The following is a 46,491-nucleotide window of genomic DNA, read 5'->3' as shown; positions in this document are numbered from 1 at the left end:
CCAACCCCCCGCCCCCCTCAAGGAGTTCCTCCTGCGAACTGACTGGGCCGGTGCGGCGACGCATCGGCCCTTTTTTGGTTTGATGCAGAAAAGACACGCCCCGCCAAAATCGCCGCGGCCAACTTGTGAGCGCGCGCACACAATTTTATCACAAGACAAGAACGATAAACTCAGGGAGACATACTATGTCTGGTTATCTGGACGTTGCTTATAAAAAATATCGGCTTGCTGCGGGCGTCTGCGCCGTGGCACTAATCGTGGCGGCGACACCCGCGGCTGCGCAGGAGCCCCAGCCCGAGGCCCCCGATCAGGGCCGCGACATCGTCGTCACCGCCACCAAGCGCGCCTCGACCGTCCAGGACGTTCCCTTTTCGATCAACGCGCAGACCGAAGCCGATATCGAGCGCGCCAACGCCAGCACCATCGAGGATCTGTCGCGCAACGTCGCGGGCCTCACCATCCAGAATCTCGGGCCCGGCCAGAGCCAGGTCTCCGTGCGCGGCGTTTCCGCCGGCCAGATCGTTCGCGATCAGCCCGGCGTGAAGGAGCAGGTCGGCATCTATCTCGATGAATCGGTCATCTCGCTCTCGCTCTTCACCCCCGATATCGACCTGTTCGATCTCAACCGCGTCGAGACGCTGCGCGGCCCGCAGGGCACGCTGTTCGGCTCGGGCTCGGTTGGCGGCACGCTGCGCTACATCACCAACCAGCCCAAGCTCGGCGTGGTCGAGGGCAAGGTCGAAGCCAATGTGAACATGGTCGACGAGGACGATGTCGGCGGCCATATCAAGGGCGCGATCAACCTCCCCGTCGGTGACGGCTTCGCGATCCGCGCGGTTGGCTATTATACGCAATATGCGGGCTTCATCGACGCGCTGCGCGAAGGCGCGGACGAGGCGAAGAACGTCAACGACGGCTGGCGCGCGGGCGGGCGTTTGTCCGCACTGATCCAGGCGAGCGACAATTTCACCATCGTCCCGCGCATCGTCTATCAGAAGATCTCGACCGACGGTTTCAACCGCCAGGAAGAGTTCAACCTCTACGCCAACCAGTTCACGACGACCCGCCCGCAGGTCGATTTCAAGGAGCGCCAGCAATATCTGCTGCTCAAGGAAGCGTTCCAGGACGAATTCTTCCTCGCCGACCTGACGATGAACGTCGAGGCGGGGCCGATCGATATCACCTCGGTCACCAGCTACACCGACCGTAACATCCTCGTCAGCCGCGATGCCAGCGCGCTAACGGGCAGCGTCTCGGTTGACCTCGGCTTCCCCGACGCAGCGGTGATGCTGCCATCCAACCTGCGCGACACGACCGACCTTGGCCAGTTCACGCAGGAGCTGCGCCTCGCCTCGGGCGAGGACGGCCCGTTCCAGTGGCTGGTCGGCGGATTCTATTCGAAGACCGACCGCAAATATGCGCAGCGGTTACCCACGCCGGGCTATGACGCCTTTACCGACGCCGAGCTAGGCGCGGGGACGTCGGCCGCGGTGGCAAACGGGTTCCCGGCGGATTCGCCGTACAATGCCGACCTGCCCTATGACCTGAACCAGCTCGCGATCTTCGGCGAGGCGAGCTACGAATTCGGCCCCCTCACCGCCACGGCAGGCGCGCGCTACTATTCCTATAACGAGGAGCGTCGCTTCATTTCGGGCGGCCTCTTCGCCAATGGCGACAACAACCGCGACAAGACCTCGGCAAGCGGCATCACACCGCGCTTCCTGCTGAGCTATGAAGCGTCGGACGATGTGACGCTCAATGCGCAGGTTTCGAAGGGCTTCCGCCTCGGCGGCGTCAACGACCCGCTGAACCTGCCGCTCTGCACCCCCGAGGATGAGGCGATCTTCGGCGGCTATCAGGACTATAACGACGAAACGCTGTGGAACTATGAAGCGGGCGTGAAGGCGCAGACCGGCGTCTTCACCTTCAACGCGGCTGGCTTCTACACCGACATCAAGAACCTGCAGGTCACGCTCGACGCGGGATCATGCTCATCGCGCGTCGTCTTCAACGTGCCCAAGGCGCACACCATGGGCATCGAGGCTGAAATGAGCGCGACGCCGGTGACCGGGCTCGATCTGTCGGTGGCGGGCAGCTATGTCGAAGCCGAGTTCGATTCCACAGTCGTTGATGGCACGGGCGCAGTGCTCGGCGGCATCCGCGAAGGCAATCGCCTGCCTACCGTGCCCAAGTTCCAGATCACGGCGGCGGCGACCTACACCTTCCCGATTGACGACAGCGGTACCGACGCCTTCTTCACCGCATCGGTCCAGCATGTCGGCAGCCGGTTCACCCAGCCGAGCGATCAGGAGAACAATCCGCGCACCTTCGTCCACGGCCTGCCCTTTGCGGGCATGCCCGCGACGGCTGCGACCACGCTCGACCTGAAGCTGCCCGACTATCAGCTGGTCAACCTGAGCGCGGGCGTCCAGTTCGACAACGAGCTTGGCATCACGCTCTACGTCAACAATCTGCTCGACGAGAATGCGATCCTGTCGTTCGACCGCGAACGCGGCGGGCGGGCGCGTCTGGGCTTCCAGGTGGGCCAGCCGCGCACCATCGGGCTTACGGTCCGCAAGGGCTTCTGAAGCCTTTGAGTGGGGAGAGAGGGGTCGGCGCCCAAAGGCGCCGGCCCTTTTCTATTATGCGGCCAGATCAGCCCGCACGAAATCGGCGCAGCGCGCGCCGATCATGATCGAAGGGGCATTGGTGTTGCCGCTCACAAGCCGGGGCATGATCGAGGCGTCGGCCACGTAGAGCCCATCCACGCCACGCACCCGCAGTCGCGTATCGACTACCGAGGCGTCGTCGGGCCCCATCCGGCAGGTGCCGACGGGGTGATAAACGGTGTCGGCGCGCGCGCGGATGACCTCGATCATCGCTTCATCGGCATCGATCCCCGCCATATACCGGTCGCGCCCCGCAAAGTCCGAGAGCGGCGGCGCCTCGAGGATGCGGCGCATCAGCTTGACTCCGGCAAGCAGCGTGCCGACGTCACGATCATCGGTCAGGAAGGCGGGATCGATCGCGGGCGGTGCCGTGGGATCGGCCGAGGCTAGCCGCACGCTGCCGCGGCTTTCGGGCCTGAGCACGCAGACATGGCAGGAAAAGCCATGCCCCTTCACCTTGGTGCGGCCATGATCCTCGAGCAGCGCGGGGACGAAGTGGAACTGTATGTCGGGCACCGCCAGATCGGGCCGCGTCCGCGCAAAGCCGCCCGCTTCGGCATAGGGGGTGGTGAAGGGCCCCGAGCGATGGCGGAGCCATTCGACCATGCCCTTCAAAGAAGTGATCGTGCCGCCGAGCGACTGGCCGAGAAAGGGCGCGCCCGCCGTCTCATAACCCGCGACATAGTCGATATGGTCCTGCAGGTCCGATCCGACCGCTGCCCGGTCGAGCAGCACGGGAATGCCATGCGCGCGCAGATGGTCGGCGGGCCCGATGCCCGACAGCATCAGCGTCTGCGGCGAACCGAAAGCGCCGCCCGCGACGATCACCGCGTGGCGCGCGCGGACCGTGTGCGTGCGGCCACCGCGCCGATAGACCACGCCCACCGCGCGCCCATCCTCGATCAGCACGCGCTCGACCAGCGCGCCGGTGCGCACGTCGATCCGGCTGCGGTTGGGCTCGACATAGGCGCGTGCGGCGCTCCAGCGTTCGCCGCCGCGCTGCGTCACTTGATAGAGGCCGACGCCTTCGAACTGTGCGCCATTGAAATCGTGGTTGCGCGGGAGCTGAAGGCCCGCCGCGGCCTCAACAAAGGCGAGGCTGCCGGGGTTGGGACTGTGCTGGTCGCTTACCGAGAGCGGCCCGCCCGCGCCGTGCCAGTCGTCGGTGCCCCGTTCGTTATCCTCGCACGCGCGGAAGACCGGAAGCACATCGGCATAGGACCAACCGTCGCAACCGAGCGCCGCCCAGTTGTCATAATCCCAGGCGCTGCCGCGGATATAGATCATCGCGTTGATCGCGCTCGACCCGCCAAGCCCCCGCCCGCGAGGCTGATAGCCGCGGCGCCCGCCCAGCCCCGTCTGTGGCACCGTTTCGAAGCGCCAGTTCGCGGCATCGGGAAGGAAGGGCATCATGCCGGGCGCCTTGACGCGCCAGTTGTCGTTGGTGCCCCCCGCCTCGAGCAGCGCGACGCTCAGCCGCCCGTCCTCCGCGAGCCGCCCCGCCGCGGCGCTGCCGCCCGAGCCGCCGCCCACCACAACCACATCGACTTCGTCCATCACCCTCTCCTCGCAACGCGCCGATTTCCGGCGTCGAACGTTTACGTTAACGTAACTTTGCGCGAGCGCAAGGGCATGCCGCGGCGAGGATCAGGTGAGGATGGCGCGCTGGATGACGACGGGAATCCCGGCCTTGTCGACCTCGAAGCCCGCGATCGTGAAACCGCTCTTCAGATTGAGGATGATCATCGGATTGTTGGCGGCACGCGTGCGCGTTTCAATATGGCTGTAGCCCGCCTGCCGCGCCCATTCATGCTGCGCCGCCATCAGCCGCCGCGCGAGCCCGAGCCGCCGCGCATCGGGATGGACGCCACCCAGCCAGGAATAGAACAGCGTATCGCCACGCCGATAGCCGAGCTTGAACGCGATCAGGCGGCCCGCCGCATCGCGCGCCGCAACCAATGCCACGCCTTCGAGCCGCGGCAGGCGGCCGAGCAGATAGTCGGGCGAGAAATCGGGAAAGACCGCGCGGCACAGCGCCAGCAGTTCCCCCCCGAGCGCGACGACGTCCGCGCCCTCGGTCACGCCGATCGCGGGTTCAGCCGTCATGCTGCAGACGCGCCTGCCAGCGGGCGCGGATCGTCTCGCTCGAATCGCGGGATCCGTCATGGCTCCAGCCCGGCGGCGCGATCATGTAGCGCAACTTGTTCATCAGGCCGGGCGCCTTCCACACGTCCCTGGCGATCCCCGCCCATTCATGGAACGCCGCCCAGAGCACATTGTAGCTGCCGAGATTCTTGACGATGCCGTAGCGCGGGCGATCGTCGTCGCGCTCGCGCACGAAGGTGCCGAACATGCGGTCCCATATGATGAAGACCCCGGCATAGTTCTTGTCGAGATAGCGGGGGTTGGTCGCGTGGTGGACGCGGTGGTGCGAGGGCGTGTTCATAACCGCCTCGAACCAGCGCGGCATGCGGCCGATCACTTCGGTATGGATCCAGAACTGGTAGATCAGGTTGATCCCGGCGCAGAAGAACACCATCGCGGGCGGGAAGCCGATCAGGAACAGCGGCAGGCGGAAGACGAAAGCCAGGCTGAAGAAGCCCGTCCAGGTCTGCCTGAGCGCGGTCGAGAGATTATAGTGCTGGCTCGAATGATGGATGACATGGCTCGCCCAGAACCAGCGGACGCGGTGCGCCGAACGGTGAAAGGCGTAGTAGGCGAGATCGTCGAGCACGAAGCAAAGCGGCCATACCCACCATGCATAGGGGATGTCGAACAGCCGGTTGTTCCAGAACCACACGGCCATTGCGAGCATCGCGCCACCGGTCAGCACACCCGCGATCGTGCTACCAAATCCCAGGAAGAGCGAGGTCAGCGTGTCCTTCGGATCATAGCGGTGCCGCCCACGCCAGCGCGCGACGAGCATTTCGAGCGCGACCAGCAGGACGAAGCCCGGTACGGCCAGATTCACCGGATCGGGCAGCTCAGGCATGGATCGTGTTCCCCAAATCGCGCAACCGGCTCGCCCAGACCGAGGCCTGCTTGCCGAGATTGAGCGTCACCGATCCGAACATCGGACCATCGGGCGCGAGCGTCAACATGTCGCGATCGAGCCGCGCCTCGACCGGCGGGTGCAGCAGCCGCCCCACGAAATGCCCGCCATGCGCGCGGATCAGCATCATCCGCCCTGCCTTGTCGCGCAACAGCGCAGCATAGCCCGCGCGATCGACCGCCACGGCGACGGGCTCGAAGCCGCTGTCGACCTCGTCCGCCACCGCAAGCGCGTGTTCCGCGTTGACGATGCGCGCTTCCTCACCCAGCCCGAGCAGCCGCGCCGCAAGCGCGAGCCCCAAAACCCCGGCCAGCGATCCCGCCAGCAAAAGCCAGTTCATCGGCCTCCGCTGAGCGCGTCGAGCATCGCCCGGATCGAGGAAAGGTCATAGCCCGCGTCCGCCGCCTTGGCGGTGAGCATGTCGGGCGCTTCGCCGCGCTGGGCGCGCGCGAGCGCCCAAAGATAGGTCGAACGCGTGCCCGAGCGGCAATAGGCGAGCACCGGGCCGCCCGCGGCGTCGAGCGCGGCGTTCATCTCTTCGAGCTGGTTCGCCGAAAAGCCCGCATGGGTGACCGGGATGGCGCGATACGCGATCCCCGCGGCCTCGGCGGCGGCGGCGATCTCGGCGCCCGCGGGCTGCCCCGCCTCTTCCTCATCGGGACGGTTGTTGATGATCATCGTCACGCCATCGGCGGCGGCGGCGGCGACCTGATCGGGGGTGATCTGCGGGGAAACCGCAATGCTGTCGTCAATCCGCCGGAACATTGTCGTGCACTCCAATAATGTCGCCCGCCCTATAGACGCCACAGCCCGCCGCGTGGAAGCGCGAATGACGTCAAGACGCCTTTGGCCTTTTCGGCTTCTTCCGCGCGACGCCGCGCAGCCCCGCCTCGAGCGCCAGCGCGGCCCATTCGCGCATCGCGTCGGCATCATCATACGCCGCATCGGGCGCGGCGCGATAGTTCAGGGTGCCGGGCTTGTCGCCCATCAAGAAGGTGAAGCGCTCGCAACCCTCCGCGTCCCAGCGCGCATCGCTCTCGGCATCGGCCTTGAACCACAGCCGCGCATCATCGACGATCGCGAACACAACGCCGTCGAGATAGAGCGTCGCCCCGCCCATCATCCTTCGCATCGAGACATGCCCCATCGACGCTAGCGCCTCGGTCACCCAGTCGACCAGGCCGGTATCGACGCTCATGCCGCCGCGAGCGCGCGCAACGCCGCGCCGTCGAGTCGCTGGACGGTCCATTCGTCCATGGGCCGTGCGCCGATAGAGCGATAAAAGCTGATCGCGGGCTCGTTCCAGTCGAGCACCGACCATTCGAGCCGTGCGCAATCGCGCTCGACCGCAAGCGCCGCCAGCCGAGAGAGCAGCGCGCGCCCTGCCCCCGATCCGCGCGCCTCGGGCACGACGTAGAGATCCTCGAGATAGATGCCGGCACGCCCCTCGAAGGTCGAGAAATTGTGGAAGAACAGCGCGAAGCCGACGGGTTGATCATCCAGCTCGGCGATCAGCACCTCTGCATGCGCGCGCGGGCCGAACAGGTTGCGCTCGAGCAGCGCGACATCGCAGCGCACCTCATGCGCAAGCTTCTCATATTCGGCGAGTCCACGGATGAAATCGTGGATCAGCCCGACATCGCCGGGCACCGCAGCGCGGATCGAAACGCTCATGCCGCGCCCCTCCCCAACGCGCGGATAGCGGCGCGCGAGCGTCCAAAATATTCGGTGCCGTGAAAGCGATAGGTGCCGATGAAGTGGATCATGCGTGGGTCCTCGGGCAATGGCGTGTTCCAGTGATTCACGTAGCGATCCGCGGGAAGCAGGATCGGACCGTTGCCATTGGCGATGACGAAGTTGGATGCAACCTGCTCGCTGCCCCACTGGCTCCATTTGGCGCGGCCGAGTGTGGCCTCGGCGGCCTGGGAGAAACGCATCGCGAGGCTGCGGTCCCCACCCCTTGCGAAACCCGCAAATCCCGCACAGCCGCGGACATAATGCGGCAGGCGCAGCCCCGGCACCGCAACGCGGTCCATCACCGATTCGATCGCGCGCTGGACATGGCTTTCGCTCAGCGAGATGCCCGACGTACCGTGCGGGAAATTCCGGCGAACGAACTCGGCGGCAGGGAGCACCGCCGCTTCTGCCACCAGATCGCTGCCAAGCATCGTGAAGCTGCGATTGGCGTCGATCGCACGGGCGACCTCGGGAACCGGGCCGACCGTCACCGTGTCCGAATCGAGCTGGATCATATAGTCCGACGCGCTCCGATCGAACAGCGCCAGCAGCCGTTCCCACGCGCCGCCATTGGGACACGGGCCGACATCGACATCGCGGATCGACAGGATCTCGGGATCACCGAGATGCGCCTTCAGCAGCGCGCGATCGCCCGCGGTCAGCGTGCCGTCGTCGAGCAGCATCACGCGCCCGCGGCGGAGGTGATGGTGCAGCGATTTCACCGCCACCAGATAGGGGATAAGCACCGCCGTCCCCATCATCGAGAACAGCACGACCCCGTCGTTAGCGGGCCGGATCGGCGGCGTCGACAGCACGGGCCGGCAGAGCTGGTCGTACAGCCGCTGCTTCAGGTGCCTGTTGATGCGCGCGATCATAATGCAGCCTCTGCATGCGTAATCGGTTCGGGCTTGCGCCGCGCGGCAAGCAGACATCCTGCCACGATCATCAGCGCGCCAATGACGGTCAGCGCGGAGACGGACTCATCGAACACCCACCATCCGAGCAGCGCTGCCCAGATAAAGGCGGTGTATTCAACAGGGAGTAAATATTGCGCTTCGGCACGCGCATAGGCCCAGGCGAGCAGCATCATCGAGGCAAAGGCGAACAGCGCGCAGACGAAAAGCCGGGGCATCTGGTCGGCGGCGGGGACGATCGCCAGCCAGGGTGCCGCGAGCGCATAGAGCGCGCCCGCGACGATGTTGAAGAACAGCGCGACCTCGACCGGATCGGAAACAAGCGACTGGCGCCGCGCAACGATGAGGTTGACGGCATAGAGCACCGCCGCGATCAGGATCGCGATCGCGCCGCGAAACGCCTCGGGCCCCATATCAGCCTCCGCCTGACCCGCGAGGATCACGAGCACGCCCGCAAAGGCAATCCCCGATGCCGAGATCGCGGTGCGTCCGACCTTTTCCTTGAGCACGACGGCGGCGAGGAAGAGCGCGACGAGCGGCGCGACGAAGCTTAAAGCCACGCCCTGCGCGATCGGCACGCGCGCGAGCCCCCAGAAGAACAGCAGCACCGATCCCCCCGCGGTCACCCCACGCCAGAAATGCAGGACGAGCACGGGGCGCGCGGGCCATGTCTTGCGCATCAGCACGAACATGGGCGCGCCGATCGCAAGCCCGAAGACACAGCGCCACAGCATCGCGTTATAGGCGCCGATCTCGATCGAGAGCCCCTTCATCATCGCGTCCATCGCCGAGAACACGGCGATGCCCAGCGTGGCGACGCCGAATGCGCGCGCCGCAATATTGGATTTGGCGGTCGTCATCGGTTCAACGGATCAAGCGGATCGGGATACCGATATCGAGCGTCGCCCAGGCACGATCGGCGGTTGCAGCCTCGCGTTGCAGCGTGCTCGCGAGCGCCAGACATGTCCGGTCACCAAGCGAGAGTCCCAGATGCCGCGTTGCCGGACGCAAAGCCGCCGCAGCGCGCGCTCGGTTCTCGTCCAGCGGGTGCACTTGCAATTGCAGCCGCTCGACCATCTGGCGCGCATGATCTGCGGGGATGCCGCGATCATCCGCGCGCGAAAGTATCTCGATCAGATTAACCGCGCACAGATGGCCATCATGCAGGACCGATATGATCTCTTCCCCGCCGACCTCTCCGAAAAGCAGCGCCAGCACCACCGAGGAATCTATGACATTGCTCATTCGCGCTCGGCTTCGGCGCGGCGATCAGCGATGAAGGCATCGACGCTGTCGGGCTCCTTCATCATAGCGCGAAATTCGGCCTGCACTTCCTTCACCACCTGCAGATAGGTCTTGAGGACGAGCGCGTTGCCCTCACGCTCGATCACGAGCGTATCGCCCGTTTGCAGCCCCAGCTCGCGCCGCAGCTCCGCGGGGATCACGATCTTGCCGCCGGCGATGATCTTGGCGTGATGGGTCATGGTGCTTCCTTTGGGTACCGCATCCTAGCGCGATACCCAAATGAAGGATAGCACCTATTCGGCGGCGTCGGCCACCGCACCAGCTGCCTCTATCTCGGCGGCCTTGGCCTCGACGAGCTTCACGATGTGCTCGACCATGTCGGCGTCCTGGACATGGTGGTCGGTCACGCCCGACAGATAGACCATGTGCTTGCCGTTGCCGCCGCCGGTGATGCCGATATCGGTTTCGCGCGCCTCGCCCGGGCCGTTGACGACGCAGCCCAGCACCGAGAGCGAGATCGGGGTGTGGATGTGCTGCAGACGCTCCTCGAGCGTCTGGACGGTGCGGATCACGTCGAAGCCCTGACGCGCGCAGCTGGGGCACGAGACGACGCGCACGCCCCTCGTCCGGATACCGAGCGACTTGAGGATCTCGTAGCCGACGCGCACCTCCTCCTCAGGCTCGGCCGAGAGCGAAACACGGATCGTGTCGCCGATCCCCGCCCAGAGCAGGTTGCCGATGCCGATCGCCGACTTGACCGTCCCGCCGATCAGCCCGCCCGCCTCGGTGATGCCGAGGTGCAGCGGACAATCGACCGCCTCGGCGAGCCCCATATAGGCCGAGACCGCGAGGAAGACGTCGCTGGCCTTCACCGCGACCTTGTACTGGTGGAAATCCTGGTCCTGCAGCAGCTTGATATGATCGAGCGCGCTTTCGACGAGCGCCTCGGGACAGGGCTCGCCATATTTTTCGAGCAGGTCCTTTTCGAGGCTGCCCGCGTTGACGCCGATGCGGATCGCGCAGCCATTGGCCTTGGCGGCGTCGACAACTTCCTTCACGCGCGCTTCCGAACCGATATTGCCCGGATTGATGCGCAGGCACGCGGCGCCGGCATCGGCGGCCTCGAGCGCGCGCTTGTAATGGAAATGGATGTCCGCGACGATCGGCACGCGCGCGGCGCGCACGATCTGTTTCAGCGCAGCGGTCGATTCCTCGTCGGGGCACGAGACGCGGATGATGTCGACGCCCGCATCCTCGCAGCGCCGGATCTGGTCGATCGTCGCCTTCGGATCGGAGGTCAGCGTGTTGGTCATCGTCTGCACGCTGACCGGCGCGTCGCCGCCGACGGGAACATTGCCGACCATGATCTGGCGCGACTGGCGGCGCGCGATATCGCGCCAGGGACGAACGGACATTCTTCAACTACTCTGCAATTGTCTGCCGCGCGGCTTATAGCGCCGAAGCGCGCCGACCGATAGAAGGCAATGAAACGACGCGGCGGAACCGCGCGGGGACGGGAGAGCGATCGGTGGACCAGGGCCGGCATTACGGGATGGACTGGCTGCGCATCGGCGCGTTCGGGCTGCTCATACTCTACCATATCGGCATGTATTTCGTGCCCTGGGACTGGCACGTGAAGACCGCGCATCCGCTCGACTGGGCCGCGATCCCGATGATGGCGGTCAATCCCTGGCGGCTCGCGCTGCTCTTCGCGGTGTCGGGCTATGCGAGCTGCAAGCTGATGGCCAGGCTCGACGGACCCGGCCATTTCCTCCGCTCGCGCAGCGCCCGCCTGCTGATCCCGCTCTTCTTTGGCGTCGCGATAATCGTACCCCCGCAATCCTGGATCGAGCTGATGTTCAAGCACGGCTATGCGCAGGGCTTCGCGCATTTCTGGGCGCACGACTATTTCCGTTTCGGCACGCTTGAGGGGATCATCCTGCCGACGTGGAACCATCTCTGGTTCGTCGCCTATCTCTGGGCCTATTCGATGGCGCTCGGGACGGCGCTGGTGCTGGTGCCCGGGCGCGCAAGGCATGCCATCGCCCGGATTGCCGAACGTGTGCTTGCCGGGCCGCTGATCCTCGTCACCCCGATGCTGCTGCTTGCGCTCCAGGAATTCGTGCTGTTCCCCGGCGCCGACGAGACGCATGCGCTGTTCGACGATATTGGCGCGCATGTCGTCTATCTGCCGATCTTCCTGTTCGGCTGGCTGCTCGCGGCTAGCGATAGCCTGTGGCGCGCGATTCGCGCGACGTGGCGCATGGCCGGGATCGCGGCGCTCGCGGCCTATGCGGGTGTCGTTGCGGTCTGGATCGCCATACCGCCCGAAGCCGACACGCTGATCGACGCGCTGCGCATCGTCCAGGGCTGGTGCGCGATCGTCGCGCTGATCGGGCTCGCCGACCATTATCTCAACCGCGAACATCCCGCGCGCGCGGTGCTGACCGAGGCGGTCTTCCCCTTCTATATCATCCACCAGACGATCATCGTGCTGCTCGGTTGGTGGATGATCCGCGCGGCACTCGCACCCGCGGTACAGTTCGCGCTGCTCGTCGTCGCCACGATCGCGGGCTGCTGGATCTTCTATCGCGTGGGGCGCGAGATTCCGGGCTTCAGGCTGGTGATCGGATTGAAGGGGTTCCGGCCGCCACGCCCGAAAGCCTCATTCGTCGATCGCGCGGCGGAAGGTCTCGGGCAGCAGCAATAGCCCGACCACGACGGTGAGCGCCGCGATCGCGACGGGGTACCAGAGGCCGTAATAGATATCCCCCGTGGCAGCGACCATCGCGAAGGCCGTGGTCGGCAGGAAGCCGCCGAACCAGCCATTGCCGATATGATAGGGCAGCGACATCGAGGTGTAGCGGATCCGCGTCGGGAACAGCTCGACGAGCAGCGCCGCGATCGGGCCATAGACCATCGTGACGTAGAGCACGAGGATGGTCAGGATCAGCACCACGAGCGGCTTGTCGATCGCGGCGGGATCGGCCTTGGCGGGATAGCCCGCCCGTACCATCGCGGCGTCCAGTTCCTGACGGAACGCTGCGGCATCGCCTGCATAGGCGACCGATTCCTCGCCGACCGAGACACGCGCCTCGCTGCCAGGGGCTTCGGCATTGGTATAACCGACCCCCGCCTTCGCGAGCCATGACTTGGCGATGTCGCAGCCCGAATCCTCGAATTTGTTGCGCCCGATCGGGTCGAACTGGAAGGAGCAGCTGGCGGGATCGGCGACCACGGTGACGGGCGCAACATCCTGCGCCGCATGAAGCGCGGGATTGGCGGCTTTGGACAGCGCGTCGAACAGCGGGAAATAGGTGAGCGCCGCGAGCGCGCAGCCGATCAGGATGATCGGCTTGCGCCCCACCCTGTCCGACAGCCAGCCGAAGAAGACGAAGGCGGGCGTGCCGATCGCAAGCGCAATGGCGATCAGGATGTTGGCGGTGGCGCCATCGACCTTGAGCGTCTTTTCGAGGAAGAACAGCGCGTAGAACTGCCCGGCGTACCAGACCACCGCCTGCCCGGCGACCGCGCCGAACAGCGCGATCAGCACGATCCTGAGATTGTCCCAGCGCGCGAAGGCCTCGGTCAGCGGCGCCTTGGAACCCTTGCCCTCGGCCTTCATCGCGAGGAACACTGGGCTCTCCTCGAGCTGCAGCCGGATCCACAGCGATACGCCGAGCAGCAGGATCGAGATCAGGAAGGGGATGCGCCAGCCCCACTCCGCAAAGGCCGCCTCGCCGAGCCAGGTGCGCGTGCCGATCACGACGAGCAGCGCGGCGAACAGCCCGAGCGTCGCGGTGGTCTGGATGAAGCTGGTGAAGAGGCCACGCTTGCCCGCGGGCGCATGCTCGGCGACATAGGTGGCGGCACCGCCATATTCGCCGCCAAGCGCCAGCCCCTGAAGCAGCCGCAGCAGCACGAGCATGACGGGCGCCGCGACGCCGATCGCGGCATAGCTCGGCAACAGCCCGACGATGAAGGTCGAAAGCCCCATGATCCCCATGGTGACGAGGAAGGTATTCTTGCGCCCGACCAGATCGCCGATCCGCCCGAAGACGAGCGCGCCGAACGGCCTGACCGCAAAGCCCGCGGCAAAGGCGGCGAGCGCGAAGATGAAGCCCGTGGTCTCGTTGACGCCCGAGAAGAACTGCGCCGAGATGATCGTCGCGAGCAGCCCGTAGAGATAGAAATCATACCATTCAAAGACCGTGCCGAGCGACGAGGCGAGGATCACCTTGCGCTCGCTCTGGCCACGCGCCCTGCCCGCCTCGGTCTCGATCGCCCCCGTCATCGCGTTCTCCCTCGCCCGGCGGTTATCCCGGTGCTGCTTCGACATAACCCGTAAACCGGGCGTGGCGATAGCGTGTTGAGGGTGCCGGCCATTCTGCTAGAGGGGCGCCATCACGAACGGGAGGTCCTTCCCCCATGCGTTTCCTGTTTCTCGCCGGAGCCCTTTTGATGTCTGCCACCCCCGCCCAGGCCGCCCCCCAATGGACGCTTGTCATTCATGGAGGCGCCGGCGTGATCGAACGCGAACGCCTGACCCCCGAACAGGACCGGGAGGTGCGCGCGGCGCTCGACGAGGCGCTCGAGGCGGGCTCGAAGGTGCTCGGGGTAGGCGGCTCGTCGCTCGACGCGGTCGAGGCGGCGGTGAAAGTGCTCGAGGACAATCCGCATTTCAACGCGGGGCGTGGCGCGGTCTTCACCTATGAGGGCAAGAACGAGCTCGACGCCGCGGTGATGGACGGCCGCACGCGCGCGGCGGGCGCGGTGGCGGGCACCACCCGGACGCGCAATCCCGTCAGCCTTGCGCGCGCGGTGATGGAAAAGAGTCCGCACGTCTTCCTCAGCGGACCCGGCGCCGACCAGTTCTCGGTCGAGCAGGGCTTGCCCCAGGTCGACCCGAGCTGGTTCGGCACCCCCGAACGCAAGCGCCAGCTCGACGAAATGAAGGCGAAGAAGGTCGGCTGGTACGATGTCGACCTCAAATACGGCACCGTCGGCGCGGTCGCGGTCGATGCCAACGGCCATGTCGCCGCGGCAACCTCGACGGGTGGGCTCACCGGCAAGCGCTGGGGCCGCATCGGCGATTCGCCGATCATTGGCGCTGGCACCTATGCCGATGACCGTGCCTGCGCCATCTCCGCGACGGGCGCGGGCGAATATTTCATCCGCGTCGGCGTCGCGCACGAAATCTGCGCGCGCATCCGCATGAAGGGCGAAACACCCAAGCAGGCGGCGGATGCGGTGATCGCCGAACTCGGGACGCTCGGCGGCACCGGCGGCGTCATCGTGACCGGCCCCGGTGGCACCGCCGACTGGTCGTTCAACACCCCCGGCATGTACCGCGGCAAGGCGACCAGCGACGGCGTGAAGAAGGTCGCGATCTACGGCGACGAGGGCTGATGCTGCGCCGGTTTCTGCCGACGTTGCTCTGCGCGCTGCTCCTCATTCCCGCCCCCGCCCAAGCATGGTGGGACTATGGCCATGAAACCGTGGCCGCGATCGCCTATCGGCAGGTGAGCCCGAAAACGCGCGCGGCGATCGATGCGTTGCTGAGGCAGGGCAGGTTGCTCGAGACGCCGACCTGTCCCGTCACGACGATCGAGCAGGCGAGCTATTGGGCGGACTGCGTCAAGCCATTGAAAGAGCGCTTCAGCTACGCCTATTCCTGGCACTACCAGAATGTCGACGTGTGCAAGCCCTTCGATCTGAAGGCTGCGTGCAAGGACGGCAATTGCGTGTCAGCGCAGATCGAGCGCAATGCCAAGCTGCTCGCCGACAGGAGCGTGCCGTTGCGCGAGCGCGTCATGGCGCTTGCCTTCCTCACGCATTTCGTCGGCGACCTGCACATGCCGCTCCACGCGGGGGATCGCGGCGACCTTGGCGGCAACCGCGTCAAGGCCGCCTATGGCGACGCAGTCACCGAGCGGATGAACCTGCACGGAATCTGGGACGGCTATCTCGCGGAGCGCGCGATCTCGACGCCGCCTTCGCTGGTGCGCACCTATAGCGCCGAAGAGCGCGCGGCGATGGGTGCGGGCTCGGTCGAGGACTGGAGCCGCGAGAACTGGCAGGTCGCGCGCGATACGGTTTACGCCAGCGCCTATGGCGGCGATCCCTGCGGGTCCGTGCCCGTCAACCGCGTGACGCTCGACAATGCGACGATCGAAAAGCTGATCGCTCCGCTCAGACTCCAGGTCGAGCGCGGCGGGATCCGGCTCGCACGGCTGCTCGACGAGGCGCTGGGTTAAGCGACGGTGCGCGGCCGCGCCTGGCGGTAGCTGCCGAGGATGCGGAGCCACTTGGTGTGGAAGCGCAACTCCTCGAGCGCGCGATCGACCGCGGGATCACCCGGCGCGCCCTCGATATCGGCGTAGAATTCGGTCGCCGCGAAGCTCGCCCCGCGCTGGTAGCTTTCCAGCTTGGTCATATTCACGCCGTTGGTCGCGAAGCCACCCATCGCCTTGTAGAGCGCGGCGGGAACGTTCTTCACCTCGAAGATGAAGGTCGTCATCACCGGGCCGTCGGGCGCGAGCGTCACGCCCTCGCGCGAAAGCACGACGAAGCGCGTGGTGTTGTCGTCCGAATCCGCCAGCCCCTCGGCGAGCGTCTGCAGCCCGTAGAGTTCGGCGGCACGCGGCGGCGCGATCGCGGCGACCTTGGGATCGCCCATTTCGGCGACGAGCGCCGCGGCGCCCGCGGTGTCGGCATAGGCAACCGACGTGATCCCACGCGCGCGCAGCCATTTGCGGCACTGGCCCAGCGCCTGCGGATGGCTCGTCGCCTCGCGGATTCTGTCGATCGGTCCCAGCGCCATCAGGCTGTAGTGGATCGGCAGGAAATGCTCGCCGGTGATCACCAGCCCGGATTCGGGGAGCAGGAAATGGATGTCGGCGACGCGGCCGTGCAGCGAATTCTCGATCGGGATCATCGCACAGCCCGCGCGCCCTTCGCGCACGGCATCGATCGCGTCGTCGAACGAGAAGCACGGCAGCGGCAGCCCGTCGGGAAAATGCTCGATCGCCGCGATGTGCGAGTTCGCACCCGGCGCACCCTGGAACGCCACGGCGCGCGCGGGATCGGCGGCGGCGGCTTCGGTCATCTGCGCGACGAGACGGCGGGCGGGTGCGGGATAGTTTTCCATGGGCGCCGCTGCGCTTAGGGACAATGTACCCGATCGGCAAGGCGCGGCTTGCGGTCCGGGCAATGCCCCGATAAAGGGTGCCCCAAAATTACGCCCGGGAGCAGAGGGATTTCGATGGACGACCGGTTCAACACGATTGCGGGGTGGGTTCTGGCGGCGGGCATCGTCGCGCTTGGCGGATCCATCGCAAGCGGCATGTATTTCAAGGGCCATGCGCCCGAGAAGCCGGGCTATGAAGTCGCCGATGCCGAACCCGCGGGCGGTGAAGCCGGCGGCGCGGCCGCGGTCGACATCGCCACGCTGCTCCCCACCGCTGACCCGGCCAAGGGCGCCGAGGTGTTCAAGAAGTGCGCCGCGTGCCACACGATCAACCAGGGCGGCGCCACCGGCATCGGCCCCAATCTGTGGGGCGCGCTGGGCAAGCCACACGGCCATGTCGCGGGCTTCGCCTATTCCGACGCGCTCAAGGCCGTTCCGGGCAACTGGGACTTCGCGGGCATGGACAAGTGGCTGACCAGCCCGCGCAAATATGCGCCCGGCACCAAGATGACCTTTGCGGGCCTCTCCAAGCCCGAGGATCGCGCCAACCTGATCGTCTATCTGAACAGCCAGGGTTCGAACCTGCCGCTTCCCGCAGCCGGCGCAGCGCCCGCCGCCGACACTGCGGCGGCCCCGGCCGAGAACGCAGCGGCCCCCGCCGCGCATTGATGCCGGCTGCGGGCGCCAGCGTCCGCACCGAGATTCTGGCGGGTGATTCGCTCACCCGCCGCCTCCCTGAAATCGGCGCACTCAGGATCGCGGTCTTTCGCGATTTCCCGTATCTCTACGAAGGCGATCCGGCCTATGAGGCCGAATATCTCCGCCCCTATGCCGAAAGCCGCGATGCGCTCGTAGTGGGCGCGTTCGACGGCGAGCGGCTTGTCGGTGTGAGCACCGCAGCACCGATGGAAGAACATGCCGAGGATTTCGCCGCGCCCTTCGCGGCGCGCGGCATCGACCTTTCCACCATCTATTATTTCGGCGAGTCCGTACTGCTGCCCGAATATCGCGGGCAAGGCATCGGCCACGCCTTTTTTGACGCCCGCGAACAAAAGGGCCACGCGCTTGGCCGCAGCCACGCCGCCTTCTGCGCTGTGATCCGGCCCGACGACCATCCCGCCCGCCCCGCCGACTATACGCCGCTCGATGTCTTCTGGAGCAGGCGCGGCTATGAGAAGATCGACGGCCTAATCGGGCATTTCGCCTGGCGCGACATCGGCGATCCGGCCGAGACCGAAAAACCGATGCAATTCTGGATGAAGGCGCTTTAGGCTTCACCCCGCCCGGCCAACTGCGCGGAGGACATGATGGACCTGCAGCCGATCACCTATGATGTGCGAGGCGTCTCGTTCTCCGGCTATCTCGCCGATGGCTCGGGCGGCGGGACCGTGCCCGGCATATTGGTAGCGCATGAGTCCGGGGGGCTCGATACCAACGCCCAGCTGCGCGCGCGGATGCTGGGCGAGCTTGGCTATGTTGCCTTCGCGGTTGACCTGTTCGGGGAAAAACCCGGGGCGCTCGACCGCATGCGCGAACTCACGCGCGCGCTTGTCGACGACCGGATTCTGCTGCGCACACGCATGGCGGCCGCCCTCGAGCTGCTCGCAGAGCATCCCGGTGTTGATCGATCCAGGCTGGGTGCCGTCGGCTATTGTTTCGGCGGGTTTGCGGCGCTCGAGCTGGCGCGGACCGGCGCCGGCCTCCGCTGCGTCGTCGGCTTTCATTCGGGCCTCTTTGCGGGCACGGTGGAAGAGGCTAGGGCAATCCGCGCGAAGGTGCTGATTTGCCTTGGCGTCGACGATCCCGTGGTCGGCGCCGAACAGCGCGACGCCTTCATGGCAGAAATGGGCGCGGCCGGAGTCGACTGGCAGATGATCCTGTACGGGGGCGTCGGCCACAGCTTCACCAACCGCGAGATCGACTCCTACGGCATGCCGGGCTTTGCCTATGATGAAACGGCCGACCGCCGTTCCTGGCAGGCGATGCTCAATCTGTTCGACGAGTCTTTCGGGGGGTGTGGCCGCCAGGTTTAGGTACGCCGCGCGACGGCGCACCCTGCCCCAGCCCGATCAGATCGCCGCGGCTTCGCAGTCGGGCACCGAATAGAAATCGCGCACGATCGCCCACCCCTCTTCGGCGGTCTCGACGAAGTGGAACAGGTCGAGGTCGCGCGGCGAGATCACGCCCTCCTCGCACAGCGCCTCGAAATTGACGACGCGTTCCCAGAATTCGCGGCCGAAGAGCAGGACGGGCATCGGCTTGATCTTGCCCGTCTGGATGAGCGTCAGCAACTCGAACATCTCATCGAAGGTGCCGAAGCCGCCGGGGAAGACCGCGACCGCGCGCGCGCGCAGCAAAAAGTGCATCTTCCTCAAGGCGAAATAGTGGAACTGGAAGCTCAGCGACGGCGTCACATATTCATTGGGCGCCTGCTCGTGCGGCAGCACGATGTTGAGCCCCACCGTGTCGGCGCCGACGTCGATCGCACCGCGGTTCGCCGCCTCCATGATCGAGGGGCCACCGCCTGAGCAGACGACGAAATGACGGTTGCCGTCCATGTCGCGCGGGCATTCGCTCGCCAGCTGTGCGAGCTCGCGCGCGACATCGTAATATCTGGACTTTGCAATCAGGCTCTCGGCGATGCGGCGGCTCGGCTCGTCGGTCGCGAGCTCGAGCAGCGCCTGCGCCTTGGCGGGTTCGGGAATGCGCGCTGAACCATAGAAGACCATCATCGAGCCGATGCGCGCTTCGTTGAGCAGCAATTCGGGCTTCAGGAGCTCGAGCTGGAAGCGCACGGGGCGCAGATCTTCGCGCAGCAGGAAGTCGGGATCCTGGAAGGCGAGCCGATAGGCGGGATGTTCGGTCTGCGGTGTCGACACGCCGTGCTTGGCGGTCTCTGCGTCCTGCTTCGCTTGCGGAAAGACGCGGCTCGGTACGATCGGTTCTGTAGTCATTGCCGGGGCTCTAGACCATTTTCGAGCCGGGTGAAATGTCCCCTTCAGCGGCAATAGGGTCCGCGCCCCATGTCGAAATGGAGATGATCATAATGCGCGTGGTTGTAATCGGGGCCGAGCACGGTCTGGAAACGCTTGCACGCCGACTGGTGGAGTGCGCGCAGGAATGCCCTTTCGTCCGATGATCCGTTCCATCCCGCGGTGACCGTCACGCGTCGCCCGTCGGCGAGGATGAAGGCGGCAACGTCGACCGCGTTAGCGAAGGCATGTTCCGAAAGCCGTCCCGTCGAAGCACCGTTGACGTTGCGGCAGGCATAGCTGCCCATCGTCTCGATCTTGACCAGCTCGCTGCCGAAGAATTTCCGCGCCGCGGGCATCGCGGCATAATAGGCCCATTGCGCGAAGGTGCGCGCGAGCGGGCACTGCATCGCGCCGAGATTGGCGACGGGCACGCCGACATCGAGCAGCTTGACCGATGCGATCGCCGAACAGCCCCCGCCAAATACGCGGTCGGGCAGCGGATCATATTTCACGTCGGCCGCTCGCAGATCGGCCATGCACTGATTCAATTCGCGTTCGCTGAGACGCGGGCGCTCATAGACTGGTTTCTTTTCGGGAATGCGCGCGCGCTCGCTTCCTCCTCCGCAGCCGGCAAGCATCACCGACGCGATCAACGGAGCCCAAAGGACGCGAAACCCCCGACGCACGAACATGCCCCTGTTTCCCCGGAAACGCGCCAAATTGGAACCCCGGATCGACACATGGCGGATGCTTTCTTGCGCGGCGCGCCGACAATCGGGTTGACAGCGTCGCGCGCGTCTCTAGGAGCGGCGGCGGGCCACGCGGTCCCAACGCCGCGCGTGCTCTCTGCAAGGAGAGACTGAATGACTGATACGTTACCCCGTCCGGGCACCAAAGCTGCGCGCCCGCACTTTTCCTCCGGCCCCTGCGCAAAGCCGCCGGGCTGGGCCCCCGAAAGACTCGCCACCGGATCGCTCGGCCGCTCGCACCGCTCCAAGCTGGGCAAGGCGCGCCTCGAGCACGCGATCAACCTGACGCGCGAAATCCTCGGCGTGCCCGACACGCATCGCATCGGCATCGTTCCCGCATCGGACACCGGCGCGGTCGAGATGGTGCTGTGGTCGATGCTCGGCGCACGGCCCGCGACGATGGTTGCCTGGGAGAGTTTCGGTGAGGGTTGGGTCACCGATGTCGTCAAGCAGCTGAAGATCGACGCGAAGGTGGTGAAGGCGCCCTATGGCGAGCTTCCCGACATGGCCGCACTCGACCAGGACAGCGATATCGTTTTCACCTGGAACGGCACGACCTCGGGTGTGCGCGTGCCCGATGGCGACTGGATCAGGGACGACCGCAAGGGCCTGACGATCGCTGATTCGACCTCGGCGGTGTTCGCGATGGACATGCCGTGGGACAAGCTCGATGTCGTCACCTTCTCCTGGCAGAAGGTGATGGGTGGCGAAGGCGCGCACGGCGTGCTGATCCTTGGCCCCCGCGCGGTCGAGCGGCTCGAAAGCTACACCCCCGCCTGGCCGCTCCCCAAGATCTTCCGCATGACCAAGGGCGGCAAGCTGATAGAGGGCATCTTCAAGGGCGAGACGATCAACACCCCCTCGATGCTCGCGGTAGAGGATTATATCTTCGCGCTCGAATGGGCGAAGGAGCTCGGCGGGCTCGACGCATTGAAGGTGCGGTCGCAGGCCAATGCCGCGGCGCTCGACGCGATCGTCGAGCGCTATGACTGGCTCGATCATCTCGCCGCCGACCCGGCTGTGCGTTCGAACACCTCGGTGTGCCTCAAGTTCGCCGATCAGGCGGTCGCAGGGCTCGACGACGACGCCAGGCTCGCGCTCGTCAAGAAGATCGCCTCGCTGCTCGAGGCCGAGCACGCGGCCTACGACATCGCGGGCTATCGCGACGCGCCACCGGGGCTTCGCATCTGGTGCGGCGCGACCGTCGACACGAAGGATATCGAGGCGCTCGGTCCCTGGCTCGACTGGGCTTGGCAGCAGGCTCGCTCGGCTTAAGTTTCAACACGTCATCCCAGCGAAAGCTGGGATCTCCTTGGCATTACGCGCTGCATGAGGAGATCCCAGCCTGCGCTGGGATGACGAAAACCTGAAGGTTTTCATCATGCCCAAAGTTCTCATTTCCGACAAAATGGATCCCAAGGCCGCCGAGATCTTCCGCGCCCGCGGGGTCGAGGTCGACGAAATCACCGGTAAGACCAAGGAAGAGCTGATCGCGATCATCGGCCAGTATGACGGCCTCGCCATCCGTTCGGCGACCAAGGTGACCAAGGAAATCCTCGATGCCGCGACCCACCTGAAGGTCGTCGGCCGCGCCGGCATCGGCGTCGACAATGTCGATATCCCCGCGGCTTCGGCCAAGGGCGTCGTCGTGATGAACACGCCCTTCGGCAACTCGATCACCACCGCCGAGCACGCCATCGCGCTGATGTTCGCGCTCGCGCGCCAGCTGCCCGAGGCCGACGCCTCGACGCAGGCGGGCAAGTGGGAAAAGAACCGCTTCATGGGTGTCGAGCTGACCAACAAGGTGCTCGGCCTGATCGGCGCGGGCAATATCGGTTCGATCGTCGCCGATCGCGCGCTTGGCCTGAAGATGAAGGTCGTCGCCTATGACCCTTTCCTCACCCCCGAACGCGCGGTCGAGCTGGGCATCGAAAAGGTGACGCTCGACGAGCTGCTCGCGCGCGCCGATTTCATTACGCTTCATACGCCGCTGACCGACCAGACGCGCAACATCCTGTCGGCCGAGAACATCGCCCGAACCAAGAAGGGTGTGCGCATCATCAACTGCGCGCGCGGCGGGCTGATCGATGAGGTGGCTCTGAAGGACGCGCTCGATTCGGGCCATGTCGCAGGCGCGGCGCTCGACGTCTTCGTCCAGGAGCCGGCCCAGGCGAGCCCGCTGTTCGGCACGCCCAACTTCATTTCGACCCCCCATCTCGGCGCGTCGACCAGCGAGGCGCAGGTCAATGTCGCGATCCAGGTCGCCGAGCAGATGGCCGACTATCTCGTCGGTGGCGGGATCACCAACGCACTCAACGTCCCCTCGCTTTCCGCCGAGGAGGCGCCCAAGCTGCGGCCGTACATGGCGCTCGCCGAAAAGCTCGGCGCGCTCGTCGGCCAGCTGGAGAGCGACCATATCCGCGGGGTCTCGATCGAGACGGAAGGTGCGGCGGCCGAACTCAACGCCAAGCCGATCATCGCCGCGGTGCTCGCGGGTCTGATGCGCGTCTATTCGGACACGGTAAACATGGTCAACGCGCCCTTCCTCGCCAAGGAGCGCGGGCTCGACGTGCGTGAAGTACGCCATGACCGCGAGGCCGACTACCACACGCTGCTGCGCGTCACGATCAGGCTCGAGGACGGCAGTGAGCGCTCGGTTGCGGGCACGCTGTTCAGCAATTCCGAACCGCGGCTGGTCGAGCTGTTCGGGATCAAGATGGAAGCCGATCTCGACGGCGAAATGCTCTATGTCGTCAATCAGGACGCGCCGGGTTTCATCGGCCGCATCGGCTCGACGCTGGGAGAAGCCGGCGTCAACATCGCGACCTTCCACCTCGGCCGCCGCGCGCATGGCCCGGGCGGTGAGGCGGCGCTGCTGCTCTCCGTCGATGGCCCGGTGCCCGAGCCGGTGCTGTGGAACGTCTGCAACCTGCCCGGCGTGAAGAAGGTGAAGGCGCTGAAGTTCTGAAATAAGAGGGCGCAGCATGCCGGGAGGAAGGTGATGGTGATCCAGCAACTCGCATTCCTCTCGGCGGCGCTCTTCACGGGCGCTGCCCTCTTCATCAGCCTTGTCGAGCAGCCCGCGCGGCTGGCGCTGGACGAGGCGGCCATGCTGACGCAGTGGCGAGAGAGCTATGCGCGCGCGGCGCCGTTTCAGGCGGGCCTCGCGATGGTCTCGGGCATTGCGGCGCTCTGGTCCTGGTGGACCAGCGGCAACCTCCTCTGGCTCGCCGGGGCGGTGCTGATCCTCGCCAACTGGCCCTTCACGCTGCTGGCCATCATGCCGGTTAACCGCCAGATCAAGGCGAGCGCGCCGGGCGCCGCGGGCGTCGCGCGCACCCTTGTCATTCGCTGGGGAAGGCTGCATGCGGGGCGCAGCCTGCTCGGTTCGGCGGCCACGCTCATCTTCCTGTTCCTGCTTTAAGTGATCGATCGACCATGACCATCCCTCCCGGCCTGCTGCCCGAAGGTTTTCGCGACCGGCTCCCGCCCGAGGCCGAGGCGATCGCACGGCTCGTCCGCCGCGTGCTCGATACCGCCGCGACACATGGCTATGAGCGCGTTTCGCCGCCGCTGGCGGAGTTCGAGGCGGGGCTGGTCGGGCGCCTGAAATCGACGCGCGCGCAAGACCTGCTGCGCTTCGTCGATCCCGTCTCGCAGCGGACGATGGCGGTTCGCCCCGATATCACCGCGCAGGTCGGCCGCATCGCCGCGACGCGCATGGCGCACCACCCACGCCCCGTCCGCCTCGCCTATGGCGGCTCGGTCCTCAAGCTGAAGGCGACCCAGCTGCGCCCCGAGCGCGAGATGATGCAGGTCGGCGCCGAGCTGATCGGGCTCGACAGCGTCGCAGCAGCGCGCGAGATCGTCTCGGTCGCGATCGAGGCGCTGGGCGCTGCGGGCGTTGGTGGCATCACGCTCGATTTCACGCTGCCCAATCTTGTCGAGACGCTGGCCGAGGGGCCGCTTGCGACCGATCAGGCGCGCGTGACCGGGATCCGTGCCTTGCTCGACGCCAAGGATGCCGGCGGGCTGGCTTCCGCCGACGCCGCGGCATTCCTGCCGCTGGTGGAGGCCGCAGGGCCGTTCGAGGCCGCGGTCGCGAGGCTGCGCCACTTCGCGGACGGGGCGCTCACGACGCGGCTCGACGCGCTCGAGGCCATCGCGGCACCACTGGACGGCATCGCCCTGACGCTCGATCCCACCGAGCGCCACGGCTTCGAATATCAGAGCTGGTTCGGCTTCTCGCTCTTTGCCGAAGGCGTGAGCGGCGAGATCGGGCGCGGCGGCTCCTACACCATCGTCCACGAGGACGGGCGCGAGGAACCCGCGATCGGCTTCTCGATCTATTGCGACCCGCTGGTCGATGCGGGCCTGACGCAGCACCAGCGGCAGCGCCTGTTCGTGCCGGTGGGCACCGACCCGGCGCTGGCCGCGAAGATGCGTGCCGAAGGCTGGGTAACCGTCGCTGCGCTCACTGCGGACGACACGCCCGCGGCACAGATCTGTTCGCATGTACTGATGAACGGAGCACCGGTTCCCGCCTGAAGGTGGACCGAATCGACTTGGGCGACTAGGGGTCGCGCGTAACACTCCAGGAAGGTTGGAATCTTGGCTAACGTAGCAGTGATCGGCGCCCAGTGGGGCGATGAGGGCAAGGGCAAGATCGTCGACTGGCTCGCCGAGCGCGCCGACATGGTCGTGCGCTTCCAGGGCGGCCACAATGCCGGTCACACGCTCGTCATCGGCGAGAATGTCTACAAGCTCTCGCTCCTCCCTTCGGGCATCGTTCGCGGCACGCCGAGCGTGATCGGCAACGGCGTGGTGCTCGACCCCTGGGCGCTGAAGGCCGAGGTCGAGAAGCTGGCCGGCCAAGGCGTGTCGATCAGCCCCGAGACGCTGCATATCGCCGACAATTGCGCGCTGATCCTCCCCTTTCACCGCGACCTCGACGCGCTGCGCGAGGATGCCTCGGGCGCGGGCAAGATCGGCACCACGCGCCGCGGCATCGGCCCCGCCTATGAGGACAAGGTCGGCCGGCGTGCGATCCGCGTGTGCGACCTCGCGCATCTGGGCGAACTCGGGCCGCAGATCGATCGCCTGACCGCGCATCACGACGCGCTGCGCGCGGGTTTTGGAGAGCCCCCGATAGACCGCGAACGCCTGCTTTCCGACCTGCGCGAGATCGCCGACTTCGTGCTGCAATTCGCCAAGCCCGTCTGGCTGATGCTCAATGACGCGCGCAAGGCGGGCAAGCGCATCCTGTTCGAAGGCGCGCAGGGCGTGCTGCTGGACATCGACCACGGCACCTATCCCTTCGTCACCTCGTCCAACACCATCGCGGGCACCGCGGCGGGGGGTTCGGGCCTCGGCCCCGGCGCGGTGGGCTTCGTGCTCGGCATCGCCAAGGCCTATACGACGCGCGTCGGCTCGGGCCCTTTCCCCACCGAACTCGAGGACGAGATCGGGCAGCGCCTGGGCGAGCGTGGCCATGAATTCGGCACCGTGACCGGGCGCAAGCGCCGTTGTGGCTGGTTCGATTCGGTGCTGGTGCGCCAGTCGGTCGCGGTTTCGGGCGTCACGGGCATCGCGCTCACCAAGCTCGATGTGCTCGACGGCTTCGAGACGGTGAAGATTTGCACCGGCTACAGGCTGCGCGGCGAGGTGATCCACCATTACCCCGCCAACGCCGCGGATCAGGCCGCGATCGAGCCGATCTACGAAGAAATCGAGGGCTGGCCCGAATCGACCGCGGGCGCGCGCAGCTGGGCGCAGCTTCCCGCACAGGCGATCAAATATATCCGACGCGTCGAGGAACTGATCCAATGCCCCGTGGCGCTGGTTTCGACCAGCCCCGAGCGCGAGGACACGATCCTCGTCCGCGATCCCTTCGCCGATTAGGCCGGGCCGATCATGCGGCGCTTGTCGGCGAGCCTCGCACGATCCAGAGTGAGCACATGACCTCGCGCGAAGCCACCAGCTTCCTGCCACGGCGGCACCGCGCCAGCGAGATCGTCACTTCGCTGTCGGACTGGGCGCATATCCTCGCATTCGGCGCGATCGGATGGCCGTGGCTGCTCAGGAGCCTTTCAGGCGGTTCAAAGGCCGAGAAAAAGGCGCTGCTCGATCGGCTCGATCTGCCATATGACGCCCTGCCCAATCTCGGCAGCTGGAAGGCTGACACCGCGCTGTTGCATCTCATCGTCGACCAGATCGAGCAGGCCCGCCCGCGCCATGTCGTCGAACTCGGCGCGGGCGCGACCACTCTTGTCATCGCGCGCGCATTGGAACTGCATGGCGGGGGAACGCTTACCAGCTTCGATCAGCACGGCGATTTCGTCGCGGCCACGCGCGCGTGGCTGGCGACACACGGCCTCCACGCCGACATGCGCACCGCTGACCTCGTCCCCGCGCCCGCCGGCTGGCCGGGCTACTGGTACGATGTCGACGGGCTTCCCGAGACGATCGAAATGCTCGTCATCGACGGTCCCCCCTGGACCATCCATCCGTTCGTTCGCGGTGCCGCCGAATGCCTGTTCGAGCGGGTTCCCGTCGCCGGTGTCGTGTTGCTCGACGATGGTGCGCGCCCCGGCGAACGCATCGTCGCCATACGCTGGAAAAGGCGCTGGCCGAATTTTGCGTTCACCCTTGCGAAGACGGGTACAAAAGGAACCCTGATCGCGCGCCGCCTCCGCTGACCGTTTTCGAGCCATTAAAAAGGCGGCCGGCCAAAGGGGGGAAGCCGACCGCCTTTCAATGGCGCGCTTAAAGCGTGCGCTTATTCGGGCTTGTCGCCCTTGTTCTTTTTGTTGGACTTTTCAGCAGTCGCGCTGTCGTCGGTCGGCGCGGGTGCCGTGGCTTCAGCCGAGTCGGCCGGGCCCGCAGCCGCCTCGGGAGACGGCGTTGCCGGCTGGCTGGCTTCGGGTGCGGGAGCCGCAGCGTCCGCCGGGGTTTCTTGGGGCGCGGCCTGCGCCATCAGCGCCGCCGGGGCAGCAAGCATCGTCATTGCGAGAAGCATCTTGATACGCATATGTGAATTCCTCCGAAGGGATTAGCGGAACTCTCAACCCGCCTGTCCGCGATTGGTTCGCCGGCGCGCGACGGTTCATCGCGCGACTCGCACCAGCCGGGGATGGTCCGAACCCTTTCCGCGACAAGGGGTGCGGAAATAATGCGGATCAGCGCGAATTTATCCACATTGCGCGCGGTGGAGCAGCTTCTGGTCGGCGAGCACGAGCGCCATCATCGCCTCGACCACGGGCACGCCACGGATGCCGACACAGGGATCGTGGCGCCCCTTTGTCCGAAGCTCGGTCGCCTCGCCCTCACGCGTGACGGTCTCGACGGGGATCAGGATCGAGCTGGTTGGCTTGAACGCGACGCGCAGGCGCACCGGCTGTCCGGTTGAGATGCCACCCGCGACACCGCCGGCATGGTTGGCGAGGAACAGCGGCCCGTCATTGCCCGGACGCATCGGATCGGCATTGTCCTCACCGCGCAGCCGCGCCGCGAGGAAACCGTCGCCGATCTCGACCCCCTTGACCGCGTTGATCGACATCATCGCGGCGGCAAGTTCGCCGTCGAGCTTGGCATAGAGCGGCGCACCCCAGCCCGCGGGAACACCCGTCGCCTCGCATTCGACGACCGCGCCGAGCGACGATCCCGACTTGCGCGCATCGTCGAGGAGCGCCTCCCAGCGCTTCGCGGCCTCGGGGTCGGGGCAGAAAAAGGGATTGTTGTCGATCTCGGGCGCGTGGAAGCGCGCGGGATTAATCGCATCACCGCCGATCTCGGATACCCAGGCGCGGATCGAGACGTCGGGGATCACCGCACGTGCGATTGCGCCCGCCGCGACCCGCGCCGCCGTCTCGCGTGCCGAGCTGCGCCCGCCGCCGCGATAGTCGCGAAAGCCGTATTTGGCGTCATAGGCATAGTCGGCATGGCCGGGCCGATAGGCCAGCGCGACCTCCGAATAGTCCTTGGAGCGCTGGTCAACATTCTCGATCATCAGGCTGATCGGGGTTCCCGTCGTCCGCCCCTCGAACACCCCCGACAGGATGCGGACCTCATCGGGCTCCTGCCGCTGCGTCGTGAAGCGGGAGGTTCCCGGCCGGCGCCGGTCAAGCCACGGCTGGATATCGGCTTCGGACAGCGCCAGCCCCGGCGGGCAGCCATCGACCACCGCACCCAGCGCCGGCCCATGGCTTTCTCCCCAGGTCGTGAAGCGGAAGACGCGACCGAAGGTGTTGAAGCTCATTTCAAGTGCCTAACAAAGTGCGCCACAAGCCATTTGCGATCGCTGATGTCGAATTTCGAAACGATGTCCAGCATTTTCTCCGGCAATGGCTGATTGGGGCGATAACCCGTTTCTAGATACCGATTGCGCCAGTTCGGGCCCGAGTGGCCGACCGCCAAGTGGTCGACCAGCGCGGCGAGTTCCGAGCCGACGTCAAAATGCGTCCGAAAATCATTGCTCAGATCCTTGAACAGTCTGGGCAAGCTATGCCCATACCGCATCCGAACAGATTGGAGAGTCTTTGTACGACGCAGATCAGCTTTGAATATGAGTTCCAGACCGTGCGCCAAGAGAAACTCTATGGGGTCGAAAAAACCGAGCTCAGAGCTGTTCCTGACGGCGGAGCGAGCAACATCTAAATACGCCACACCGAAATTGTAGAATCCGATGGGCTCGCTCCCCTCGTCAGGAAGCGGGTCACGCAAGCGCGATGTCCGGTGCGTCCTCGGCCTTCATGCCGATGACGTTGTAGCCCGCGTCGACATGGTGAATCTCGCCCGTCACGCCCGCGGCCAGATCACTCAGCATATAGAGGCCCGCGCCGCCGACATCCTCGATCGTGACGTTGCGACGCAGCGGCGAGTTGAGCTCGTTCCACTTCATGATGTAGCGGAAATCGCCGATGCCCGAGGCGGCGAGCGTCTTGATCGGACCCGCCGAGATCGCGTTGACGCGGATATTCTCGGGGCCCAGATCCATCGCCAGATATTTGACGCTGGTCTCGAGCGCGGCCTTGGCGACGCCCATCACGTTATAATGCGGGATCACCTTCTCGGCGCCGTAATAGCTCAATGTCAGCAGGCTGCCGCCCTCCGCCATCAGCTTGCGCGCGCGCTGCGCGACCGCGATGAAGCTGTACGCCGAGATGTTCATCGTCAATAGGAAGTTGTCGAGGCTGGTGTCGACGAAGAGCCCGCGCAGCTCATTCTTGTCGGAAAAGCCGATCGCGTGGACGATGAAATCGATCTTCGGCCAGCGCGCGGCGAGCGTCTCGAACGCCGTGTCGAGCGCGGCCATGTCGGACACGTCGCAATCGATCAGGAAATCCGAGCCAAGTTGCTCGGCGAGCGGGCGCACGCGCTTCTCGAGCGCCTCGCCCTGATAGCTGAACGCGAGCTCCGCGCCCTGTTCGCGCAGCTTCTGCGCGATACCCCATGCCAGCGAACGATCATTGGCAAGGCCCATGATCAGTCCGCGCTTTCCGGTCATCAAACCGCTCACACTTCCTCCGTCACTTCTTCGTCTTCTGCGCGCGCGGGAATCGAGCGTATGTCCGGGCTCTCCGCCAGCGCCGCGTTGAGTTCGGCCCCGATTACCACGCCAAAGCCGACAAGATAGAAGAAAATGAGCGCGAGCATCACGCCCGCGAGGCTCCCATAGGTCAGATCATAGCTGGTGACGTGTGCGAGCGCGCGGGGCAGCAGCTCGGTCACCCCCAGCCACCATAGCGTCACGAACAGCGCGCCCGGCCATTTGGGACAGGCGGGCCCGCGATACGCCTTGGGCGTCAGCGACAGGAACAACATGTAGAGTGCCGTGAACAGCGCGACCGCCGGGGCTATCCGCGAAGTTGCGAGGTACCAGGCCGCATCGGCGTTGAACGGCAGGAAACGGTCGATGAACTGCTCGATCGCGACAAGCGTAACCTGAAAACTGAACGCGGCGAAGACGAGGATCACCGACGCAACGATGATCCCGATCGATCCCAGCCGATATTCCCAGAAGGGACGCGTGTAGCGAACGCCATAGGCGCGGCGCAGGATATCGCGGATCGTCTCGATGAAGCTCCCCGTGGTCCACAGCCCGATCAGCGCACCGATCCAGAGCAAAGATCCCGAGCGCGCCGCGAGAACGTCGTTGATCGGCTTTTCGAGCACCGCCGCGACATTGGGCGGCATCGTCATCAGAAAGGCGTTGACGGTCGCGATCCCGTCCTCGGTGCGCCCGAACAGCCGGGCGATCGCGGCGGCGACGATGAAAAAGGGGAAGAGCGTGACCAGCGCCAGATAGGCGAGGTTGCCCGCGTGCAGGAAACCGTCGTCATAGACCCCGACGATCACCCTTTTGGCGACGGTGAACGGATATGTCCCCGGGCGGACCCGGTCGATTCCCTCCTGCACCGCATCCCGCGCCGCACGTGCAAGACGCTTGCGACGTTCCTCGGGCGAATGGGGATGCAGGTCCTGCATTGAGGACTATACGCCCAGCCCCGCGCGCGGGTTGCGCCCGTCTTCTCCGGTCCAGCCCTCGACAAAGCCCTCGAGCGCCGCATCCTCGGCGGGGATGTCGACCATCACCGTGACGAGCTGATCGCCGCGCTCGCCCGATTTGGCGTGAAAGCCCTTGCCCTTCAACCGCAGCACCTTGCCCGATGTCGCGCCCTTGGGAATCGCTAGCATCACCGCACCATCCACTGTCGGCACCTTGACCCTGGCGCCGAGCACCGCCTCCTTGAGCGTCACGGGCAGGTCGAGCCGGACATTGTCGCCATCGCGTTTGAAGAAGCGGTGCGGACGGATCTCGATCGTGACGATGGCGTCGCCCGCGCCGCCCGGCCCGGGTTGGCCCCTGCCCGAAAGCCGCATCTGCGTGCCCGTCTCGACCCCCTTGGGCAGCTTGAGGTCGATCGTCTTGCCATCCTGCAGCGTGATCCGCTGCGGCTTGAGCGCCGCGGCGTCCTCGAACGACACGGCGAGGCGATAGGCGACATTGGCGCCCTTGGTGGGCGGCGCCTGGCGCCCGCGCCCGAAGCCGCCGAAACCGCCGCGGCTGCGCCCGCCGCCGAACAGCCCGTCGAAGATGTCGCCGAAATCGACGCCATCGTCGCCAAATTCGAACTGCGCGCCGCCGCCCTGCGGGCGAAAGCCGCCACCATGCCCGCCGCCGCCAAAGCCGAAGGGCGAGGTGGGATTGCCATCGCCATCGATCTCGCCGCGGTCGAAGCGCGCGCGCTTGTCCTTGTCGGTCAGCAGGTCATAGGCGGAAGTCACCTGCGCGAAGCGCTCGGCCGCCTTGGGATTGTCCTTGTTGCGGTCGGGGTGAAGCTCCTTGGCGAGCTTGCGATAGGCCTTTTTGATATCGGCCTCGCTCGCGCCGCGGGGAACATCCAGTGTCACATAGGGGTCTGCCATGCTGTCCCCGATAACGGCTCTTGCAGCCTTCTTCCATGCTTCTCGTTTCGAAAGATCAAGATTGGCAGTCGCTTGTCGCCGCGCAAGGGGGGCAGAGCACGGGATGGCCAGTCATGCCCGATTGGCGCTTTGGCATCGCGCGCGCATCGCCTAGATGAGCGTCATGACCAATGATCCCTTCGCCCTGTTCGACAGCTGGTACGCCGAAGCGCGCGCGCATGAGCTCAACGATTCGAATGCGATGGCGCTCGCCACCGCCGATGCGGGGGGGCGCCCGTCGCTGCGGATGGTGCTGCTCAAGGGGCACGGCCCCGATGGCTTCGTGTTCTACACCAACCAGCAGAGCCGCAAGGCCGGCGAACTGGCGGCCAATTCCCGCGCGGCACTGCTCTTCCACTGGAAGTCGCTGCGCAGACAGGTCCGTATCGAGGGCGCTGTGAGTCATGTCGACGACGCGCTCGCCGATGCCTATTTCGCGACGCGCAGCCGCGATTCCCAGCTCGGCGCCTGGGCATCGGACCAGTCGCGCCCGCTTGACCGGCGCGAGACCTTCGAAGCCCGGTTCGACGAGATGACGGCGCGCTTCGAGGGCAAGGATGTACCCCGTCCCCCGCACTGGTCAGGCTATCGCGTAACGCCCGAATGTATCGAGTTCTGGCAGGACCGCGAACACCGCCTCCACGAGCGCCGGTTGTTCACGCGTACGGGCGATGGCTGGCACGAGGGACTGCTCTACCCGTGACGCGCGCGACGCTGACCCGCCGCGCGGCGATCGCCAGCGTCTGGACCGCATTGTTCCTGCTCGCGCTCAAGGGCTGGGCGGCCTGGGAAACGGGCTCGGTCGCGATGCTCGGATCGCTCGCCGATACCGGACTGGATCTCGTCGCATCGCTGGTGACGCTGTTCAGCGTGCGCTACGCCGCGCAACCCGCGGACCACGACCACCGCTTCGGGCACGGCAAGGCGGAGGCGCTCGCCGCACTCTTCCAGGTCATGATCATATCGGTGTCGGCATGCGGCATTGCGGTGCAGGCGGTGCGGCGGTTGATCGCGGGCGAGGTCAGCGCCAATGCCGAATATGGCATATTGGTCTCGATCGCCGCGCTCGCCGCGACGGTCGCGCTCATCGCCTATCAGCGCCGCGTCATCCGCCAGACGGGCTCGATCGCGATCACCGCCGACAATGTCCATTACCAGTCGGACCTGCTGCTCAACGGCGCGGTGATCGCCGCGCTGGTGCTCGACCAGTATCTCGGCCTCACCGGCGCCGATCCGGTGTTTGGTGTGCTGATCGCGCTCTGGCTGCTCTTTGGCGCGCTCAGGGCCTCGACCACCGCGATCAACCAGTTGATGGACCGCGAATGGCCCGAGGAAAAGCGCCAGCGCTTTCTCGCCATCGCGGCGCAGAATCACGACCTGATCGGCATTCACGACCTGCGCACACGTTCGAGCGGCGCGCAGGACTTCGCGCAGTTCCATATATGGGTGCGGCCCGAGATGACCGTCGCCGAGGCGCACGACATCACCGAAGCGGTCGAGCGCAGGCTGATGGTCGAATTTCCGGACACCGAGATCCTCATCCATCTCGACCCCGAAGGTCAGATAGACCGGCTGGGAGAGGCCGACGAAAAACTGCGGGAGACACCCGAATGAAACTGCGCTTCACCCAGGTCGACGCCTTTGCCGACGGGCCCTTCACCGGCAATCCCGCAGCGGTGATGCCGCTCGACGCATGGCTGCCCGACGAACGGCTGATCGCGATCGCGATGGAGAACAATCTCTCCGAGACCGCCTTTCTCGTCCCTGCCGGGGGCGGTGCCGATTACGAGCTGCGCTGGTGCACGCCGACCACCGAGGTTCCGCTGTGCGGTCATGCGACGCTCGCCGCGGGACATGTCGTGCTCAGTGACGATCCCGCGCGCACCAGCGTGCGCTTCCGGACGCGCAAGGCGGGGCTGCTCGAAGTGCGACGCGCGGCCGACGGCTATGCGCTTGACCTGCCCGCGACGCAGATGGTGCCGGGACGCGACGACACGCTGCTCGACGCGCTCGGGCTGCCCGGCGCACCCGTGTTCGTGGATAGTAACGGCGTCGAGCGCATCCATATCGTGCTGCTGCCCGACGAAGCAGCGGTCCGCGCCGCCGCGCCCGATTTCCGGCGCCTTGCGGGCATCGACACGATGGCGATCGTCACCGCGCCTGGCGACAGTGCCGATATCGCGAGCCGCGTCTTCGTCTCGGCCTGGGGGATCGATGAGGATCCGGTCACGGGCTCGGCGCACGCCACGCTCGTTCCCTTCTGGGCCGAGCGGCTCGGCCGCAACGCATTCTCGGCCTTTCAGGCTTCCGCGCGGGGCGGGCATATGCGATGCCGGCTCGAGGGCGATCGTGTGATCCTCGAGGCGCGCTGTGTGACGGTGATCGAGGGCAGCTTCATGCTTTGACCCTATCCGGGCCAACCGACCCGGATCAGGGTGCCGTTCGGATCTGAAACCGCGAATTCGCGAAGTCCCCAAGGCTTGGCCTCAGCACGAGAGCCGAAGCCTTCGGCCAGTGAGTCCACGTCTTTGCTGTAAAAATACACGCCATGGGGATTGCGCTCGGACACTACCCATCCCGGCGCGGCGCGCGTCAGATGAACGCTCGCGCCATGTGCATCGTGGAGTATGCGATAGCCATGCGTGTCGTATATCGACGTCGCCGCAAAGCCCAGCCGCTCGTAAAAGGCCTGGCTTGCATCAAGGTCATTGCATGGGATGATCGCGACCGCAGAGTGCTTCAGGTCCATCCTATCCGCTCCAGAGAGAGATCGGCCATCGCTTACCAGAACCGGTCACCTATAGGGGAGACCGATCTTCAGGCTGCCTCGGCCAGCTCCGCGGCCTCGGTTTCCTCGATCCAGCCACCGCCGAGCACGCGGTCGCCGTCATAAAGCACAGCCGCCTGACCGGGCGCCACGCCATATTCGGGCTCGTCGAACACCACGCGGTCGCCCTCCAGCCGTGCGGGCACGGGCCTGGCGAGCGAGCGCACCTTTGCTGTGAGCGGACCGTGATGATCGTCGCCGATCCAGTTGATGCCCGAGATGCGCGCGGCCGAGACGCCCAGCGCGCGCCGGGGGCCGACGATCACGCGCCGCGTTGCGGCATCGAGCCGGATCACGTAAAGCGGCTCGGCCTGCCCGCCGATCTCGAGCCCGCGACGCTGGCCGACGGTGAAATGGATGAAGCCCCTGTGCCGGCCAAGCACATTGCCCGCCAGATCGACGATCTCACCCGCGGTATCGGCGTCGGGACGGACCTTGCGGACGATCTTCGCATAGTCCCCATCGGGCACGAAGCAGATGTCCTGGCTGTCGGGCTTCATCGCGACGCCGAGGCCGAGCTCGGCCGCAATCTCGCGCACCTGTGGCTTGGGCATGCCGCCGAGCGGGAAGCGCAGATAGTCGAGCTGGCCCTGCGTGGTGGCAAACAGGAAATAGCTCTGGTCGCGCGCGGGATCGGCCGCGCGGTGCAACTCGGCGCCCTGCGCGCCTTCCACGCGGCGGACATAATGGCCCGTCGCGAGGCAGTCGGCGCCGAGATCCTTCGCCAGCCTGAACAGGTCGGTGAACTTCACCCCCATATTGCACTTCACGCAGGGGATCGGCGTGCGGCCGGCCATATATTCAGCGGCGAAATCCTCGATCACGGAGTCGCGAAAACGGCTTTCGTGATCAAAGACATAGTGCGCTATGCCGAGCTTGTCGGCGACCGCGCGCGCATCGCGGATATCCTGCCCCGCGCAGCAGCTTCCCGTGCGGCCGACCGCGGCGCCATGATCGTAGAGCTGGAGCGTGATGCCGATCGTCTCGGCGCCCGTGCGCGCCGCGAGCGCGGCCACGACCGAGCTGTCAACGCCGCCCGACATGGCGACGACGATACGGCGGGCCTTCATCGGGCCTTCGAGCTGAAATTCGGGGGACATGTCGGGCGTCCCCATAGCGATGTTCGGCGCAAGACGCAAAACGCGCCCCGCGCAATCCCGCGGTTGCAGCCGGTTTCCGCCGGAATTTACGGCTGATTCAGCATTCCGGGTTACATCCCGGGAAGCAGGAAAGGGGCAACCGAGTCGCGATGAAGCTGGCGTTTTCACGATTCGAACAGGCGGCGGCTACCGACTCGCCCGCGCCCGACTTCGCGGTGCTGCTTGCGGGGCTTTCGGCGCATCAATCGGCCAGCACCACGGCCAAGCATCAGATTCTGCTTGAAAATTGCGAAAAGGCGCGCGGCGGCGAGCCTCACCCCCCGATCGATCTCTTCATGCGAAATGCGGGTTCTCCGGGGGCCCCGATGTCGGGCAGCTTCAACGCCGACGTGGCACGGTCGCTGTCGGAAGATTTTCGAAAATGACCAGAAAATTTACCTTGGCGGTTTAGTCTTATTTCAACGCACTCGGCATAGCTTGATTCAGCAAGAAGGTTCGAGGGCGGAAGTGCCCCGTGTTTTGAGGTAGGAATGATCGAAAACCAGAAAATCCGCCCCGCCCAGGTTATCGGTCCGCTTGGCGAGCCGCTGACGCTGGACACATTGCCGCCGCCGTCCACCTCGCGTTGGGTGGTCCGTCGCAAGGCCGAAGTCGTGGCCGCGGTTAACGGTGGATTGCTGAGCGTCGACGAGGTGTGCGAGCGTTATGGTCTGACGCTCGAGGAATTTGCGGGGTGGCAGCGCGCGGTCGATCGTTCGGGCATGCCGGGGCTGCGCGTGACGCGCATCCAGCATTACAAATCGCTCTACGAACGCCAGCAGAAATATTGAGACGGGCGCGGTCACGACAGCAGCCGTGTCCTTCGAGATCTCTCCGCCCCTTCGCCAGTCGAAGGGGCGGAGAAATCATTTTCAAGTCCAGTGCATTACGTGACGGGGATGGAACAAACGTCCCAATCATCCGTATAATCCGTGTCAGGCGGCCCATTTCCAAGAGGCGCGCCAAGGCAGGAGGACGGAATATGCTCTCTTTCATTCTTTGGCTGATCATCGGCGGCGTCATCGGCTGGCTTGCCAGCATCGTGATGCGCACCGATGCGCAACAGGGCATCTTTCTCAACATTGTCGTGGGCATTGTCGGTGCGTTCCTCGCCGGCCTGGTGCTGACCGGGGGCTCGATCAACAATGCCGGGATCAACGTGACCTCGCTCGTCGCGTCGTTTGTCGGTGCGGTCGTGCTTCTTGGAATCGTCAATCTGATCCGCCGCGGCAGGGTGCGCTGACGCGGAGGCAGCCGGCGCAAAGGAGCCGCGCGAAGCCGTTTCGCGCGGCCCAGCGCTTGAGCGCTATTCGAGCTCGAAGCTCACCGTGACGGTGACTCCCACCGTCTGCTCGCCAGGGACGATCGCGGTGTCGGCCTCGGCCTTTCGTGCGTTGGCCATCACATAGGGGATAGGCGGCGGCGGGGCGTAGCCCCCAGTCTCGCTGATCGAGAGGATGCGCTTCACGCGTAGCCCCGCCGCGCCCGCATAGAGATCGGCGCGCGCGCGTGCCTTCCTGATCGCATCGACCCGCGCCTCGTCCTCGGCCGCCTCGGGCTTGTCGATCTGCAGGCTTGGCCCATTGATCTGGTTGGCGCCCTCGGCGACCAGCGCGTCAAGGATCGTTCCACTCCTGGCGACGTCGCGAAAGCGGACGCTGACGGTGTTGATCGCCTGATAGCCCGTGATCACCGGCGGGACATTCTCGCCATAGCGATATTGCGGCTGGAGGTTGATCGTGCTCGTCTGCACGTCACGCTCGGCGACCCCTGCCTTTTTGACCGCAGCGATGACGCGTGCCATCCGCGCCGCATTCTCGCGCATCGCGCCTGCGGCGTCATTGGCTTGCGTCACCACGCCCGCGCTGATCACCGCGATATCCGGTGTGCGCCGCGTTTCGCCCGCGGCCACGATGTCGAGCCGGGTTCCCTGGATCATCACAACATGGCCGGGGACCGGGGTCTGCGCGGACAGCGTCGATGGCGCGGCGGCCAGCAGGGCGAGCGTAAGCGCGGGAATAGCCTTGTGCATGAACGCATAACTCCTTGTTTCAGCGAAAGGACATCCTTTCGTCGTCAAGGCGTTTGAGCATAGCCTGGCTGCACGGCGGCTGAATGCACGCGCTCGCCGCCTCAACCCTTGCCGCGGAACCTGAGCATCACGCGATACAGCGCGAGCAGCGCGATCGCGCCGATCGTGGCGCTGATGATGCTCTTCCAGAAACCGCTTTGTTCATTGGGCTCCGACAGGCCGATGATCTGCGCGACATACCCCGCAAGCAATGCGCCCGCGATGCCGATCAGGATCGTGACGAAGCACCCCCCGGGATCCTTGCCCGGCATGATGAGCTTGCCCAGTCCGCCCGCGACAAGCCCAATGAGTATCCACCACAGAAAATCGCCCATCGCCTTCCCTCCTAAGACGCGTCCGCCGAAGCGGCGCACTCTTCCTTCGATCGCGGAAAATGGCAAGCCGCCAAATGTGATCCATCCGTTACAACCCAGCGATTCCCTTCGAAAAATCCTTGCTTTTCGCCCTCGTCGGGGGCAGGAAGGCGCGCTTTCAAAAGTCCCGCTTGAGGCTGGTGACTTATTGCTATAATACACTTACCGTACACCCGTGCTGCAGAGCTGAAAGCAGGCAATGATGAACTACGAATCGCGTTTCGCCGAAAATGGCGCTGACATCGACATCCTGTCGGATGAGGAACGGTTGCAGCGCCGCCGGCGTCGCATCGTCATCCTTGCCGCCGCAGCGATAGCGATCCTCGCGCTCGTCGCTTTCCTCGCCTTTGGCAGCGGGGAGGAGGACGGCGCGGCTACCGGCCCCGGTGGCGCCGCCAAGACGATGCCCGTTGTTACCGTCGTTGCGCCGGGCGTACGTGCGGTCGATCGCGTCATCGCAGCCACGGGCACGCTCGCTGCGCGGCGCGAAATGCCCGTCGGCGTCGTCGGCGAAGGCGGCATGGTGCAGCGCGTACTGGTCGAACCCGGCGACTGGGTCGGTGCGGGCCAGGTCCTCGCCGTCATCGAGCGTTCGGTTCAGACGCAGCAGAATGCGCAGCTCGCCGCCCAGATCAACGTCGCGCGCGCCGATGCACGGCTGGCTCAGGCCGAGCTCGAGCGTGCGCAGGCGCTGGTTGGGCGCGGCTTCATTTCCAAGGCCGATATCGATCGCAAGACCGCGACGCGCGATTCCGCGGTGGCACGCGTGCGTGTGGCCGAAGCAACGCTCGCCGAAAACCGGGCGCGCACGGGGCGGCTCGACATCCGCGCGCCCGAAGCCGGCCTGGTGCTGACGCGCGAGGTCGAACCGGGCCAGGTCATCGGCGGAGGCAGCGGCGTGCTGTTCCGCCTCGCCAAGGGCGGTGAGATGGAACTCAAGGCGCAGCTCAACGAGGCCGACCTTAGCGTCCTGCCCGTCGGCTCGCGCGCAATCGTCACGCCCGTCGGCTCGGATCAGGGCTTTGAAGGGCGGGTCTGGCAGCTCGCGCCCGTGGTCAATCAGGACAACCGACAGGGCATCGCGCGCATTTCGCTCGCATACAACAAGGCACTGCGTCCCGGCGGCTTTGCGTCGACGCGGATCGTCGCAGGCTCGCAGCAAGCGCCGGTCCTGCCCGAGTCCGCGGTGATGAGCGACGAAAAGGGCAAGCAGTTCGTCTATATCGTCGGCAAGGGCAACAAGATCGAACGCCGCGAGGTGACGACGGGAACGGTGACGCCCGACGGGATTGCGATCGCCTCGGGCCTCAATCCGACCGACAAGGTGGTGCTGCGCGCCGGCGGCTTCCTGAACCCCGGCGAGACCGTAAAGCCCGCATTGCAGAAAAACTAGGAGAAGCCGGCGATATCGCCGGCGAAGAGCAAGCATAGCCCAGACGGGACGTGAAGCGATGAATTTCAGAAATGTCTCCGCATGGTCGATCCGCAATCCGATCGTGCCCATCGTGCTCTTCGTCGGCCTGACGCTGGCGGGAATCCTGAGCTTCATGCGGATGGAAGTGCAGGACAATCCCGACATCGAATTCCCCGTCGTGATTGCGTCGATCTCACAGCCGGGCGCGGCACCCAGCGAGATCGAGAACCAGATCACGCGGCTCGTCGAATCCTCGGTCCGCACGATCTCGGGCGTGCGCAGCATCAGTTCGACCGCCAATGAAGGCTCCTCGACCACGGTAATCGAATTCGAGATCGGCACCGACATCAACCAGTCGGTCAACGAGGTGAAGAACGCGATCGACCAGGTTCGCGGGCAGCTTCCTGACGGCATCCTCGAGCCCTTTATCGAGAAGGAAACCACGTCGAGCAATCCGATCGGCTATTACGCGGTGGGCGCGCCCGACATGACGATCGAGCAGTTGAGCTGGTTCGTCGACGACACCGTCGCCAAGCGGCTGCTGTCGATCCAGGGCATGGGCGCGGCCGATCGCAATGGCGGGGTGGACCGCGAGATACGTGTGATCCTTGATCCCGCGCGGATGCAGTCGCTCGGCGTCACCGCGTCGCAGGTCAACCAGATCCTGCGCCAGGTGAACATCAACGCGGCGGGCGGCCGCGCCGAGGTGGCGGGATCTCGCCAGTCGGTGCGCGTGCTCGGCAACGCCGCCAACGCCTTCGAACTGTCGCAGACGCAGATCCCGCTGGCCGGCGGCCGCACCGTCAAGCTCGCGGACGTCGCGACGGTCACCGACGGCTATGGCGAACAGAAGCGGATCGGCAAGGTCAACGGGAAGCAGGTCGTCACCTTCTCGATGTCGCGCGCCAAAGGCGCCTCCGACGTCACCGTCTATGACGAGGCGATGAAGGTCCTGAAGCAGATCGAGAAGGAAAACCCGGGCGTCGAGTTCACCCAGCTCTTCACCAGCGTCGACTACACCAAGGACCAGTATCACAGCTCGATGCTGGCGATGATCGAGGGCGCGGTGCTCGCGGTCGTCGTGGTGTTCCTGTTCCTTCGCGACTGGCGCGCGACCGCGATTTCCGCGCTCGCCATCCCGCTTTCAGCGATCCCGACCTTCTGGATCATGGATCTGATGGGCTTCACGCTCAACTCGCTCTCGCTGCTCGCGCTCGGTCTTGTGGCGGGCGTGCTGGTCGACGATGCGATCGTGGAGATCGAGAACATCGTCAGACATATGCGCATGGGCAAAAGCGCCTACCAGGCGTCGATCGACGCCGCCGACGAGATCGGCCTGGCTGTGGTCGCGACCACCTTCTCGATCGTCGCGGTGTTCCTGCCCGTAGGCCTGATGCCGGGCGTGTCGGGTCAGTTCTTCAAGAATTTCGGCCTGACCGTCGTCGCGTCGGTGCTGATCAGCCTTGCGGTTGCGCGAATGATCACCCCGATGATCGCCGCCTATTTCCTGAAGGCGCATGGCGAGGCGCAGCACGGCGAAGGCTGGATGATGGATCGTTACGTGAAGATGCTGCGCTGGACGCTGACCAATCGCTGGAAGACGATGGGCATCGGAGCGCTGGCGCTGGCCGCGACGATCGGCATGTTCTTTGTCCTGCCCAGCCAGTTCTTCCCGACGACCAACTCGGATTTCAGCCGTGTCAGCATCGAGATGGTGCCAGGCACGACGATCAAGCAGACGGAGGTCGTCGCCGACAAGGTCGCTGCGATCATCAATGCGCAACCCGAAACGCGGACCGCACTCGAAAGCATCCGCGAGGGCAACGCCAATATCTTCATCACGCTCAAAAAGGATCGCGAGCGCTCGAGCATCGACTATGAACGCGACATCGCGCCACAATTGTCGCAGATCCCCGACGCGCGCGTCAGCTTCCTGTCGCAGTCGGGCGGCGGCGGCACCGGCCGCGATATCTCGATCATGCTCTCTGGTTCGGATTCGAAGCTGCTCGATCAGACCGCGGCGACGCTGGTCGAACAGATGAAGACACTCAACCTGGTGCGCGCGCCGCGCGTCAATGCCGACATGCGGCGGCCCGAGCTGATCATCAAGCCGCGGCTCGACATTGCGGCGCAGCTCGGGGTGACGACCGCCGCGCTCAGCCAGACGATCCGCATCGCGACGCTGGGTGATATTGACCAGAACAGCGCGAAATTCTCGCTCAGCGACCGTCAGATCCCGATCCGCGTGATGCTGCCCGAGCGGTCGCGTCGCGATCTGTCGACGATCGAGAACCTGCCGGTGCCCACCGCATCGGGGGGCAGCGTGCCCTTGAGCCGCGTTGCCGATATCAGCTTCGGCTCGGGCCCGACGACGATCCAGCGCTACAAGCAGAACCGTCGCGTCTTCGTCGGCGCCGACCTCGCCCCCGGCGTCGTCAAGGGCGATGCGATGGAAAAGATCAACGCACTGCCGATCATGAAGAATCTTCCCATGGGCGTATCCAACGCGCCCTTTGGCGAGGACGAATGGCAGGCGGAGATGATGCAGAGCTTCATGATCGCGCTCTTCTCGGGCGTGCTGCTCGTCTTCGGCGTGCTCGTGCTGCTCTACAAGCGCTTCATGTCGCCGCTGGTGAATATGGGGTCGCTGCTGCTCGCGCCGCTGGGCGGCCTGATCGCACTCTTCATCCTGGGACAGCCGCTGTCGCTGCCCGTGTTCATCGGCATCCTGATGCTCTTCGGCATCGTCGCCAAGAACTCGATCCTGCTGATCGATTTCGCGATCGAGGAGATGCACAAGGGCGTGCCCAAGTTCGAGGCGATCATGGATGCAGGCCACAAGCGCGCGCAGCCGATCGTGATGACGACGGTCGCGATGGTCGCGGGCATGGTGCCGACCGCGATCTCGCTGACCGGCGACGGCGCGTGGCGTGCGCCGATGGGCACCGTGGTGATCGGCGGCCTGATCCTGTCGACGCTGCTGACGCTGGCGATCGTTCCCTCGGCGTTCAGCCTTGCCGACGGTCTTGAGAAGCGCATCGGGCCGTGGCTCCGCATGCGGCTGCTCACCTATCGGCCCGAGCATCGGTCGGGAGGTGACCTCTCGCCCCAACCCGCGGAGTGAACCATTTCGCTGCCGGACCATTCTAGCAGCATGGGATTGTTCGAAAGAACGGGGATCACGCGCCTGAATGTCGCACCCAATGGCGCGGCGGGCATGCGCGCCGCCGCCACGGGGCTTCTGGTCCTGATGGCGGCGGTGTTCCTTCTGGCGCGCTACATGGAGCCGCTTCATCCCTTCTGGGGTTTTGTAAAGGCCTTTGCCGAGGCGGCGATGGTCGGCGGGCTGGCCGACTGGTTTGCGGTGACCGCATTGTTCCGCCATCCGCTCGGCCTGCCCATCCCCCACACCGCGATCATCCCGCGCAATAAGGACCGGATCGGCGACACGCTCGCGCTGTTCCTGCGCGACAATTTCCTGACGCCCACCGTCGTCGCGCGGCGCATGTACCGCGTGGACGTCGCGGCCGCCGCGGGACGCTTCCTCGCCAATCCCGACGTCACCGGCGAAGGCCGGCTGCGCCAGGGCGCATCGCGGCTCGCCGCCGACATCCTCGACGCGCTCGATCAGGAACGGCTGGGCGGCATGGTCAAGCAGGCGATCGCGCAACGTCTCGACGCGCTCAATGTCGGCCCGATCCTCGGCCAGGCGATCGAGGCCGCGATGAAGGAGGGGCGCCACCTGCCGCTGCAGGAAGGGCTGATCAACTGGGCCGGCGAGACGCTCGCCGCCAACGAGCACATCATCCGCGACATGGTGCACGAGCGCGCGGGAAGCATCCTGCGCTGGACGGGGCTCGACGAGAACGTCGCCAACGCGATCATCAAGGGACTGCACAAGCTGCTCTTCGACATGGCCGACGAGCCCGACCATCCACTGCGCGCGCGGATCAACGAGGCCTTCGCCAACCTCGCCTTCGACCTGCAGAACGACAAGGAAATGCAGGCCAAGGTCGACCGCTGGAAGGGCGAGATCATCCGCAATCCCGCGATGCAGCGCTGGATCGACGGACTGTGGGAGCAGGCGCGGCGGGGCCTGCTCAAGGCCGCGCGCGACCCCGATGCAGCGCTGGCGGGCAAGCTCGGCGAGGCGCTCAGGCATCTCGGCACCACGCTGCAGCACGACGCGCGGCTGCGCGAGACGATCAACCGCTTCGCGCGCCGCACCGCGGTGGGCGCGACCGCTACCTATGGCGACGGCATCGTCCGGCTCGTTTCGGATACCGTCCGCGGCTGGGACGCCGATACGATCACGGGCCGGCTCGAAAACGCGGTCGGGCGCGACCTGCAATATATCCGCGTCAACGGCACGCTGGTCGGCGGGCTGGTCGGGCTGATCCTCCACACCGCCGATATCTGGATCTGACCAGCCGTTAGACCATTTTCGAGCCGGGTGGAATCACCCGGCGGCTCGGAAAATGGTCCAGAGTCAATTTGCTGGAGAGCGTCAAAAATTAACATGCTGGGGGCATGTACATTTTTGATGCTTTCCGACCGCAAAACCGGTTTCCACTTTTGCGGAAAGCGCTCTAGTCGAGCGGGCGCGCTTCCTCGACGAGCAGCACGGGCACGCCGTCCCTGATCGGATAAGCAAGCCCCGCGGCCTCGGAGACAAGCTCCTGCCGCTCTGCATCGTAACGCAGCTGCTCGCGGGTCACCGGGCAGACGAGGATTGCGAGCAGTTCGGGATCGGGCTTGCGAGTCACTGCAGCGTGACGCCTTCATCATCGCCGCCGTGGTGGCGACCGAAGAACTGCATCAGCTGGATGATCAGGTCACAGCGCGCCACGATGTGCGGCGCCTCAAGCAACGCCTGCTTGGCGGCGATGTCGAAGGGCGCGATCTGCGCGATACCGTTGACCAGCGATTCATCGTCGAGCCGCGTCACCGCTTCCCAGTCGACGGCGTAGCCCTGCGCCTCGGCGAAGCGCCGCGCCTCGGTCTCGAGCGCCGCGCGCTCCGCAATCGCGAGCGCACGCTCCTCGACATCGGTATCGAATCCTTCGAGCGTCACCTCGAGCTGGCGGAAGGGCGTGGAGACATCGAGCTCGCGCAGCACGCGAAAGCGCGACACGCCTTCGAGCACGATATTGTAGCGCCCGTCCTGCAGCGCCTCGACATGCGCGATCCGCCCGATGCAGCCCACGTCGAACAGCGCGGGCGGTTCACCGCCCGCCTTGGGCTGGATCATGCCGATACGGCGGTCGCGCGCCATCGCGTCGCTCACGAGAGCGCGATAGCGCGGTTCGAAGATGTGCAGCGGCAGCTGCATCCGCGGAAACAATATCGCGCCGCCGAGTGGAAAGACCGACAGCCGCGTGGTCTTGTTGCTCATCAGGTGAACAGGATCGCCGAAAGCCGACGGCGCAGTGCCGACACCCAGGGGTCCTCGAGCCCGACGACTTCCATCAGCTTGAGCAGCCGGCCGCGCGCGGCACTGTCGTTCCAGTCGCGATCGCGACGGATGATCTCGAGCAGCGCATCGGCGGCGCCTTCGCGGTCGCCCGCGGCCATCAGTCCGCCCGCCAGCTCGTAGCGCGCTTCGTGATCATCGGGATTGGCCTCGACGCGCGCGCGCAGTCCGGCGAGGTCGTCGACGGGCGCAGCCTCCTTCTGCAGCGCCAGTGCCGATTCGGCACGCTGGATCGCTGGATCCTTCTTCAGATCCTCGGGCAGCGCAGCAAGCATCGCCTCGGCCTGATCGACATGGCCCGCCGCAATCGCGGCGCGCAGCTGGCCCGAAAGCGCCGCCGCATCCTCGGGCGCCATTTCGACGATCTGGCTGAAGATGCCCAGCGCGCGCTCGGCATCGCCCTCGGCCAGCACCTCTTCGCCCATCGCGAGCAGCGGCGCGATTTCCTGCTTCAGGTCGGCAGCCTCGCTCTGGATGGGCAACTGGCGCAATATCTGGTCAAGGATCTGCGAAAGCTGCGCCTCGGTGCGCGCATTGGTCAGGTCGGCGACGATCTGCCCCTGGAACACCGCATAGACCGTCGGGATCGACTGAATGCGAAACTGCGCGGCGATCGCCTTATCTGCCTCGACGTCGATCTTGACCAGCTTGACGCCCCTAGAGACATAGCTTTCGGCGATCTTGTCGAGCACGGGGCCAAGCTGCTTGCACGGCCCGCACCAGTCGGCCCAGAAATCGAGGATGATGAGCTGCGTCATCGACGGTTCGACCACGTCGCGCTTGAAGGCCTCCAGCGCCTCGCGTTCTTCCGCACCCAGTCCCAGACTCGCCACAACCTCGCTCCTTCCAGAATTTCGCCGCCCTTATGTGGGGCGCGCCCCCCATATGCCAAGTCCAAAGCCGCGTCGCACGGAAAAGCAAAAAACTCCGCAAAGGGCTTGCGGCCCCCGAAGCCCGATGCTAACAGCCGCGCCTCACCCGCCGGTGGCTTTGTCCGCCGGTCACGCATCGAGCGGGCGTAGCTCAGGGGTAGAGCACAACCTTGCCAAGGTTGGGGTCGAGGGTTCGAATCCCTTCGCCCGCTCCATTCATACAGACCTGTCGATACAGGCATACGCTCGAGCGGGCGTAGCTCAGGGGTAGAGCACAACCTTGCCAAGGTTGGGGTCGAGGGTTCGAATCCCTTCGCCCGCTCCA

Annotated in this window: 51 protein-coding genes and 2 tRNA genes; 24 read left to right on the top strand and 29 right to left on the bottom strand. The window is 65.6% G+C overall.

Annotated features, from left to right (window positions below; translation table 11 throughout):
* Positions 1-185 precede the first annotated feature (185 nt).
* A complete protein-coding gene (locus tag AC3WJD_RS09775) occupies positions 186-2,588 on the top strand; it encodes a TonB-dependent receptor (RefSeq protein WP_492746422.1) in 2,403 nt (800 codons plus the stop codon).
* 54 nt (positions 2,589-2,642) lie between these two features.
* On the opposite strand, the gene AC3WJD_RS09770 is transcribed toward AC3WJD_RS09775, so the two are convergent.
* The 12 genes from AC3WJD_RS09770 to ispG form a co-directional block, all read right to left on the bottom strand.
* Positions 2,643-4,226, bottom strand: coding sequence for a GMC family oxidoreductase (locus AC3WJD_RS09770; RefSeq protein ID WP_492746421.1), 1,584 nt, complete (start codon positions 4,224-4,226; stop codon positions 2,643-2,645).
* A 90-nt stretch (positions 4,227-4,316) separates the two neighbouring features.
* Positions 4,317-4,775: a GNAT family N-acetyltransferase gene (locus AC3WJD_RS09765; RefSeq protein ID WP_492746420.1), complete on the bottom strand. Its 459-nt coding sequence runs from the start codon at positions 4,773-4,775 to the stop codon at positions 4,317-4,319.
* Positions 4,765-5,661 carry a sterol desaturase family protein gene (locus AC3WJD_RS09760; protein ID WP_492746419.1) on the bottom strand — a complete coding sequence of 299 codons (897 nt, stop codon included), beginning with the start codon at positions 5,659-5,661 and terminating at the stop codon, positions 4,765-4,767. Before AC3WJD_RS09760 ends, AC3WJD_RS09765 begins: the two co-directional genes overlap by 11 nt.
* The gene (locus tag AC3WJD_RS09755) at positions 5,654-6,061 is read right to left on the bottom strand and encodes a hypothetical protein (protein ID WP_492746418.1); all 408 of its coding nucleotides are present in this window, start codon (positions 6,059-6,061) and stop codon (positions 5,654-5,656) included. Before AC3WJD_RS09755 ends, AC3WJD_RS09760 begins: the two co-directional genes overlap by 8 nt.
* Positions 6,058-6,486, bottom strand: coding sequence for a protein tyrosine phosphatase family protein (locus AC3WJD_RS09750; RefSeq protein WP_492746417.1), 429 nt, complete (start codon positions 6,484-6,486; stop codon positions 6,058-6,060). Before AC3WJD_RS09750 ends, AC3WJD_RS09755 begins: the two co-directional genes overlap by 4 nt.
* 70 nt (positions 6,487-6,556) lie before the next feature.
* Complete coding sequence (locus tag AC3WJD_RS09745) at positions 6,557-6,919, bottom strand: TfoX/Sxy family protein (protein WP_492746416.1); 363 nt, start codon at positions 6,917-6,919, stop codon at positions 6,557-6,559.
* Positions 6,916-7,395 carry a GNAT family N-acetyltransferase gene (locus AC3WJD_RS09740; RefSeq protein ID WP_492746415.1) on the bottom strand — a complete coding sequence of 160 codons (480 nt, stop codon included), beginning with the start codon at positions 7,393-7,395 and terminating at the stop codon, positions 6,916-6,918. Before AC3WJD_RS09740 ends, AC3WJD_RS09745 begins: the two co-directional genes overlap by 4 nt.
* Entirely contained in the window at positions 7,392-8,333 is a 942-nt protein-coding gene (locus tag AC3WJD_RS09735; protein WP_492746414.1) for a hypothetical protein, read from the bottom strand. The genes AC3WJD_RS09740 and AC3WJD_RS09735 overlap by 4 nt, the downstream gene beginning before the upstream one ends.
* A complete protein-coding gene (locus tag AC3WJD_RS09730; RefSeq protein WP_492746413.1) occupies positions 8,330-9,232 on the bottom strand; it encodes a DMT family transporter in 903 nt (300 codons plus the stop codon). The genes AC3WJD_RS09735 and AC3WJD_RS09730 overlap by 4 nt, the downstream gene beginning before the upstream one ends.
* A gap of 4 nt (positions 9,233-9,236) precedes the next feature.
* A complete protein-coding gene (locus AC3WJD_RS09725) occupies positions 9,237-9,617 on the bottom strand; it encodes a type II toxin-antitoxin system VapC family toxin (protein WP_492746412.1) in 381 nt (126 codons plus the stop codon).
* Entirely contained in the window at positions 9,614-9,856 is a 243-nt protein-coding gene (locus tag AC3WJD_RS09720; protein ID WP_492746411.1) for an AbrB/MazE/SpoVT family DNA-binding domain-containing protein, read from the bottom strand. The genes AC3WJD_RS09725 and AC3WJD_RS09720 overlap by 4 nt, the downstream gene beginning before the upstream one ends.
* Before the next feature lie 54 nt (positions 9,857-9,910).
* The gene (ispG, locus tag AC3WJD_RS09715; protein ID WP_492746410.1) at positions 9,911-11,032 is read right to left on the bottom strand and encodes a flavodoxin-dependent (E)-4-hydroxy-3-methylbut-2-enyl-diphosphate synthase; all 1,122 of its coding nucleotides are present in this window, start codon (positions 11,030-11,032) and stop codon (positions 9,911-9,913) included.
* Between the two features lie 113 nt (positions 11,033-11,145).
* Here ispG and AC3WJD_RS09710 point away from each other — a divergent pair, with 113 nt between their 5' ends.
* The gene (locus AC3WJD_RS09710; RefSeq protein WP_492746409.1) at positions 11,146-12,327 is read left to right on the top strand and encodes an acyltransferase family protein; all 1,182 of its coding nucleotides are present in this window, start codon (positions 11,146-11,148) and stop codon (positions 12,325-12,327) included.
* Here the strand turns inward: AC3WJD_RS09710 and AC3WJD_RS09705 are convergent.
* The gene (locus tag AC3WJD_RS09705; RefSeq protein WP_492746408.1) at positions 12,283-13,911 is read right to left on the bottom strand and encodes an MFS transporter; all 1,629 of its coding nucleotides are present in this window, start codon (positions 13,909-13,911) and stop codon (positions 12,283-12,285) included. The genes AC3WJD_RS09710 and AC3WJD_RS09705 overlap by 45 nt on opposite strands.
* A gap of 167 nt (positions 13,912-14,078) precedes the next feature.
* On the opposite strand from AC3WJD_RS09705, the gene AC3WJD_RS09700 reads away from it, so the two are divergent.
* Both AC3WJD_RS09700 and AC3WJD_RS09695 read left to right on the top strand, forming a co-directional pair.
* Entirely contained in the window at positions 14,079-15,026 is a 948-nt protein-coding gene (locus AC3WJD_RS09700) for an isoaspartyl peptidase/L-asparaginase family protein (protein WP_492746407.1), read from the top strand.
* Complete coding sequence (locus AC3WJD_RS09695; RefSeq protein ID WP_492746406.1) at positions 15,026-15,874, top strand: S1/P1 nuclease; 849 nt, start codon at positions 15,026-15,028, stop codon at positions 15,872-15,874. The genes AC3WJD_RS09700 and AC3WJD_RS09695 overlap by 1 nt, the downstream gene beginning before the upstream one ends.
* Here AC3WJD_RS09695 and AC3WJD_RS09690 read toward each other — a convergent pair.
* Positions 15,871-16,767, bottom strand: a complete 897-nt coding sequence (locus AC3WJD_RS09690) for a prephenate dehydratase (RefSeq protein ID WP_492746405.1) — start codon at positions 16,765-16,767, stop codon at positions 15,871-15,873. The genes AC3WJD_RS09695 and AC3WJD_RS09690 overlap by 4 nt on opposite strands.
* Positions 16,768-16,881: 114 nt before the next feature.
* Between AC3WJD_RS09690 and AC3WJD_RS09685 the strand changes: the two genes are divergently transcribed.
* The 3 genes from AC3WJD_RS09685 to AC3WJD_RS09675 are packed head-to-tail and all read left to right on the top strand — an operon-like array spanning position 16,882 to position 18,839.
* On the top strand, positions 16,882-17,475 hold the full coding sequence (locus AC3WJD_RS09685; protein ID WP_492746404.1) for a c-type cytochrome: 594 nt from the start codon (positions 16,882-16,884) through the stop codon (positions 17,473-17,475).
* Positions 17,475-18,077, top strand: coding sequence for a GNAT family N-acetyltransferase (locus AC3WJD_RS09680; RefSeq protein ID WP_492746403.1), 603 nt, complete (start codon positions 17,475-17,477; stop codon positions 18,075-18,077). Before AC3WJD_RS09685 ends, AC3WJD_RS09680 begins: the two co-directional genes overlap by 1 nt.
* Positions 18,078-18,110: 33 nt before the next feature.
* Positions 18,111-18,839 (top strand): dienelactone hydrolase family protein, encoded by a 729-nt coding sequence (locus AC3WJD_RS09675; RefSeq protein ID WP_492746402.1) that lies wholly within the window; start codon positions 18,111-18,113, stop codon positions 18,837-18,839.
* A 36-nt stretch (positions 18,840-18,875) separates the two neighbouring features.
* On the opposite strand, the gene AC3WJD_RS09670 is transcribed toward AC3WJD_RS09675, so the two are convergent.
* Both AC3WJD_RS09670 and AC3WJD_RS09665 read right to left on the bottom strand, forming a co-directional pair.
* Positions 18,876-19,760 carry an LOG family protein gene (locus AC3WJD_RS09670; RefSeq protein WP_492746401.1) on the bottom strand — a complete coding sequence of 295 codons (885 nt, stop codon included), beginning with the start codon at positions 19,758-19,760 and terminating at the stop codon, positions 18,876-18,878.
* Between the two features lie 44 nt (positions 19,761-19,804).
* Entirely contained in the window at positions 19,805-20,317 is a 513-nt protein-coding gene (locus AC3WJD_RS09665) for an extensin-like domain-containing protein (RefSeq protein ID WP_492746400.1), read from the bottom strand.
* Positions 20,318-20,644: 327 nt separating this feature from the next.
* On the opposite strand from AC3WJD_RS09665, the gene AC3WJD_RS09660 reads away from it, so the two are divergent.
* The 6 genes from AC3WJD_RS09660 to AC3WJD_RS09635 all read left to right on the top strand — a co-directional run bounded on the left by AC3WJD_RS09660 (position 20,645) and on the right by AC3WJD_RS09635 (position 27,228).
* Positions 20,645-21,805, top strand: a complete 1,161-nt coding sequence (locus tag AC3WJD_RS09660; protein WP_492746399.1) for a phosphoserine transaminase — start codon at positions 20,645-20,647, stop codon at positions 21,803-21,805.
* Between the two features lie 106 nt (positions 21,806-21,911).
* Entirely contained in the window at positions 21,912-23,498 is a 1,587-nt protein-coding gene (gene serA, locus AC3WJD_RS09655; RefSeq protein WP_492746398.1) for a phosphoglycerate dehydrogenase, read from the top strand.
* 33 nt (positions 23,499-23,531) lie between these two features.
* The gene (locus AC3WJD_RS09650; RefSeq protein ID WP_492746397.1) at positions 23,532-23,954 is read left to right on the top strand and encodes an anthrone oxygenase family protein; all 423 of its coding nucleotides are present in this window, start codon (positions 23,532-23,534) and stop codon (positions 23,952-23,954) included.
* A 14-nt stretch (positions 23,955-23,968) separates the two neighbouring features.
* Positions 23,969-25,078, top strand: coding sequence for an ATP phosphoribosyltransferase regulatory subunit (locus AC3WJD_RS09645; protein WP_492746396.1), 1,110 nt, complete (start codon positions 23,969-23,971; stop codon positions 25,076-25,078).
* 63 nt (positions 25,079-25,141) lie between these two features.
* A complete protein-coding gene (locus AC3WJD_RS09640; protein WP_492746395.1) occupies positions 25,142-26,431 on the top strand; it encodes an adenylosuccinate synthase in 1,290 nt (429 codons plus the stop codon).
* A 56-nt stretch (positions 26,432-26,487) separates the two neighbouring features.
* Positions 26,488-27,228 (top strand): class I SAM-dependent methyltransferase, encoded by a 741-nt coding sequence (locus AC3WJD_RS09635; protein ID WP_492746394.1) that lies wholly within the window; start codon positions 26,488-26,490, stop codon positions 27,226-27,228.
* An 80-nt stretch (positions 27,229-27,308) separates the two neighbouring features.
* Here AC3WJD_RS09635 and AC3WJD_RS09630 read toward each other — a convergent pair whose 3' ends face one another.
* The 6 genes from AC3WJD_RS09630 to AC3WJD_RS09605 form a co-directional block, all read right to left on the bottom strand.
* On the bottom strand, positions 27,309-27,560 hold the full coding sequence (locus tag AC3WJD_RS09630; RefSeq protein ID WP_492746393.1) for a hypothetical protein: 252 nt from the start codon (positions 27,558-27,560) through the stop codon (positions 27,309-27,311).
* Positions 27,561-27,719: 159 nt separating this feature from the next.
* A complete protein-coding gene (gene aroC / locus AC3WJD_RS09625; RefSeq protein ID WP_492746392.1) occupies positions 27,720-28,787 on the bottom strand; it encodes a chorismate synthase in 1,068 nt (355 codons plus the stop codon).
* Positions 28,784-29,251 (bottom strand): hypothetical protein, encoded by a 468-nt coding sequence (locus AC3WJD_RS09620; RefSeq protein ID WP_492746391.1) that lies wholly within the window; start codon positions 29,249-29,251, stop codon positions 28,784-28,786. Before AC3WJD_RS09620 ends, aroC begins: the two co-directional genes overlap by 4 nt.
* Positions 29,244-30,047, bottom strand: a complete 804-nt coding sequence (fabI, locus tag AC3WJD_RS09615; protein WP_492746390.1) for an enoyl-ACP reductase FabI — start codon at positions 30,045-30,047, stop codon at positions 29,244-29,246. Before fabI ends, AC3WJD_RS09620 begins: the two co-directional genes overlap by 8 nt.
* Positions 30,044-31,015, bottom strand: coding sequence for a YihY/virulence factor BrkB family protein (locus tag AC3WJD_RS09610; protein ID WP_492746389.1), 972 nt, complete (start codon positions 31,013-31,015; stop codon positions 30,044-30,046). Before AC3WJD_RS09610 ends, fabI begins: the two co-directional genes overlap by 4 nt.
* A 6-nt stretch (positions 31,016-31,021) precedes the next feature.
* Positions 31,022-31,957 carry a DnaJ C-terminal domain-containing protein gene (locus tag AC3WJD_RS09605; protein WP_492746388.1) on the bottom strand — a complete coding sequence of 312 codons (936 nt, stop codon included), beginning with the start codon at positions 31,955-31,957 and terminating at the stop codon, positions 31,022-31,024.
* Between the two features lie 163 nt (positions 31,958-32,120).
* Here AC3WJD_RS09605 and pdxH point away from each other — a divergent pair, with 163 nt between their 5' ends.
* From pdxH to AC3WJD_RS09590, 3 genes are read left to right on the top strand one after another with little or no spacing between them, the layout of a single operon-like run.
* Positions 32,121-32,699, top strand: a complete 579-nt coding sequence (gene pdxH, locus AC3WJD_RS09600) for a pyridoxamine 5'-phosphate oxidase (protein ID WP_492746387.1) — start codon at positions 32,121-32,123, stop codon at positions 32,697-32,699.
* A complete protein-coding gene (locus AC3WJD_RS09595) occupies positions 32,696-33,610 on the top strand; it encodes a cation diffusion facilitator family transporter (RefSeq protein ID WP_492746386.1) in 915 nt (304 codons plus the stop codon). The genes pdxH and AC3WJD_RS09595 overlap by 4 nt, the downstream gene beginning before the upstream one ends.
* Positions 33,607-34,401: a PhzF family phenazine biosynthesis protein gene (locus tag AC3WJD_RS09590; RefSeq protein WP_492746385.1), complete on the top strand. Its 795-nt coding sequence runs from the start codon at positions 33,607-33,609 to the stop codon at positions 34,399-34,401. The genes AC3WJD_RS09595 and AC3WJD_RS09590 overlap by 4 nt, the downstream gene beginning before the upstream one ends.
* A 2-nt stretch (positions 34,402-34,403) precedes the next feature.
* On the opposite strand, the gene AC3WJD_RS09585 is transcribed toward AC3WJD_RS09590, so the two are convergent.
* Both AC3WJD_RS09585 and mnmA read right to left on the bottom strand, forming a co-directional pair.
* On the bottom strand, positions 34,404-34,745 hold the full coding sequence (locus AC3WJD_RS09585) for a VOC family protein (protein WP_492746384.1): 342 nt from the start codon (positions 34,743-34,745) through the stop codon (positions 34,404-34,406).
* 68 nt (positions 34,746-34,813) lie between these two features.
* On the bottom strand, positions 34,814-35,923 hold the full coding sequence (mnmA, locus tag AC3WJD_RS09580) for a tRNA 2-thiouridine(34) synthase MnmA (protein ID WP_492746383.1): 1,110 nt from the start codon (positions 35,921-35,923) through the stop codon (positions 34,814-34,816).
* Between the two features lie 149 nt (positions 35,924-36,072).
* Here mnmA and AC3WJD_RS09575 point away from each other — a divergent pair, with 149 nt between their 5' ends.
* The 3 genes from AC3WJD_RS09575 (at position 36,073) to AC3WJD_RS09565 (ending at position 37,205) form a co-directional block, all read left to right on the top strand.
* Positions 36,073-36,348, top strand: a complete 276-nt coding sequence (locus AC3WJD_RS09575; protein ID WP_492746382.1) for a hypothetical protein — start codon at positions 36,073-36,075, stop codon at positions 36,346-36,348.
* Between the two features lie 105 nt (positions 36,349-36,453).
* Entirely contained in the window at positions 36,454-36,753 is a 300-nt protein-coding gene (gene sciP, locus AC3WJD_RS09570) for a CtrA inhibitor SciP (protein WP_492746381.1), read from the top strand.
* A gap of 191 nt (positions 36,754-36,944) precedes the next feature.
* A complete protein-coding gene (locus tag AC3WJD_RS09565) occupies positions 36,945-37,205 on the top strand; it encodes a GlsB/YeaQ/YmgE family stress response membrane protein (protein ID WP_492746380.1) in 261 nt (86 codons plus the stop codon).
* Between the two features lie 63 nt (positions 37,206-37,268).
* Here AC3WJD_RS09565 and AC3WJD_RS09560 read toward each other — a convergent pair whose 3' ends face one another.
* Entirely contained in the window at positions 37,269-37,994 is a 726-nt protein-coding gene (locus AC3WJD_RS09560) for an SIMPL domain-containing protein (RefSeq protein WP_492746379.1), read from the bottom strand.
* A gap of 101 nt (positions 37,995-38,095) precedes the next feature.
* Complete coding sequence (locus AC3WJD_RS09555; RefSeq protein WP_492746378.1) at positions 38,096-38,368, bottom strand: GlsB/YeaQ/YmgE family stress response membrane protein; 273 nt, start codon at positions 38,366-38,368, stop codon at positions 38,096-38,098.
* Positions 38,369-38,609: 241 nt separating this feature from the next.
* Between AC3WJD_RS09555 and AC3WJD_RS09550 the strand changes: the two genes are divergently transcribed.
* The 3 genes from AC3WJD_RS09550 to AC3WJD_RS09540 are packed head-to-tail and all read left to right on the top strand — an operon-like array spanning position 38,610 to position 44,247.
* Positions 38,610-39,800, top strand: a complete 1,191-nt coding sequence (locus AC3WJD_RS09550) for an efflux RND transporter periplasmic adaptor subunit (protein WP_492746377.1) — start codon at positions 38,610-38,612, stop codon at positions 39,798-39,800.
* 58 nt (positions 39,801-39,858) lie between these two features.
* On the top strand, positions 39,859-42,945 hold the full coding sequence (locus AC3WJD_RS09545; RefSeq protein ID WP_492746376.1) for an efflux RND transporter permease subunit: 3,087 nt from the start codon (positions 39,859-39,861) through the stop codon (positions 42,943-42,945).
* A gap of 30 nt (positions 42,946-42,975) precedes the next feature.
* Positions 42,976-44,247 carry a DUF445 domain-containing protein gene (locus AC3WJD_RS09540; RefSeq protein WP_492746375.1) on the top strand — a complete coding sequence of 424 codons (1,272 nt, stop codon included), beginning with the start codon at positions 42,976-42,978 and terminating at the stop codon, positions 44,245-44,247.
* A 163-nt stretch (positions 44,248-44,410) separates the two neighbouring features.
* On the opposite strand, the gene AC3WJD_RS09535 is transcribed toward AC3WJD_RS09540, so the two are convergent.
* From AC3WJD_RS09535 to AC3WJD_RS09525, 3 genes are read right to left on the bottom strand one after another with little or no spacing between them, the layout of a single operon-like run.
* The gene (locus AC3WJD_RS09535; protein WP_492746374.1) at positions 44,411-44,587 is read right to left on the bottom strand and encodes a Trm112 family protein; all 177 of its coding nucleotides are present in this window, start codon (positions 44,585-44,587) and stop codon (positions 44,411-44,413) included.
* Positions 44,584-45,216: an LON peptidase substrate-binding domain-containing protein gene (locus tag AC3WJD_RS09530; RefSeq protein WP_492746373.1), complete on the bottom strand. Its 633-nt coding sequence runs from the start codon at positions 45,214-45,216 to the stop codon at positions 44,584-44,586. The genes AC3WJD_RS09535 and AC3WJD_RS09530 overlap by 4 nt, the downstream gene beginning before the upstream one ends.
* Positions 45,216-46,127, bottom strand: a complete 912-nt coding sequence (locus tag AC3WJD_RS09525) for a tetratricopeptide repeat protein (protein ID WP_492746372.1) — start codon at positions 46,125-46,127, stop codon at positions 45,216-45,218. The genes AC3WJD_RS09530 and AC3WJD_RS09525 overlap by 1 nt, the downstream gene beginning before the upstream one ends.
* Positions 46,128-46,306: 179 nt before the next feature.
* Here AC3WJD_RS09525 and AC3WJD_RS09520 point away from each other — a divergent pair.
* A tRNA-Gly gene (locus AC3WJD_RS09520) sits at positions 46,307-46,381 on the top strand.
* A gap of 35 nt (positions 46,382-46,416) precedes the next feature.
* Positions 46,417-46,491: transfer RNA gene (locus AC3WJD_RS09515), tRNA-Gly, on the top strand.

It is taken from the genome of Sphingobium sp. FW306-1B-F04DB, assembly GCF_058781925.1.
This window is presented reverse-complemented; position numbering and strand designations above follow the sequence as displayed.

Bases quoted from the DNA above. Each gene is read 5' to 3' on its own strand.
- AC3WJD_RS09585 (WP_492746384.1), bottom strand. From the start codon at position 34,745: ATGGACCTGAAGCACTCTGCGGTCGCGATCATCCCATGCAATGACCTT.
- AC3WJD_RS09700 (WP_492746407.1), top strand. From the start codon at position 14,079: ATGTCTGCCACCCCCGCCCAGGCCGCCCCCCAATGGACGCTTGTCATT.
- AC3WJD_RS09720 (WP_492746411.1), bottom strand. From the start codon at position 9,856: ATGACCCATCACGCCAAGATCATCGCCGGCGGCAAGATCGTGATCCCC.
- AC3WJD_RS09740 (WP_492746415.1), bottom strand. From the start codon at position 7,395: ATGAGCGTTTCGATCCGCGCTGCGGTGCCCGGCGATGTCGGGCTGATC.
- pdxH (WP_492746387.1), top strand. From the start codon at position 32,121: ATGACCAATGATCCCTTCGCCCTGTTCGACAGCTGGTACGCCGAAGCG.
- AC3WJD_RS09540 (WP_492746375.1), top strand. From the start codon at position 42,976: ATGGGATTGTTCGAAAGAACGGGGATCACGCGCCTGAATGTCGCACCC.
- AC3WJD_RS09545 (WP_492746376.1), top strand. From the start codon at position 39,859: ATGAATTTCAGAAATGTCTCCGCATGGTCGATCCGCAATCCGATCGTG.
- AC3WJD_RS09635 (WP_492746394.1), top strand. From the start codon at position 26,488: ATGACCTCGCGCGAAGCCACCAGCTTCCTGCCACGGCGGCACCGCGCC.
- AC3WJD_RS09645 (WP_492746396.1), top strand. From the start codon at position 23,969: ATGACCATCCCTCCCGGCCTGCTGCCCGAAGGTTTTCGCGACCGGCTC.
- AC3WJD_RS09755 (WP_492746418.1), bottom strand. From the start codon at position 6,061: ATGAACTGGCTTTTGCTGGCGGGATCGCTGGCCGGGGTTTTGGGGCTC.
- sciP (WP_492746381.1), top strand. From the start codon at position 36,454: ATGATCGAAAACCAGAAAATCCGCCCCGCCCAGGTTATCGGTCCGCTT.
- AC3WJD_RS09555 (WP_492746378.1), bottom strand. From the start codon at position 38,368: ATGGGCGATTTTCTGTGGTGGATACTCATTGGGCTTGTCGCGGGCGGA.
- AC3WJD_RS09575 (WP_492746382.1), top strand. From the start codon at position 36,073: ATGAAGCTGGCGTTTTCACGATTCGAACAGGCGGCGGCTACCGACTCG.
- AC3WJD_RS09775 (WP_492746422.1), top strand. From the start codon at position 186: ATGTCTGGTTATCTGGACGTTGCTTATAAAAAATATCGGCTTGCTGCG.
- AC3WJD_RS09605 (WP_492746388.1), bottom strand. From the start codon at position 31,957: ATGGCAGACCCCTATGTGACACTGGATGTTCCCCGCGGCGCGAGCGAG.
- AC3WJD_RS09705 (WP_492746408.1), bottom strand. From the start codon at position 13,911: ATGACGGGGGCGATCGAGACCGAGGCGGGCAGGGCGCGTGGCCAGAGC.
- AC3WJD_RS09665 (WP_492746400.1), bottom strand. From the start codon at position 20,317: ATGGCCGATCTGCGAGCGGCCGACGTGAAATATGATCCGCTGCCCGAC.
- AC3WJD_RS09550 (WP_492746377.1), top strand. From the start codon at position 38,610: ATGAACTACGAATCGCGTTTCGCCGAAAATGGCGCTGACATCGACATC.
- AC3WJD_RS09685 (WP_492746404.1), top strand. From the start codon at position 16,882: ATGGACGACCGGTTCAACACGATTGCGGGGTGGGTTCTGGCGGCGGGC.
- AC3WJD_RS09760 (WP_492746419.1), bottom strand. From the start codon at position 5,661: ATGCCTGAGCTGCCCGATCCGGTGAATCTGGCCGTACCGGGCTTCGTC.
- AC3WJD_RS09765 (WP_492746420.1), bottom strand. From the start codon at position 4,775: ATGACGGCTGAACCCGCGATCGGCGTGACCGAGGGCGCGGACGTCGTC.
- AC3WJD_RS09735 (WP_492746414.1), bottom strand. From the start codon at position 8,333: ATGATCGCGCGCATCAACAGGCACCTGAAGCAGCGGCTGTACGACCAG.
- AC3WJD_RS09750 (WP_492746417.1), bottom strand. From the start codon at position 6,486: ATGTTCCGGCGGATTGACGACAGCATTGCGGTTTCCCCGCAGATCACC.
- aroC (WP_492746392.1), bottom strand. From the start codon at position 28,787: ATGAGCTTCAACACCTTCGGTCGCGTCTTCCGCTTCACGACCTGGGGA.
- AC3WJD_RS09670 (WP_492746401.1), bottom strand. From the start codon at position 19,760: ATGACTACAGAACCGATCGTACCGAGCCGCGTCTTTCCGCAAGCGAAG.
- AC3WJD_RS09565 (WP_492746380.1), top strand. From the start codon at position 36,945: ATGCTCTCTTTCATTCTTTGGCTGATCATCGGCGGCGTCATCGGCTGG.
- AC3WJD_RS09730 (WP_492746413.1), bottom strand. From the start codon at position 9,232: ATGACGACCGCCAAATCCAATATTGCGGCGCGCGCATTCGGCGTCGCC.
- AC3WJD_RS09650 (WP_492746397.1), top strand. From the start codon at position 23,532: ATGGTGATCCAGCAACTCGCATTCCTCTCGGCGGCGCTCTTCACGGGC.
- AC3WJD_RS09745 (WP_492746416.1), bottom strand. From the start codon at position 6,919: ATGAGCGTCGATACCGGCCTGGTCGACTGGGTGACCGAGGCGCTAGCG.
- AC3WJD_RS09630 (WP_492746393.1), bottom strand. From the start codon at position 27,560: ATGCGTATCAAGATGCTTCTCGCAATGACGATGCTTGCTGCCCCGGCG.
- AC3WJD_RS09725 (WP_492746412.1), bottom strand. From the start codon at position 9,617: ATGAGCAATGTCATAGATTCCTCGGTGGTGCTGGCGCTGCTTTTCGGA.
- AC3WJD_RS09690 (WP_492746405.1), bottom strand. From the start codon at position 16,767: ATGGAAAACTATCCCGCACCCGCCCGCCGTCTCGTCGCGCAGATGACC.
- mnmA (WP_492746383.1), bottom strand. From the start codon at position 35,923: ATGTCCCCCGAATTTCAGCTCGAAGGCCCGATGAAGGCCCGCCGTATC.
- AC3WJD_RS09560 (WP_492746379.1), bottom strand. From the start codon at position 37,994: ATGCACAAGGCTATTCCCGCGCTTACGCTCGCCCTGCTGGCCGCCGCG.
- AC3WJD_RS09530 (WP_492746373.1), bottom strand. From the start codon at position 45,216: ATGAGCAACAAGACCACGCGGCTGTCGGTCTTTCCACTCGGCGGCGCG.
- AC3WJD_RS09610 (WP_492746389.1), bottom strand. From the start codon at position 31,015: ATGCAGGACCTGCATCCCCATTCGCCCGAGGAACGTCGCAAGCGTCTT.
- AC3WJD_RS09695 (WP_492746406.1), top strand. From the start codon at position 15,026: ATGCTGCGCCGGTTTCTGCCGACGTTGCTCTGCGCGCTGCTCCTCATT.
- AC3WJD_RS09680 (WP_492746403.1), top strand. From the start codon at position 17,475: ATGCCGGCTGCGGGCGCCAGCGTCCGCACCGAGATTCTGGCGGGTGAT.
- serA (WP_492746398.1), top strand. From the start codon at position 21,912: ATGCCCAAAGTTCTCATTTCCGACAAAATGGATCCCAAGGCCGCCGAG.
- ispG (WP_492746410.1), bottom strand. From the start codon at position 11,032: ATGTCCGTTCGTCCCTGGCGCGATATCGCGCGCCGCCAGTCGCGCCAG.
- AC3WJD_RS09660 (WP_492746399.1), top strand. From the start codon at position 20,645: ATGACTGATACGTTACCCCGTCCGGGCACCAAAGCTGCGCGCCCGCAC.
- AC3WJD_RS09770 (WP_492746421.1), bottom strand. From the start codon at position 4,226: ATGGACGAAGTCGATGTGGTTGTGGTGGGCGGCGGCTCGGGCGGCAGC.
- AC3WJD_RS09675 (WP_492746402.1), top strand. From the start codon at position 18,111: ATGATGGACCTGCAGCCGATCACCTATGATGTGCGAGGCGTCTCGTTC.
- AC3WJD_RS09590 (WP_492746385.1), top strand. From the start codon at position 33,607: ATGAAACTGCGCTTCACCCAGGTCGACGCCTTTGCCGACGGGCCCTTC.